The organism is Halomonas sp. 3A7M (assembly GCF_014897875.1).
Lineage (GTDB): Bacteria > Pseudomonadota > Gammaproteobacteria > Pseudomonadales > Halomonadaceae > Vreelandella.
This window is the reverse complement of the sequence record NZ_JABUZD010000162.1, coordinates 2,731-58,920: the sequence shown is the minus strand read 5'-3', so window position 1 is coordinate 58,920 and position 56,190 is coordinate 2,731. Positions and strand designations below refer to the sequence as shown.

Here is a 56,190-nt window from a genome sequence, read left to right as displayed (position 1 = left end):
GTGCACTTCCCGCCGATGCCTTTCGTTATACCGGTGTGGATCTTTCACCCGCCATGGTGGCTAGGGCCAAGCAAACCTTTTCAGAAGAGTGCCCAGACCATGCCATGCAGATCGAGGAGGCCGACATACGCACGCTTGAGTATGCACCTTCCGGCATGATCATTCTTAATTTTACGCTGCAGTTTCTGCCCCCTGCCGATCGCGATGCGCTGCTGAAGCGGCTTTACGATGCCCTTGAACCGGGCGGCGTACTGATTTTATCGGAGAAAACCATCGATGCCGATGAGCGGGATAACGCATGGCGAGTCGAGCGCTACCATGACTTCAAGCGTGCCAATGGCTACAGCGATATGGAAATCAGCCAAAAACGCACAGCGCTGGAAAACGTGCTGATTCCCGACACGCTTGATGCCTTACATGGCCGCTTAGCCCTAGCGGGCTTTCCTCGCTCAATGACTTGGTTCCAGTACTTGAACTTTACCTCGCTGATCGCCTTCAAGGAGGATTAAGGTGCCGCTGTTACCCGATGATCATCGCGCGCTTTATCAGGCATTTTTAGATCAAGCCAGCCAGGATGCCGCACTGACACCCTGGCTTGCCAAGCTGCCTGAACAGCTGGCCAATGGGCTAGATCGCCAGCGCCATGGCGACCTGTCCGCCTGGGAGAAGGCAGTTGCCAAACTACCTGCTCTACCCGAAGAGCGCCACGTCGATCTTACCAGCGATACAGTGAGCGTTGATGTCGCTTTGAGTGATAGCCAAAAGCGCCAGTGTTTTAACCTGCTGCGCAAACTGTCGCCCTGGCGCAAAGGCCCCTTTCGGTTGGGTGGCATTGATATCGACACCGAATGGCGCTCCGACTGGAAATGGCAAAGAGTCGCCCCGCATCTCGCGCCGCTAAAGTACCGTAAGGTATTGGATGTTGGCGGTGGCAGCGGCTACCACGCTTGGCGCATGGCCGGAGAAGGCGCAGCCTTTGTGCTAGTGATTGATCCTTCACCACGCTTTTATTGGCAGTTTCAGGCGGTGCGCCACTTCGTTGGCAATGCCGACGGCGGCCGCACGCAGTTTCTACCAGTAGGCATTGAAGATGTGCCGGAAAAGCTGGGGTTTTTCGATACGGTATTTTCCATGGGCGTGCTCTACCACCGCCCTTCGCCACTTGAGCATTTGCAGCAACTAAAAGAGGCGTTAGCCCCTGGCGGTGAACTGGTGCTAGAAACACTAGTGGTGGAAGGCGATGAGCAAACCGTGTTTGTACCTGGCGAACGCTACGCCGCGATGCCTAATGTTTACTTCCTGCCCTCTTCAAAAGCGCTATGTCACTGGCTAGAACGGTGCGGTTTTACCAATGTGCGAGTGGTCGACGAGGCACTAACAACGCTTGACGAGCAGCGCTCAACCGAGTGGATGACCTATCAATCGCTAGCCGATTTCCTCGACCCCAGCGATCCAACTCGCACCATTGAAGGCTACCCTGCACCACGTCGAGCGGTGATTATCGCCAACCGAAACGGATGTTGATGGGCTGTGTCGTACGCTTGTGTCAATCAAGCTTGTAATGATCGTACTGTTAATAACACGTTTTTTTGTAACAGTTCTTAATTACTTAGATCGTTATGGGATAGCCCATAATGTCATCGCTCATATAGGCACAAGCTCACTAATGGGATATTAATCAAGGAGTAAAGATGGGTTTTTTAGCGTGGATTCTATTCGGCCTTATCGCCGGTGTGATTGCAAAAATGATTATGCCTGGTAAAGATCCAGGTGGCCTTATCATTACTATTCTTCTTGGCGTTGCCGGCGCATTCGTTGGCGGCTGGATTGGTTCATTCGTTGGTCTTGGCACCATGGGCGACTTTAGCTTTGGTAGTTTTGGGACCGCTATCGTAGGCGCATTGGTATTGTTGTTCGGCTATCGGATGATCAAGAAGTAAGCATCTCACATTGCCCATACGACAAAAAAAGCCGCTCAATAGAGCGTAATGCCAGTCAGTTAAGCCTGACTGGCATTAGCCGATGGGCTGGTTTTTTTGTTTAATAAGTGCCTGGCGGTGACTCCACCCCAGCCCTTCGAGACGCCCTCGTCATTCCCGCAGGCCCTTAGCGGGAATCCATGTTGACCTGGGATTCTGGGCTGCTGCAGGTCAAGGTCAAGATCAAGATGGATTCCCGATAACCCCACTCGGGAATGACAGTGCGGTAGCTGGCATTAGCCGATGGGCTGGTTTTTTTGTTATTCAACAGGGCTTGGCCAGCGCTCACTAATCTCAACGCCGCAAAATCACCAGCCAACGGCCAAGGTTCATCACGCTGGCCAGCGAAGCAGCAACGTAGGTGAACGCGCAGGCGGTAAGCACATGGCGAGCGCCGGGCATGTCATAGGGCGGCACGTACTCTTTAAGCAGTGGCAGTGCACGGTTAAAGCTGGCATCGAACTCAACGGGTAGCGTCACTAGGTGCACCAGCGCGGCGGTACCAAAACTAATGACGGCCATGGCAATAACCGCTGCCAGCCCACCGGGCAGCCTTGTGAGCACAAACAGAAACGGTGCGGCCATCATTAAAATAGCGCCCAGCTTTTCTGCCTTTTGCGCTACTTGAACCAAACGACTTCGGGCTAGCAGAGGCGCGTAGCCTTCATGGTGTTGAATAGCGTGCCCAACCTCGTGGGCAGCAACGGTCACCGCCGTCAGTGAACGGCCATCATAGTGGTCCGGGGTGAGACGTACGCAGCGCGATTCCGGGTCGTAATGATCGCCAAACTCGGTACGCTCTACCCTCACGCCTTCTACACCTAAACGACGTAGCAGATGCTCGGCAAGCTCCGCGCCGGTACCCGGATAGTCATCCCGTCCACGGGTGTGGCGTTTCAATACCCATTTTGCCCATAGGTTAGGCAGAACAAAAATGGCCAGCGCCAATACGATTAACACAATGACCATGATCACACTCACCACTGATGAAGAACCTAAATTAACGACCCGCTAACCCGTGTTTAGTTTTACCATGAGCACAAAATAGGCGCACTCACCTGCAACTATTCAGGGTCATTGTGATGCGCGTCTACATCCCGTTGTACCGCTTGCAGACCTCTGGCAGAAATATCGCCTTTAGAGTAGGCATGTTCGGCGATCAAAATACTGTCAGCAGCGAGTACCAATTCACAATCAGTATGGGCAAGTTCATCCCGTAAACGCTGAATCGCCTCTTCCCGCTGAGGATCCTTATCAACTCGACGAATATAGATCGCTTTGATTCGCGTCGGATATGCCTTCACCACCTCGGTATAAACCTCTGGGTCGTGCTGGCCGCTGTCACCAATCAAAATACAGGGCATATCGTGATAGAGCGCTAACATGCGGTCGATCAAATCACGCTTGTGCGCTTCGGCCCGCCGCGGCCACGGGCGGCGCAGAGAAATCCCCCACTCGCGTAGGAATAGAATAGGCCCAACAGGAATACGGTTAAGCTGAAAGAAGGTTTCCAACATCTCATAGATTGCCCAGGGCCCTCGGGAAACATACAAAATAGGCCGTTCAGCTTTCTCAGTTTCTCCTCGATACAGCGCCTGATAAAGCGATGCCACCCCAGGAAAAGCCGTGCGTCGATGCGGCTTACGGACAAACAAGCGATACAGCATTTTGAGTTTTTCAGCGACGCCGGTGAACATGACGGTGTCATCAATATCACTGATCACCAACAGATCTGCTTCGGGAGGCGGCACGTAAACTTCGACGCTGGTGCGGATTGGCGGGTGGCCGTCAGCATGAACCATGATATCGGCACGATGCCAGGAAACATCAACCGGTAATGCAGTACTAATCGGCAAGTGAGCGTCAAAGTAACCGTCGCGGTCAGTCGTTAGACACAGCTGATTATCGCCAATGCGTATATCCACTTTGGCATTCGCGAGGCCGCGACGAAAGATACGCCGAGCAACATCCGCAGTATCCCGCAACATACCTCGCCGGGGTATCGCCCTACCTAACGCGGCCTGACGAAACACGCGCCCCATCACAAACACCTCTCGCTGGGAACCATAACCACGGTAGGGGTGCACCATCATCCCCCCATGACCGCTGTCGCGCTTCATCGGCTGTGCCACCACGTGAGCCAACCGTTTGGCAAAACTTACCCACGGTTGATACCACGCCATTACTGGCACCCACACGAAAAACACTCAGCCACGTCATCGGCAACCGCTATATTTTGCGTCATTCCCAACATTGTTCACTTCCTGTGATGGCTCTGTTAAATAGCTAAACGGTCACCAGTGTGGCGTAATGGCGGGTGTCCCTCAACCGCCAAAAGCCATATTGCTAAGCGTTGTACAACACTTCTCCCAAGCCGCTCACGTTATAGCCTTGCAAAGCCCCCGCCCGCTGGATAAAACGCTCCTGGCGAGTAAATGAAATAAGCGCCTGAACCGCTGGTTCGAAGTAACTTCGGCGGTGCATCACCAAGTCAAATGACTCTTCAATTAGCGGTATAAAGTGTAGGTGTTGACGACGGGCTGCAGCTTCGACCCCAAGTCCAACGTCCGCTTCACCTTGAGCAATGGAAAGGGCTAAATCATCTTCGCTCAACGAAACGTTAGCTGCCCAATTGAGTGTGCTCGGTTCAATCGCTGACCGCTGTAGCAGGCAACGCAGTAACTGAGCCGCACCTGCATCAGGCTGACGGTGGGCAAGCGTAGCCTTCTGGCGAGAAACATCACTGAGCGTTTGAATGCCCAGTGGATTTCCCGGCGCCACTAGCAACCCCTGCTGGCGCTTCGCCCAATGCAGCACGATTAAGTCCCGCACCCCCCCCAGCCCTAGTGCCGCTGGCTCGTTATAGCGCCCGGATTCAAAGTTGAGTAAGTGAATGCCCGCCAGCAGCGCTTTTCCTTCCATCAAACGGCGCAGGCCATCACCACTGCCGTGGCACAGTGAAGCCAAATCACTACCGCTTTCGCGAACCGCCCACTCCAACAGTGGATCTTGGCTACCCGCCACTATCAACGGCAGCGGTGAACGCAACGCTTGGTCACCTTCTAAATGGCTAAGCACCCACATATCGATATGCTGACGAGGAAAGAGCAATTTTCCGGTAGCGCGGCTGCAAGGTATCTGCCCCTGGCGCACCAAGTCATACACTTTTCGCTCTTTTAAGCGCAGGTAGTCGGCCACCTCTGCCGTGGTGAGGAATTCCCTTAACATGTTCATACGCCTCGCCATTTACTGCATATAGCTGCATATAGCTGCATATATTTCAGACCACAGTGCATTACATCAAGTTTGCGTACATGATGCTAGTAATGCACCTCAAAGTAATTGAAGTCACATGATATCGGTTGTTAAAAACGATGCTGAATAACAAAAATGAGGGTGCGAACGGCAATGTCCCCAAGTGAGAACCCTTTTTACACAGCGTTTGCCTTGATTCTGGGAATGGATCAGGGGCTAATCGATATCGTGACGCTGTCACTGCAGGTGTCGCTGCTGGCCGTACTGCTTGCTTGTGTACTGGCATTACCACTAGGCGCTGCACTCGCTCTTTGGCGCTTCCCTGGCCGCAATGCGTTGATTGTGCTGCTCAATGCGCTCATGGGCCTTCCCCCAGTGGTCGCTGGGTTATGTGTCTATCTGCTGCTTTCTCGCGCAGGGCCACTAGGTCAGTTTGGGCTGCTGTTTACGCCAACGGCCATGGTGATTGCACAAGTCATTTTAGTATTCCCGATTATTGCCGCGCTTACTCGCCAGCAAGTAGAGACACTGCATAACGAGTATGCCGAACAGCTGCGCTCTCTTGGCCTGAAGCAGCTACGGATGATGCCTACTCTACTGTGGGACGCACGTTTCGGACTATTAACCGTGATACTCGCAGGCTTTGGCCGCGCTAGCGCTGAAGTCGGTGCGGTGATGATTGTCGGTGGCAATATCGATGGCGTCACCCGCGTAATGACTACCAGCATTGTGTTGGAAACCAGTAAAGGCAACCTCCCCCTCGCGCTGGGATTAGGCATCGTGCTGCTTAGCCTTGTAACGCTGATTAATGCATTGGCTCACACGATCAGTGAAACGGCCAAGAGGCGACTGGGATGAACGCGTCTATTTTTCCACCAGCGAGTTTCCCCCAGTCTCTTATGACGACCGTGCCTACGCTACATTTTGAGCAGGTCAGTTTTGAGCATCGCGGCCATCGTTTACTCGCCCCCACCACGCTGACACTCTCAGGCTGCCAGCGCACACTTATTATGGGTCCCAACGGTGCAGGAAAGAGCCTGTTAATGCGTTTGGCACACGGCCTGCTCACCCCCAGTAGTGGGCACGTTAGCTGGCAGGGAGAGCCACCGGCCCAAGCCATGGTGTTTCAGCGCCCGGTGCTACTGCGACGCTCGGCAATCGATAATTTGACCTATGCCCTGGCAGTTAGCGGAGTGCCACGTCGGCAGCGCAAGCACATGGCCCAGCAGGCACTCGAAAAATTTGGCTTAGTCGCGCTTGCCAAGCGTCCTGCCCGGGTGCTCTCCGGCGGCGAACAGCAGCGCCTTGCGCTTGCTCGTGCCTGGCTACTTAACCCTGCCGTGCTGTTCTTAGATGAGCCTACATCTGCTCTAGACCCTGCTGCTATCAAGGCGGTTGAAGATGCGGTAAATGAATTTCACCAGAACGGCACGCGCATCATTATGACCACCCACGACCTGCATCAAGCACGCCGCCTAGCTGATGAGGTGGTGTTTATGTATAGCGGCCAAGTGCTAGAGCACACGCAGGCCCAAGACTTTTTTAACACGCCAGCTTCCACGCAAGCGGGAGCCTTTATTCGCGGCGAACTTGTTTGGTAACCCCAGGAGCAACCCTATGAAAAAAACCACAATATTGACTACCGCTAGCTTACTAACCTCAGGATTAGTAGGCCTCTCGTGGAGTGCCTCACTGCTCGCTAACGATGATTTCATCACCTTAGCGTCAACCACCTCCACTGAAAACTCAGGGCTATTTGACGCGATTATTCCTACCTTCACCGACACCACGGGCATTGATGTGCGTGTGGTCGCCGTAGGGACAGGACAAGCATTTGAGATTGCCCGCCGAGGAGATGCCGATAGCCTGCTGGTGCATGACACGGCGGGCGAAGAGCAGTTTGTCGCCGATGGCTACGCCAGCGAGCGCCTGGACGTCATGTATAACGACTTTGTGATTGTCGGTCCCAGCGATGACCCTGCAGATGTGAGCAGTAGTGCCAATGTCACCGAGGCTTTTTCACGTATCGCGGAAAGTGAATCACCCTTTGCATCCCGAGGAGATGATAGCGGCACCAACCGTGCCGAACTGCGTTTATGGGAAGGTGCAGAGGTGACCCCTCAAGGTGAGTGGTATCGCGAGTTAGGTAGCGGCATGGGGCCAACTCTAAACACCGCTGCAGGTATGAACGCCTACACATTCACTGACCGTGCAACCTGGGTAGCATTTGAAAACCCGCAAGACTTAACACTGTTATTTGAAGGCGACGATGCGCTGTTTAATCAGTACGGCACTCTGCTGCTTTCTGAACAGAAACACCCGCACTTGAAGCATGATTTAGCGGCCCAGTGGCACCAGTGGCTGGTGTCTGAAGAAGGACAGCAAGCGATTGCCGATTTTGACGTCAACGGCCAACAGCTGTTTTTCCCTAACGCGCAGGCTTCGTCTAACACACAGTAGCGCTGCTCCTTACGTAAAAGCCGCCTTGGTCTCAATGACCAAGGCGGCTTTTTGGTTCAGCTCACGTACCTGATAACAGTACCTGATAACAGTACCTACTAACAGTACTTGCTAACAGACCCTGTTAACGCAGCAAGTCACGCACATCCTTCGCTTCCCAGTGCGGAAAATGCTTACGCACTAGCGCGTTCAAATCACGCTCAAAGGCTGCCCAATCAGTAGCGCCACTGACCTGCTCGCGGGCATCGGCTGTTCCGCGAATCATGCCAGCGCCAACTGTTACGTTGGTCAGTCTGTCGATGATGATAAAGCTACCAGTACCAGGGCTGGTTCGATAATCATCCACTGGAATCGCGGCTGTTAACTCTACCTCACAGCGAGCAATCGCGTTTAACCCCAGCGAGTCAGTGGCGTGTCTTTCAAGTGTATTAACGTCAATCTGGTACTCGATGGCACTTACCTGCCCAGATAGATCTCGGGTGGCGAGCTTAAAGTCATACAGTTTTCCCGGCGCCAGTGCATCTTCATGCATCCATACAATATCCGCCATGAACGCATTAGAAAGCGGTAAGTCGGCGTCGGCACTAACAATCCAATCACCGCGGGAAATATCAATCTCATCTTCCAGGGTGACGGTTATTGCTTGGCCTGGATAAGCGGCGCTTAAGTCGCCGTCAAACGTCACAATTCGCTCAACCCGTGACGTTTTACCCGATGGCAGCGCCTTTACTTCCTGGCCTGGGTGCAGAATACCTGCCGCTAATGTGCCGCAATAACCGCGAAAATCCAGATTCGGGCGATTAACGTACTGTACCGGCAAACGTAAATCAGTGAGGTTTTGGTCACGGCTGATTTCGACACTTTCCAGCAGCTCAATCAGCGTTTTACCTTCATAATCCGTACCGAAATACCAAGGCGTCTGATCACTTGGGTTGACGACGTTGTCGCCGTTGAGTGCCGACATGGGTACAAAGCGAATATCCGGCGCGCTAAGGTTGGTGGCAAACGCGCGATACTCATCAACAATCTCGTTGAAGCGCTGCTCAGAGAACTCCACCAAATCCATTTTGTTTACCGCAATCACCAAGTGCTGAATACCCAGCAAATCGGCAATAAAGCTATGGCGACGAGTTTGGGTCTGCACACCATAACGGGCATCAATCAAAATAATCGCCAAGCTGGCTGTTGAAGCGCCCGTGGCCATGTTTCGGGTGTACTGCTCATGCCCTGGGGTATCCGCAATGATGAACTTACGCTTTTCGGTGGAGAAAAAGCGATAAGCAACATCAATGGTAATGCCCTGTTCTCGCTCTGACTGCAAACCATCTACCAACAGCGCCAAATCAACCGTATCACCGGTAGTGCCACTGGTTTTAGACGCTTGGGTAATTGCCGCCAGTTGATCTTCAAAGATCATTTTAGAGTCGTGCAGCAGTCGCCCGATCAGCGTAGATTTGCCGTCATCGACACTGCCGCAGGTAATAAAGCGCAGCAGGTCTTTGTTCTCGTGCTCGTGAAGGTACTGCTCGATATTGTCAGCAATTAAATTGGATTGATGAGCCATTAGACCTACTCCTTAAAAATAGCCTTCGCGCTTTTTCTTCTCCATCGAACCGACCTGGTCACGATCAATGGCACGGCCACTACGCTCACTGGTTTTGGTCAACAGCATCTCTTGAATAATCTCGGGCAGTGTCGCCGCCGTTGATTCCACCGCACCGGTCAGTGGATAACAGCCCAGCGTTCTGAAGCGCACAAACTTCTCTTCAGGCACTTCATCGGGTGCCAAGGGCAAGCGATCATCGTCAACCATAACCTGCATGCCATCACGCTCAACCACAGGACGCTTGGCGGCGAAGTAAAGTGGCACAATCGGAATCGACTCAAGATAGATGTACTGCCAGATATCCAGCTCGGTCCAATTCGAAAGTGGGAAGACGCGAATTGACTCGCCCTTGTTAACGTTGGCGTTATACACATTCCAAAGCTCAGGGCGCTGACTCTTCGGATCCCAGCGGTGGTATTTATCGCGGAAGGAGTAGACACGCTCTTTAGCGCGCGAGGCTTCCTCATCACGCCGTGCGCCGCCGAAAGCCGCATCAAAGCCATGCTTATCCAGCGCTTGCTTCAACGCTTGGGTTTTCATGATGTCGGTATATTTCGCACTACCGTGGTCGAAGGGGTTGATATTGGCAGCCCGCCCCTCCTCATTGGTATGCACAATCAGCTCCATTCCCGCTTCTTCTGCCATGCGGTTACGAAACTCGATCATTTCACGAAACTTCCAGGTGGTGTCCACATGCATCAACGGGAATGGCGGTGTCCCCGGGTAGAAGGCTTTGCGCGCCAAGTGCAGCATCACCGAGGAGTCTTTACCGATGGAGTACATCATGACCGGGTTACTAAACTCAGCGGCGACTTCCCGGATAATATGTATCGATTCAGCTTCTAGCTGCTTTAGATGGGTCAAACGTGCCGCGTCAGGTGTGGCAGACACCTCACGCTGGGACGCTGACGGCGCAGAAAACTGGTTCATTACCTACTCCCTCATAAAACGGTGCTTGCACGTGCAAACGCTATTTTCCGACTAACGGCAATGTTGCCGAAAGACGGTTATTTGAGGATAGGGTAACGCCGAGTCAATAATAACCCAAAAGAATTAATAACTATCTTTTTATATCTTTATTGCCTAACAGTGTCATCACAGGCACACACTATACGACAACACGCTCAATCCAGGTCTGCCAATCACTGCCATGAAGATCAATGATTCGATAGCCGGGTCGAGATGCTTCATCAATCGCAAACTGCTCAGCGCCGGGTAAGAACTGGTCTGCGATGGCAGGACAACCATACACGTCAATCTTGCCATCCGCGGTACGGTGCGACTGGGCATAGGCTTGGTGGGCATGACCAAACAGGATGATTTTAACCTGAGGGTGGCGGTTTAACAGTTGCCAAAACGCCTCGCGATCTTGAAGGCCAATAGCGTCCATCCACACAGCGCCCACATCAACGGGGGGATGATGCATCACAATCAAGGTTGGGCGATCATCTTCTTCCAGGCGCGCAGCCAGTGCGTTTAAGCGCTCAGCACCTAACTCGCCATACGGCTGGCCTTCCACATGAGTATCCAGCAGCAGTAATCGCCACTGCGCTAGATCGACCTCTTCCACCAGCGGGTGTTCTGCTTGCATGAATGCCAACTGATCGTGATTGCCAGGAATCCAGAACCATGGGCACGGCAATGATGCCAGCGCTTGGCATGCCAACGCGTAAGAGGCAGCCGTTTCATCTTGGCTTACATCACCGCTAAATACGACGATGTCAGGCCGCTCAGCGATCACGGCTTCCAGCACACGCTCAAACTGCTGCCACGGAATTCCCGCCCGTGAGCGAGCTGCCTTATCGGCATGCAGGTGCGAATCGGTAATCTGAACCAGCCGCATCAGGGTAACTCCGGCATATCACAGGCATGGCCATGGGCTAAGCCATGCGCCAGCCACTCACCTAGAAAGCGATTCAGCTGCAGCTTCTCATCTGGCTGATGCATTCTGGCATTCGGATAACGATAGCGACCACTAAAGTGGCGCTCACGCTGAAAATCAGTCACTTCTGCCATACGTACATCATGGTAGAGATGGACACGCATTCTGGGGCCTTCAATAACCGCATCTAGCGGCCCACTCTGGGTCACTTCCACCATCGTGGTATAGGGCGCCTGCTCCAGAATCTTAAGATGTAAATCGCCGAAATGCTGGTCATCGCCATGCAGCGCGATATCACGTCGCTGGCCACTTTCCATATCACCTACCAAACGAAGCATGCGCATATAGTTGGCGCTACACTCGCCCTGCAGGGACTTTAAATCGGTGACATAGGCGGTTCTAGCCATGTTCACTCCTTTTCAGATTCGCTTGGCATTGTCGCTGCTCGATGAGAAGCAGCACGCAGCGAAGCGCGCTGGCTCGCTAACCAATGTAGCCCAATCAAACACATGGCGTTATCGAGTCTTCCCTGTTCCAGGAGTTCCCATGCTGTCGGAAAAGCCACCACATGAACACGGATATCTTCGTGCTCATCATCCAGGCCATGAATTCCCCCCATACCCTGGGTATCGACTAAACCACAAAATAGCGTCACGCGTTCGTTACACGCCCCTGGGCTTGGATAATAAGTATGCAATTTCGTCAGCACGCCAACCTGGCAGCCAGACTCTTCCATGGCTTCGCGGCGGGCAACATCTTCAAGGGACTCGCCTTTATCTGCCAGCCCCGCCACCAACTCTAACTTCCAAGGGGAAAGCGGATCATCAATCGCGCCAGCACGAAACTGTTCGACAAGTACTAATGCGTCACGAGCAGGGTCGTAAAGCAGCACGCCAACAGCATCAAAGCGGTTATGCACCTCACGCCGCATCGTGCCGCTCCAGCCACCTTCAAACAGACGATGACGCAGTTCTAAGGCTTCCAAACGGAAAAACCCCTGATAAAGGGTCTCTCGCTGAATAAGCTCGACATCGTCTCGGCCTAACTGAGGCGGCGCTGACGCATCGGGCACTAATGAATTAGGGCTAGATGCCATGAAGCACTCCCAGTGTTAACAATCGTTCTATTATCAATGCTTACCACTGGGAATGCCAATGCGCCTATCAACCTTAGCGTTTCTATCAACCTTAGCGTTTCTATCAACCTTAGCGCTAGGCGCCTTGGCTAACAGTCTACAGCTCGCCGAGTAATACCTCGGCATCCCGGCGCAGTGCTTCATCAGATTTTTGACGGGTCTCGCGTGCGGTACCATTCACCGCGCGCTGGGCATGCTCGCGAGCAGCTTGGGTATTGCCTTCTTCTTTCAAGAACGTTGCATAGTAATAGTTCACATCAATACCGTCTGGGCGAATCTCTAGCGCGCGCTGAAACATGCGCTCAGCGGTATTGCTGTTGCCAAAGCCTAACGGCCTGCCTGGTGCGCGGTCGTATAGCGCTCCTAGCGTGACATAAGCCGAGCCATTGCCGCCTTGTGGGTCGATTTCAATGGCCCGCTCCAGCACATCGCGGGCATCGCCCGCGGTGCCTAATGCACCAAGCCCACCGCGTTCACGTGCGTAGGAAGCCAGCACGATGCCTTGCCAGATCAATACTTCCGCTTGATCAGGATGTTGGCTAGCCAATTGCTCAGCCTCACTGGCCAGCGCTTTAAGCGTGCTCTCACGCTCGTTAGCTGGCATCTCAGTGACGGTGTGTTCCCAGCGATTTTTTAGCGAGAATACGTCACCTTCATAAGCCGACACGCTTAATGGGGCTAGCGCTAAGGCGCTACCTAACGCCGCTGCAATGAGTAACCGAGAAAAAGGGGGTGTGCGCATAATAAGCTCCTGGTTTATTTTTGTGCTTTCTAACAAGTAATACGTTTGGTATTGGGGTCTGAAATCACCCACACCCATAATGTAACGAACGTTTGAATGAATCGCCAATAAATAAGCGCTTTGTTAACCACACTGCCATTAGCGTAAGCTGGTGCTCTTTGAGGAGGTGAAAAACGCAATGAAAGGCCGAAATATGACGCGCTGGCGCGATCCAGCGAAAGACCCGCGCCAACAACCTAAGAGCAACCTGATCACAGCAGAGGGTGCGGCTCGCCTACGCGCTGTCTTGGACCATCTATCGCGAGTTAAACGCCCCGCCATTTCGGCCAAAGTCGGCGAAGCGGCCGCCCAGGGTGACCGCAGTGAAAATGCCGATTACACCTATAACAAGAAAGAGTTAAACCGCGTTATTGCGCGTATCGGCTACCTAACAAAACGGTTGGACGAACTGCAAATTGTTGATCGTCTGCCCGCTGACACCAGCAAGGTTTTTTTTGGCGCGTACGTCGATTTGGAAGATGAAAGCGGAGAGCAAGTTCATCTTAGAATTGTTGGCCACGACGAAATCGATACCAAAAAGCGCTGGATCAGTATCGATGCCCCTATGGCCAAAGCACTGCTCGGGAAAGAAGTAGACGACGATATCACGGTACTCACACCCAATGGCGAGACGTTCTACACCATCACGGCGATCCGTTATCCGGGCATGAAATCACCGCCTACTTGAGGCGCTAAGGACTACTCTTCTAACGCGTAATCTACCGTAGTGACGACTCTGATTCGCTTGATATGGGGTGTATAGCTATCAAGATCTTCAATGGAAAAGTAGCCCTGGGTCGCTTGGCGTATTCCCCCAACACCACTACCAGAATCCTCGGCAAACTGCTGGGCTGCATTGCGTGCATCAGCCGTCGCTTCAGCAATCATTTCAGGCTTAATGTCGTCTAAGCCAGTAAACAAAAACTCAGTGCGGTATTCATAGCTAGGCGACAACAGCACGCCTTGACGTACCAAAGCAGTGGCTTGGGGCACCGCCTCTATCACCCCACTAACATTATCAGTACGTAGCAACAACGTAGCCTCAGCCCGATAGCGCTCGTCTGGGCGTTCGCCACCATACATATTGCTAAATTGATCAGTGATACGCGGTGGCGTTACGCTGACGTTGCCCATATCGAAACCACGGGCATCCAGAAATTGGCGAATCAACTGCTCATTGCTGGAAAGTTGCTGCTCTAAGTCAGAAAGCGAATTGGCATTAACAGTATAGTTAAGTGGCCATAGCACCATATCCGCCGCCACTTCGCGCTCGGACAAGCCACGCACGGTGACGCTGCGTGAAGATTGCTGCCAAACCTCCGCTGCCCCTTTGAAGTAACTGCCTCCCCACACTAGCCCCAGCGCCAGCAAACCGCCCAAGATCAACGCACTGCCAATAACGGCCGTCGTACGAACGCTTCCTGTCATTTCCATCTCCTTTTACACGTGTCACCGAAACGAGGCTTACAAATGGCATCATAGACGTAAATAGTCGTCTCAGCAGTGGCGCTTGCTATTTAGCGGCTCGATACACTTTAAAGCGCCGATTATCTGCCAAGGTCTCAAAACTACCGAAGGTGCCTTCCAGCACATCAGGATAAGGAAGAAAGGCATTCGCCACTAACACAAGCTGCCCCTTGGCCGATAAATGATTGGGCGCTTCTGAAATCAGCCGTGCGCTAGGGCTATAGGTAATCTCGCGCTCCTGATGAAACGGCGGATTGCTGATGATCAGATCAAACTGCTCTCCCCCAAGCGCTGAATAGACGTCGCTCTCAAGCACTCGACCACTAAGCTGGTTGGCTGCTAGCGTTCGGCGGCACGCTTCCACTGCAAACGCACTGACATCCACGGCGGTGACCTGATGGCCTCGCGCTGCAAGCCAAGCACTGATAATGCCGTCGCCGCAGCCCATATCCAGCACGTTGAGCGGCTTTTTGGGCAAGCTAGTCGCTATGCTTTCGAGCATTAAACGCGTGCCTTCATCAACCTTGCCGTGACCAAAGACGCCAGGATGACTCACCAGTTTTAAATCCAGCGCGTCAAAGGTTTGCCACGCATTATCTGGCTGCTCCATCGCTACCGTGCGCGTAGCAAACAACGAGCAACGACGAGCATTATCGAGCTTATCGCAGCGCATGCCCAACTCATTCAATATCTTAGGCACGCGCTTGATGCCTCCCTGGTGCTCACCAACAACATCAAGCGGGGTATTTTCAGGCAACACGTGACATAGCCATGTTAGCCACCAGATTCCCAGTTGATGAGCCTTCGGCCAAAACAGCACCACCTGCCCAGCCTGCTGAATAAAGGGTGCATCAAACGGGCTAGCGGCTGCTTTACCGCCGGATGCCCAGTGTTCACGCAGCGCCACATCCCCACTTATCATTGCCGTGGAGTGGGCTTGCAACCAAGCATCAGCAGGCGGCGCAACGGGCCATAAGTTAGCCGCTTGGCCATAGAAACGTTCAAGGAGTTGGCAAGCAGGCAGTTGAGCGCTCATACATCGGCCTCGGGTTTGGTGAAGGTGTAAAGTAAATAGCGACCTAGCCGCCAGTGAGGATCTTGGCGGCAATACTGCTTTTCGAGCGCCAGCAGCGTTGCCTGCTCGCTCTCTTCCGCAGAGGGATGGCGTAAATAGTCCTGAAAAATTCGTATCCCGGCAACGGAATCCATGCGCAGGCCGTTATTCGCTGCCCACTGGCACACTTCGTCGTGGGTGACCGGTGAGATAGGCGTTAACCGCTGTCGCTTACCTTTGCCCTCAAGCTGGTCGCTAAGCGCTTTTTGTAAGTTACCTTTGATGACGTTGGAAAAACGCAACGCATCGCGGTTAAACACCATCAAACTTAACTGCCCGCCGGGGGCAAGCAGACTCGCCAGCGTTTGCACAGCCTGCTCAGGCTCTCCTAACCACTCAAGCACAGCGTGGCAGGTAATAAGCGGCCACGGCCCAGGCGCTTGCTGCGGCAGCGACTGAAGTGGCGCGGCAAGATAGCGCAGCTGTTCTGGTGGCCAAGCATCTGCAGCACATCGCTCGTCATGCCATGCATTTGCATGGGCCAACATATCCTGGGAAGGCTCTGCCATGGTGACCGCGTGCCCACGCTGAGCAAACCAGCCCGAGAGCTGTCCTAAACCACCACCAACATCAAGTACTGGCTGTGCTGTCAGGCGCAGCATTTGCGGCAGCAAATAATCCAGCATCGCCAGCCGCAGCTCGCCACGGGGCGCTTGGTAAAGCGAACGAGAGAACTTATCGACCAAGCCATCGAAATAGCGATCTCCCGCTTGGGTTAGCTCATAGCCTTTTGCAATATGGCTGTTTGAAATATGACTTGTTGATGTATCAAGAGGATGCATGCATGGCGCCAAGCGTTGACTCAAAGTCGCGTAGTTTAACCTGCCTGAGAGCAGAAGGCTTGCTCCGATAGTGAAGACAACGGGGGCTAATTGTCGATGCCAAGCCATACCACGAGTATTGTCTTTCGGATCGAAAACAGCTAATTTGGGAACGTTCCCATTTATTTAAGAAACACGCCACTTATGCCGTCACCTCGGGCCACCCTCATCGAAGTTGCCAAATTAGCGGGTACATCCAAAACCAGCGTCTCACGTTATTTCGGTTCAGAACGCGAACGGCTAACCCCCAAGCTCCAGTCACAAATTGAGCAGGCAGCTAACACATTGGGCTATCAACCCAATCTCATGGCGCGTGGCCTAAAAGGCGGAGGCTCACGGCTGCTGGGTATGCTAGTGGCTGATATACGTAACCCTTTTTCGGTTGCCGCTGTGCATGGCGTGGAGCAGGCCGCTCGAGCCCACGGCTATTCGCTGATCGTATGCAATACCGATAACGACCCAGAGCAAGAACAAACGCAACTAGCGTCGCTGGCCGCCTACCAAGTGGAAGGACTAATCATCAATGCGGCGGGGCAACCTGAATCTCAGTTGCAAGCATTAATGCACAGCGGTATTCCGCTGGTGCTGCTTGATCGCGAAATTCGCCAACTCGATGCCGAGGTTATTGGGCTCGATAACACCCAAGCGATTGATATGGCACTGGATCACTTAGTGCAACAAGGCTATCGCTCAGTGCTTTATGTAAGTGAAGCACCTGAACATGCCAGCGCTCGCCAAGAACGGCTGAAACGATTTAAGCAGCAAGTAAAAACCCTAGGCCTGGACAACCAGACGCTAGTGCTAAGCAGCCTAGATGAACATTCAGCCCTGCCAACATTAAGCGAGTTTACCCGGCGGCCTGCCAGCGCTCCCAAGGCAGTATTGTGCGCCAACGGCAACGTAACGCTCGCGATGGTGCGCGGCTTTCAGCACCTTGGCCTCACGATGGGCTCAATCGGTTTACTAGGCATTGATGAGTTGGAGTGGTGTGAACTCGTGTCGCCAGGCATCACCACCCTTGCCCAGCCAACCGATGCGATTGGTCAAGCCGCAGTTGCCTGCCTGCTTAATCAGCTTCCCCAGCACGCAGGTAAGCTCGCCGTGCAAGCCCGACACTCACCAACGCTAATTGCCCGGGGTAGCACTACCCCCTCAGGATAGCCCTTACCTGCAGCGTTGCGAGACGCCGTACAACTGACACCTCGAAATGGTATCGTTCCCAATCAGCAGCAAAACGAGTGAGACGCCCTATGACACAGTCTGATTCTGCACCCAAAATACTGACCTTCGGCGAAGCCATGGCCATGTTTGTCGCCGATGCCCCCGGCCCTCTTGCAAACATTGAGCACTTTCAGCGCCGTTTGGCGGGTGCCGATAATAATGTCGCGATAGGCCTCTCCAGGCTGGGCTTTCAGGTAAGCTGGCTAAGCCGAGTGGGCAATGACAGTTTCGGCCAATTTATTCGCAAAGCACTGGAAGCTGAGCGTATCGATAGCCAGCATATTCACACTGACTCACAGCGCCCCACAGGACTGCTCTTTAAAGAGCGTGCACAGAACGGCGCTGACCCGCGAGTTGAATATTTCAGACAAGGCAGTGCCGCGAGCCACCTCTCTATTGAGGATGCTAAGAATGTCGACTTTCAGGCACTTACCCACCTACACGCAACAGGCATTACCCCAGCCTTATCTGAAAGCGCTTGCCAGCTTACCCGCCATTTGATGAAACAGGCGCGTGCTCATGGTGCGAGTATTTCCTTTGACCCCAATCTGCGTCCGTCACTTTGGCCCAACGAGAACGTCATGCGCACTACCTTAAATGAACTTGCCAGCCGTGCCGATTGGGTATTGCCAGGGCTGGCCGAAGGGCGCTTGCTGACTGGCTGCGAATCGCCTGAAGCAATTGCCGACTTCTATCTGGCGCGCGGTGTTAAGGCTGTCATTATTAAACTGGGTCCAGAAGGTAGCTACTATCGCGGCAACATCAACGGCTCACTGGAAAGTTGTTTGGTTCCTGGTCAACCAGTCGCTGAAGTAGTCGATACCGTTGGCGCAGGCGATGGCTTCGCAGTGGGCGCGATTAGCGCCTTATTAGATGGTCTTACGCCTCAGCAGGCATTGAACCGCGGCAACTTGGTGGGCGCCCAGGCCGTTCAAGTAGTGGGCGACATGGAAGGCTTACCTAGTCGCCAACAGCTACAGGCACTAGAACAACGCTAAGCCACTAGCATTCGCAAACACCATCCAAGCGACAGGAGGCAGCATGAAAAAGAGCGTCATCGTACTAGGGCGGCTCAGCTCATCTCAATGGGCGGAACTTGAACAGCACGCCCAGTTAGTTGGGCTATCCAAACCATTAGACCTCACTCAACAAGACGTGCTTTCCAACCTAGCGCAAGCGCATGGCATTATCGGCTCCGGCTTGGCGATCACCCCTCAGTTGCTGGACGCAGCGCCCAACTTGAAAGTCATCGCGACCGTCTCTGTTGGCTATGACAACATCCCCGTTGATGAACTGACCCAGCGCGGCATTATGCTGTGTAACACGCCTGATGTGCTTACCGAAACCACCGCCGATACTGGTTTTGCTCTGATCATGGCCACGGCGCGCCGGGTAGTTGAATTAGCCGAGTGGGTCAAAGCAGACAAATGGCAGGCCAGTATTGGCCCTGCACTATTTGGTAACGATGTGCATGGTAAAACCCTCGGCATGGTGGGATTTGGACGTATTGGTCAGGCTGTCGCCAGGCGCGGAGCTTTGGGTTTTGGGATGCGGGTGCTTTACTCCAATGCATCGCACAAACCTGCCCTTGAAAAGGAGCTGGGTGCGCAGCGCCGCGAACTCAACGAGCTGTTGGCCGAGGCCGATTTCGTCTGTGTTACCGTGCCACTCACCGCCGACACCGAACATTTGCTTGGTGCGAATGAGTTCGCGCTGATGAAGCCCTCCGCCATCTTCATCAATATCGCTCGCGGCAAAGTCGTCGACGAAAATGCGTTAATAGATGCCTTGAAAAACGGCGCTATCCAAGCAGCCGGGCTGGATGTATTTGAGCAGGAGCCGCTCCCCTCCTCGTCACCGCTAGCGAAGATGCCCAATGTGGTCGCACTGCCGCATATCGGCTCTGCCACCCATGAAACCCGCGACGCCATGGCCCAGCGGGCGGTGGATAATATTTGCTTGGCACTTCAGGGTGAACGCCCTATCAGCCTGGTCAACGAGGAAGCATATCGATGAGTACTGTTAACACCACGTCTACACCGCTCTGCTTACTGTTCGACTGCGATGGCACCCTAGTGGATAGCGAAGTACTGCTTGCCGAGGTGATGGGTGAAATACTTCCCGAATTTCACCTACCCTTCTCAGCACAGCAATATATGGATGAATTTCGCGGGGTACGTTTCCTGACAATCGTCCAAACGCTGGAACGTCGTTTTCAGACATTGGAAAACAGCAAGCTTTCTCAGCTTGAGGCAGACATGCGGACACGTATGGAAACCCGCATGCGTGCTGAGCTGGTGGCAATACCGGGTATGGCTGCCGCATTGGAGCAGTTAAGCAGCCACCCCAAAGCCGTGGTGTCTAATGGCCCCGAACCCAAAATTCGTTGTGCGCTGGAAAGCACCGAGCTAGGCCACCATTTTGGCGACAAGCTGTTTAGCGCCTATACCTTAAACGTCTGGAAACCCAACCCTGAACTTTATCGCCAAGCCGCCGCCGCAATGGGCCACTCCCCCCAACAATGCGTGGTGATTGATGATGCGGCGGTGGGAGTGGAAGCGGGGTTGGCAGCAGGCATGCACGTCATTCACCTCAACCACTTCCCTAACGAGGAAGTTACCCCCGAGGGTGCCATTGGTATTCAACACGCCCATGAACTGCCCGCCGCTATTGCGCGCTTAGCCGCGTAAGCGACGTCGCGGCGAGCGATCATAGAGTCTCTTTTAAAAGTAGGTAGCCAAACGCTCTTTAACGTTTAACTGGTCATCCACTAACAGCAGTTGGCGCCATTTATCGAAGGTTAAACAGGGATGAGAGGCGCCAAATGCGACGATATCACCGACCTCGACATCCTGAGCCTCTTCGGGAAGGTGCACAAAAGCGTGCTGATCCATAATTTTCGTCACTTCCCAACCAGCCACAGGCAATGGCTGCGAGGCGCTACCTGCTTCCCGGAAACGACGCAGGGCAATAGGTAACTGGTCATGACCAATATCACGCTTCCCAAGCGCCACAATGGCAAGCCCAGGTTCGGGAAGCGACTGCACCTGGGCAAACACTTCCAGAGCAGGCTCAAGCCCCTGCTGTAAATCCGGTCGGCGGTCTAATACCGCTGACTGTGCTTCACGATAAAGCCCATGGTCGTGGACGACATAACACCCAGGCCGTAGCACAGGCGTAAATCGCCCCTGCAGCGGTGCGCCCTCAAAGACTTCTGCAATCACGTCATACCAAGCAGAACCTGAGGCCGTTACGATCGGGTTTTCTTGCGCAAAGCGGCCAGCCGCTTCAAGCTCTACCGCTACATCCACCAGATATTGAGCATAAGCACGAATACCCGCTTCGGGGTTATCCCCGTGAACCACCCCTTCATAGCCTTCCAACCCCACTAGTGAAAGCGCAGGCTCATCAGCAATTGCCTCTGCCAGAGAAAGAATCTGCTGCTTATTGCGGCAGCCACAACGACCTCCGGTGACCCCCACCTCAATCAGTAGCGCCAAATTCAAATCACGCTCCGCAAAGAAACGTCCGAGCTGACGCACGTTTTCCTGACTATCGACCACACAGTAAAACGTCGCGCCCTGCTCAATCAGGCTGGCGATGATGGACATATTGGCCTGACCAACCAGTTGGTTCGCCATCAATATCCGAGTGACACCATTGGTGAAGGCCGCACGACACTGGGGTGCAGTGGCAAGTGTGATACCCCACGCCCCCGCCTGGAGCTGTCGCTGGAAAAGCGCGGGCGTCATGGTGGTTTTGCCATGGGGCGCCAGGTGAGCGCCATGAGCCTCGGCGAATCGTTGCATCCAGGCTACGTTATGAGCCAGTGGGCTTTCATGCACCACGGCAGCAGGCAGGCTGACACCTGATAGAAGGTTTGATCCCAATTCCACACCGCCTTTATCCATTACTAATGGCATTGTCTGCATTCGCCCACTTCCTGTTTAGTTTTCTGTTTAATGAAACACATCAATGTTAGATATTTTCACAACCATTGACTTCAGGTTAGAAACTAACATACTTTCTAAATCAGGCAACCCCTAGGAGTCCACGGTGAGCCAAGAAATCGACATCTTGTCACGTATTACCACTGACTTTGCTGCCCTGCGCGAAGCTGAAAAGAAAGTCGCCGAGCTGATATTTGCTGACATCGAGTTTGTCACCGAAGCAAGCATCGGTGACATCGCCCAGCGCGCAGGAGTAAGTGATGCCAGCGTCACCCGATTTGCCCGCGCTATCGGCTGCACGAATGTGCGCGACTTAAAAACGCGCTTAACACGCGCTTTAGCAGCAGGTCGTCGTTTTATACAAGAAGCGACCCCCGAAGACAGTTCAAGCGTGGTGTATGACATTGCCACGCAAACCTTGGCGCTTAACCGTGATCTACTCGCCCAGGCCGATGTAGCAGGCGCGGTTGAACTGCTGGATCAAGCGCGCCAGATATTGGTATTTGGCGCAGGAGGCGGTTCCAGCATTCTCTGCCAAGAGTTTCAGTTCCGTTTAGTTAGACTGGGCTATGCGATCTGCGCTTACCCTCAAGCACTCTTGCCCCGCATGGTAGCGTCAACCCTAGAGCCGAATGACGTCGTCGTTGTGCTATCAGTCACTGGCTACACCCCGGAGATGGTGGAGTCTGCACAAATTGCCAAGCAGTACGGCGCAAAAGTGATTGCCATCACCGCTCTGAATTCTCCTTTAGCCGAAACATCCGACATTGTGCTACCGATTACTTCTCGGGAAACCGACTTCATCTATCACCCTTCAGCTTCCCGCTACGCCATGCTGGCGGTCATCGACGTGTTAGCGCTTGAACTTGCCATGCGCCACCGTGAGCGTTCACGAACTAAATTACGCCGTCTCAAACTTAGCCTCGATGACCATCGCGGTGGCGACAACCGCCAGCCACTAGGAGATTAAGATGGTTTACGACCTGCTGATTCGTAACGCCAACGTATTGGATGGCTCCGGCGCAGCCCATTTTCGTGCCGATGTGGCTATTCAAGGCGAACGTATCTGCGCCATTGGCGACATGCCCTACGCCACCGCCACAACCATTATTGACGCCCAAGAGCGCTATCTGGCTCCTGGCTTTATTGACGTCCACACTCACGACGACACCAATGTTATTCGTACTCCCGAAATGCTGCCAAAGCTGACACAAGGAGTAACGACGGTGGTGGTGGGTAACTGTGGAATCAGCGCCAGCCCCGTGACGCTCGCTAGCGAAGTTCCCGACCCCATGAATTTATTGGGCAAGCTAGAAGACTTTCGCTACCCAAGCTTCAGCGCCTATGCCAACGCCGTGGACGCTGCCGCACCCAGTATTAACGTCGCCGCCTTGGTGGGGCATACCAGTCTACGCAGCCAGGTGATGGATAGCTTTGCCCGGCCTGCGAATCGAGAAGAAATTGCCAACATGGAAGCGTTGCTAAGCCAAGCGCTAGATGAAGGTGCATTAGGGCTTAGTTCGGGGCTTGCCTACCGCAACGCGATACACGCGCCGACCACCGAAATGGCTCCCCTGGTGGCCGCCGTCGGGAAATCAGGCGGCGTCTATACCACCCATCTTCGTGATGAGTTTGCGGGTCTGCTAGATGCCATGGACGAAGCATTTGCCACTGCTCGCAGTGGCCAGGTGCCCCTGGTGATCTCGCACCTAAAATGCGCCGGCGCGGGTAATTGGGGAGGCGCGGGTAAGGCGTTGGGTAAATTAGAGGCAGCCGCCCAACATCAGCATGCTCACTGCGACTGCTACCCCTACACCGCTGGCTCCTCCACCCTCGATCTCGGCCAAGTGACAGATGAGATTGAGATCACCATTACCTGGTCGACACCGCACCCAGAGCAGGCGCGCCGCCCACTTAAAGAGATCGCCGCCGAGTGGGGAGTATCTCTTTTAGACGCTGCCAAACAGCTACAGCCAGCGGGGGCGGTTTACCACAACATGAGTGAAGCGGATATGCAGCAAGTGTTAGCGCATCCGCTCTCCATGGTCGGTTCCGATGGTTTACCGAACGACCCGCACCCTCACCCGCGTCTTTGGGGTGCATTTCCGCGTGTACTAGCTCACTACAGCCGCGATTTAAAGCTAATGCCGCTAGCCGAAGCGGTGCGCAAAATGACCAGCCTTTCGGCAGCTAATTTTGGCTTAACAGATCGTGGCGTGATCCGCATAGGCGCCTACGCAGACCTCACCCTTTTTGATCTGAAAACTCTTGAAGATACAGCCAATTACGAGACCCCTATTGCGGCCGCTAGAGGCATCGAAATGGTCATAGTGAACGGCAAAATCGCCTATCACCAGGGCACAATTTCAGACCAACGCGCAGGCAGGATGCTGCGCAGAACAGAGCGCATTTTGCAATCAATTCCCACCTTTCACCCCAACTAGGAGCAAACCTCATGAGCATTACACGATACGGCACCGAAGGCGGCGTAGGCACCGGCGGTCAGAAGCTGCCCTTTGCCCGCGCTGTAGAGGCAGGTGGCTGGCTATACGTCTCCGGCCAAACTCCCATGACCGATGGCGAAGTCGTTGAAGGCGGCATTGTTGAGCAGACTCGCCTCGCCTTCAACAACTGCCTGGCCATTATGCATGAAGCTGGTTACGGCGTTGAAGATGTCGTACATGTCACCACCGTGCTCACCGATGCGCGCTATTTCAGCTCTTTCAACAAAGTGTTTAAGGAGGTCTTTGGCGACAACCCACCGGCACGCATCTGCAGCGTTCAAGACTTGGTGGTGGATTGCAAAGTTGAGGTTGACGTGAAGTGATTCCGCGCTGATCGCGCCTAAACACCTAAAAATAACTACCACAAAAAAAGCGCCGTACCCCGGCAAGGGCACAGCGCCAGATTACCGCGTGATTCAGATAAAAGCCCTGCGGTAATCGCTTCCATTGCCTACCTCCGGCCGCGGCAACGGCCGGATCAACAACGATAAGAGGTTAACATGAACAGCCAACTATTCCTTACCACCTTTGTGCTCTACATCGTCGCCATGATTGTGTTTGGCTGGTGGATTTCAAGACACAAACGCAGCAGCGGTGACGACTTCTTGCTCGGCGGGAGAAGCGTACCGCTCTTTCTTACCGTCGGCACCACGGTTGCCACCATGGTAGGTACTGGTTCAAGCATGGGTGCCGTTGGGTTCGGTTATGCCAACGGCTGGGCAGGCGCTTTATATGGCATTGGCGGCGCAATTGGAGTTTTACTACTCGCCGTGTGTTTTGCCCCCGTTCGTAAGCTGCGTTTTATGACTATGAGCGAGGAACTCGCCTATTACGTCGGCGCCAACCGGTTGGTGCGCAATGTGGTCGCGCTACTTATCTATATTGCCTGTATAGGCTGGCTGGGCGCCCATATTCTTGGCGGTGGCCTTTACCTCTCTTGGATGGCGGGTATTGATCTAACGACTGCGCGTATTCTGGTTGCTCTGGGCTTCGGCATTTACTGCGTGGTCGGCGGTTATTTCGCAGTTATCTGGACTGACACTATTCAAGCGGTCGTACTGTTCGCGGGCTTTATCTTGATGGCAATATTGGCACTGATCGAGGTTGGCGGCTTCTCAGGTCTTACAGCAGGTATGGATGCGGGCGCCGCTAGCTTTCTAGGCATTGGTCAGATTGGCGGACTACCGGCGCTATCGCTTGCCGCCGTTATTGCTATCGGCGTACTGGCAACACCCTCTTTTCGTCAGCGCATCTATTCAGGTAAATCAGTGGGCTCGGTACGCCGCTCGTTCTTAATCACCGGCGTTCTTTACTTGGGCTTTTCGATCATTCCCGCGATTATCGGTATGGCCACCCACGCGCTTAACCCTGGGCTCGAAAACAGCAACTACGCCTTCCCTTTTCTAGCCACTGAAATCATGCCACTTGGGCTGGGCTTACTGCTGTTGGTAGCAGGCCTCTCCGCCACCATGTCGAGTGCAAGCTCCGATGCGATTGCCGGCGTTTCCACGCTGATTCGCGATCTGTATGTGCTGGCAACGGGCCGCACGCCCTCCGCACGAAATGTTGTGCGCTTCTCACGTATTGCACTCGTAGCAACCATTGGTCTGGCACTGCTGTTCGCACTAGCCTCGGATAATGTCATCACCTACATCACCCGTATGATCTCGACAATTCTGTCAGGACTGTTTGTGAGTGCCATGCTCGGTCGCTTCTGGCCCCGCTACAACTGGCAGGGCGCGATCGCCACGCTAATTTGCGCGTCGGTGACTTCTTTAACGATTATCGCCAATAGCGACTGGACAGCCTTCTGGGGTAACCCAAGCATTCCTGCGGTGCTTGTAGCACTGGTAGCAGGCGTGATGGTAAGTCTAGTGACACCCGCTTCCCGCGTTACCCCGGAGCAGGCGCTAGCGATTCTTGACCAAGAGCGCCAGCGAATGGAGCAAGTGCCCGAGCCAACACTCACCAGTGATGAAGTGCCCGCTGCATCTCGCTAATTATTAGCCAGTAGTGCGCCAAAAAGCCCCGCTGATGAATTACCTCAGTGGGGCTTTTATAACCCATTGGCGGGGCTGGGCACGCGATCGATAATCCATTGGGCATCCTTACGAGTCGAGACAATCCGGGGAAGTCTCTGGCGGGTTCAACACTGTTTTGGATTTAGCGGGGGATTAGGTAAGCCCAAGTAGGGCTTCTGCTAACTTAACGTCATCGTAACGGTCTATATCAGCGTTATCCGCTGCAAGATCCGTATCGATAATTTGAATACCCATCTGCTTACTGATGATTTCCATCTGCTCAGTTGAAACACTCAGTAACTGCGAATCAAACAGCAGAAAGTCTATTAAGGGTCGTTCTGGCGACCTCGTTTGAGGTTTGAATGACATAGACTTGAATGGCACTGGTTTGAGTGACAAGTGGTGATTGAGCATTCTAATCTGGTCAACCAACGTCATCCCAAACGTTTCAAGATCGGTTCCCAAACTAGGCACATACACCCTCGGCGCTGGATTTTTAGCCAATGCTTTGGTCACGCCTTTGGGGAGTAAATTGGCAATAATGCTGCTGTAAAGACTACCCGGTGGAAAAACCAGCAGCTCAGCAGAGTCGATGAGTAAGCGAGTTTCTTTACAAACTTTGGAGACATCCAAAGTATCGATATCATCCGCTTCCCCCGATAGTTTTATCGATTTAATGGGTGAATCAATTTTTGCTGTTTCTTTGCCGGTAAAGCAATGCTGCCCGATAATTGTCTGGCCATTCTCTAACAACACCTCTAGCTGAAGGTCAGCGTCAGTTGTTGTGCGAACAGTGCCGCGTGTTTTGATGAGCTGACCAAATAGAAAAGCAATCGGGTCCAGTGAGCGATTGTGAATAAGGTAGCCACCGGTCAAGATCAAGTTCCCCACGCTGGCCCCAGCGAGGTCAAAATCCTGTGGCATGTGTTTATAAAACGCAGTGATATAACTCTGAATCAGCGACCGCATAGGCTCTGCAATCGCCTTGAGCAGTGGATGCTTAGCGCTCACCAGTGCCTGTAGGCTTTGCTCCAGCACGGCCTTCTCTTCGCTTTCTTTCAGCTCATTAGCCGTCAGACGATGCGAAAACAGTGCAGCAACGTCAGGATGGCCAGTCACCGAATCGTCAGCCAATGAAAGTAACCGAGCTCGCAAGTCTCCAACGGCAGGCATCGCAAAAGCTCGACGCAATTCGGCGGAGCTGCCACCAGAGTCAAAAGGGGTCACAAGATGAATCGAGTTATGCGTGTAGTCTGTCAGTACCTCAGAGAAGTGCCTGAGTGCCGAACCACCGCTGAAAAAAAGTATTTTTGGCCCTAGTTCCGGCGTTTTACGGTATCTGGCAAGACGCAAATCCTGCCCCTGAGAAAGCTCTCGGGGCATATTAACATGAGCACAAGTAAAGCGATTTTTCTTCATACAACCCTTTGAATTGTAACGAAAACGTAACATAAAAAATGGCACAGTTACTTATAGTAATCCCCCCTTGATTGACACTTTTTACGGTGAGGCAGTCTATCAACGCATCAATTCTAGAGCATTTTTATTTTCTACGATTCGAAGTCGAAAATCACTTCGAGTTAGTTGAAGTTTATGTGACTCAGCCAAGTGGCTCTACTGCGCGACGCCTAATTAATCGCAAGGGTTACCGGAACACGCTACTGGAGAAAGTTGAACTTGCCGTAGCGGTTGATGTACATCGACGTAAAGTCGACGGTGCAGGTTTTCAACAATCCAAGTCGCTTGAGCGCTTGGCAAGATTGCTTGACCAACTGGGGCAGGCCTGCCAAGAGTTTACCGCTATCAATGCTCTGAAACAGCTCCCAGACAAGTCACGTAAAGAGTATGCCAAGCTGATTCGATCGATAGGTAAATCATTGAAGTTGGTGATGATTAATGTCGATGATGCAAACACTCGACAAGGCCTGAAAGTCGGTCACCGAATTCCCAAAATAACCGCCCGCTTAACCGCTGCTTTCGAGCCTGGCGCTTCGGGCATGCGTAACAACGCCGTAGTGGATTTTCAACTTCACCGCATGATTCATCTACTTTCGGAGCTTGCCGACGCCCTACTCTCCGCCAACTTTGGCCCCGCCGTACGCTTACAAAACTACAAGCAGCTGCAAAACGCCGCTCACGTAATGACCGCCCAGAGTGACGATTTTACCGTTGAGCGGCTGGCGCTTACCCGCAGCGGCAGCACCATCGCTACCCTTAAAGCCGAGCACGCCACCTCTGGCAAAATGATGGCAGTCTACAAAGAGGGGGAAAGTCAGAAAGTAATTGAAGAGCTTTACGGGGTAGACCAATGGAAACGGATCTACCCCAAGGTGGCGCCCACGGTGCTCTCGCATCATGTCGAGCAGGGGGATGAGCTGGGTTCGATGGTGATTGAACACCTCCCCGGCCGTACGCTTGAATCGCTGCTGTTAAACGGCCAGTGGAAATCGGCCAAGCAACTTACCCGCACACTCCAGCGGACGTTGAGAAAAATCTGGAAGACGTCACGTACCAACGAATCTGCTCAGCCCGAGTATATGCAGCAGTTGCGTAAACGGATGCCGGAAACCCGCCACACTCACCCCAGCCTGCTTAGTACGGGCCAGCTAATTTGTGGACTGTCTCGACCAAGCTTTGACCAGTTGATCGATCACGTTGAAAAGCTTGAGCAGCACATCCGGGCACCGTTTTCAGTTCTGATCCACGGTGACTTCAACGTCGACAACATTATTTATGACGAATTCAAAGACCGTATCTATTTTATCGATCTGCACCGAGCCTCTTACTCTGACTATGTTCAGGACTTATCAGTACTCATGGCATCCATTTATCGGCTGCCCATTATGGATGTTTCCCCACGGGCCGAGTTAATGGCATTGATCCGACAGCTATATCAATTTGCGTGTCGATTTGCCAAAGACAATAACGATACAAGCTTTGATGCGCGTCTAGCCATTGCGTTAGGGCGCTCCTTTGCGACATCCACGCGCTTTATATATGACAAAAGCTTTGCCAACCGACTCGCGCTAAGAGCGAGCTACCTGCTAGAAGCAATCACACTTCTGAACCCTGAAGAACTTGAGAACTACAGGTTTCCCCTAGAGGACATTTTTAATGACTAAAAAGCGGATTGCAGTTATCGGGATACCTGGCAAGTGGTCAACCGAAGTTCTTGCAAATCACTTGGAAAAGCACACCGGCTTCCGCTGCATCGTCGATATGTCTGAAGTAGTGCTAGAGCTAGAGACAGGCAAGCTACGCTACCGAGACATTGTTCTCAACGAGCTTGACGGGGTGATCATCAAAAAAATAAGCGAAACGTACTCCCCTGCTGCAGATGATCGTTTGCGGATGCTTTACAGCCTTGAAGCGGCTGGTGTGCGCTGCTTCAGTAGCCCAGGCGAGGTAATGCGTTTGATTAATCGTCTTGAGGGCACTGGCGCATTGGCCGCGGGCGGCATTGCTCTACCATCAACACGTGTTACAGAAAGTATTGAGGCTGCATTAAAGGCCATCAAGGTGTTCGGAACAGCAATCCTAAAACCACTCTACTCGACCAAAGCCCGAGGCATGGTGGTGTTAAAAGCGTCCGATGGTGTCGCGACCAACACACAAAAGTTGAATAAGTTTAAGTCTAAACATGGACTTTTTTATCTACAGAAATTCGTTAACTTAGGTGGTCAGGACTTAGGCATGGTCTTTCTGGGCGGCCAGTATTTATGCACCTATGCCCGTGTTGCCAGTGGCGATGCATGGAACACAACGATACACAGCGGTGGAAAGTATCAAGCCTATGAGCCAAGCCAGGAACTGATTGAGCTTGGCCAAAAAGCCCAGTCATGCTTCACGCTAAGCTTTACCACCGTAGATATTGCATTGACCGATGAGGGCCCTGTGGTATTTGAGGTTTCGGCCTTTGGCGGATTTAGCGGCGCGTTAAAAGGCTGTGGCATCGATGCCAGCGAAAAGTTATGTGATTATGTCCTTAGCCAACTTGAAGCAGAGGCCGCCGAATGACCCATCTGTTTGATGAGAAGCAAATAATGCTGGCTAAGGCTGCTTGTCTCTACGAGCTGCCGTTGGTGTTCCACGGACTAACACTGCATGTCCTGGCTGATAATCCAGCTATTCTGGACTATCTTAAGCAGTACTACGCCAGCTTGACGGCAAGCTCCTCTCCTCACTCGCTCTCCCCTCACACGTTCCCTCCTCACACTGAACAGCGGATATTCCTGCTCGATAGGCAGTTTGATACCAGTGGGATTGAGTGGGTGCCCGTTAAGCGCAACAAAGTCAGTCCTCTTGGCCTAAAAGAAGCCTATGTGGATACACCGAAAGGACGCTGGATACATAAAGTACGTACGGGAATGGTGCTATTCCAGTCGTTAACCGACCCGGTTGCGACTGGCGATTTAACCCAACATCGATCTCAAGTAGTCAATTTTATAAACAATCAGTTTCTTAATTATCATCAGCGTGACGGCTACCTATTGGGCCACGCATCAGCCTTTGACATTAATGGCAGCACCACCGCCATTGCCGCAAGCTCAGGTGGCGGTAAATCGACGTTAATGCTGAAAGCGCTGGAGAGTGAAAAAGCGTGCTTTCTCTCTAACGATCGGATTTTATTTAAGCCACAAGAGGGTCAGGTCAACGTTATCGGTGTCGCCAAACACCCACGCGTTAACCCAGGCACGCTGCTTAACTCTGAACGCTTGGTTGCGCTGCTTACCAGCGAGGAATGCGCCAAGTTGGATCGCATGCCGAAAAGGCAGCTGTGGGATCTTGAGCAAAAATATGATGTGCTGATCCCCAACGCCTACGGCGAGAACAAAACAGCTATTTCCGGAAATCTACGCAATCTGGTACTCCTTGACTGGTCCTTAAGCTCACTGGAACCCACACGCTTGAGCAGTGTGGATAGCGAGAAAACGCCGGAGGCACTTGAGGGTTTACGCAAAAGCCCAGGAGCATTTTTTCAGCAGGCGGATGGCCGCTTCCCTCCCGAACAGACTCAATCTGCCGAGACCTATGCCGATAACCTGCGGGGCGTTCAGGTACTGCGCCTTACCGGCAGCATAGACTTTGAGCGTGCCATTGAACTGCTGCAAGCCAAAGGCATTCTCTGATGGTGGCACTGGCCCTAATTAGGCATGGTGAGTACGCGCAACGGGCGGACACACCCAGCGCTTTACAGCCTTATCCGCTGACCGATAAAGGGGCAGCAGATGTTAGACAGCAAGCTCGGCAATTCGGCGAGTGGCTATCTACGTCAGGCTACCAACTGAATAGCGAAATACACTCCTCGACACTGTTAAGGGCCTGGCAAACAGCTGAGATCTACCGCGAAGAGCTAGCAACACTCTTTGAAGAGCCCCCCTGCTCACGCAGCTTCTCAGCTCTTTGTGAACGCAGTGTTGGCGCGCTGGCCAACCTCAGTGTTAAGGAAATAGAAAGGATCGTTGCCCAGGATCCTCGCCTAGCGCCCTTACCAGAAGGCTGGAAATCAGCCAGCCACTTCAAGCTGCCTTTCGAGGGTGCAGAATCCCTGATCGAAGCAGGCGCACGAGTCGCGGCACACTTAACAGCACTTTTAAAGACACCGCCACGATGCGCAACGGATAACCGACTACAGCTGGTTGTTGGCCATGGCGCATCAATACGTCACGCTAGCTATCATTTAAATGTCATACACTTCAGCGATATTAAGCGGTTAAGTATGTTTCACGGGCATCCCGTCGTTTTCGAGCAACAGGCGGAAGGCTGGAACCGATTGTATGGAAACTGGAAGCACCGGCACTTGGCAGACCCAATCGATTAAAAGGTGGCGACTTATAAGATGGCGACGATGACCGCGTTGGACTTTATTCCAAAGGTAAGCAAGCAACCGTATCATGATGCTATCTTGGCGCGCCTGCCGACAGATTGGGTCCCCTGGCCTAATGATCAAAGCTCGGTCAACCATGATGATGCATTGAGCACCTTCCTAAAGCGCTCACGGAAAAGTTGCTTTGCCTGGCCCAAGCAGCCTGTCGTATTTATCTCCGACCCTCACGCCGATGCCGAGGCTTTTGAGGCCTCATTAATTGCCGCAGGAGTGATTGAGCGAGATGGACCGCACCCATGTGAATACGAGCTGACTAAGTTCGGTACAAAAGCGGAAATTGTGGTGGGTGGAGACTGTCTGGACAAAGGGCCAAGCAACCTGACGATGCTACGCAGTTTAGCTCACTTATACCGCCTCAACGCGGACATCACACTGCTTGCCGGCAACCATGATTTACGCTTGCTCATGGGGCTACTATCCCTGAAACGCGAGACGGATGCCGGAAGCCAGCATCTCTTTGTTCGCATGGGAAAGAAAGTGGTTCCACTGTTCAAAGAAGTCTTCGACCAGTACTTAGCAGATACTCAATGGGACAGAGAGATACCTTCTGAAGCAGCATGCCGTAAAGCCCTTTTTCCAAGCGAGGCGTGGTTCGAGAACTTCCCTTTCTATGCCGCAGGTTTTCTTACCCCTGAAGGCATTGGCCGTGAAATTAGCAAGATGGAGAGTAAAGCCCAGAGTTTCGAGGCACATTGCGCAAAAGCCGATCTATCACTCCAGCAAGTCTACGCGGCTGCCATGAAATGCCGCTCACTGTTCCTAAAAGAATCAGGCGAGTTTGGCTGGTTTTTTCGCCGGATGCAGCTCGTAAAGAAGCGTGGCTCATTTCTGTTCCTGCATGCTGGTCTTGACGACAAGATGGCCGAACTACTCGCTAATCATGGCGTAAAGCATGCCAATCAAGCCTTCAAAAAAAACCTGTTGGGCCAAAATTTATTCAGCTTCTATTATGGCTCACTCGCCAATACCTTCCGAACGAAATACCGCAAAGTCGACCTACCCCTTACCCCGTACGGTGCCAACGTTGCTCGCCGGGCGGGTATTCAAGTACTAGTTCACGGTCATATCAACCAGCACTTTGGGCAACGAGTAACGCTTAAAAACGGTCTCATCCATATCGAAGCCGATATCACTCTGGATGCTCACTCCAGAAAAAATGAAGGGCTAGATGGCCAGGGTGTCGGAGTGACACTCATTGATAAAAAACGCGGTGTTATAGGCCTTAGCTGCGATTACCCCCAGGCAAAAGTGTTCAAACCCAACCACAAAGGAAAACTGGCGGGAGCTAACTAAATGAAGTCAAAAACTAAGTTCAGCCACGACTCACTACTAGATCGTCAGTCAACCCAAGCGCTTTTGGTCACTCTGGCAAATGCCATCAAAGAAGGCGAGTTAGCCTTTCAGGAAAGTGGCGATGACCTAGTGCTTTCACCTCAACAGCTATTGCAAGTTTCCCTGCGGGCAAGCGATGAAGGCGATAAACAGGAAGTGGAAGTGAAGATTAAATGGCGCACCAAAGAGAAAAAAATTTCCGATACACCGCCAAAAATCAAAACCAGCGCTGGAAAACAGTAACCTCATCAGCAACAGGATGGCCTGGGCCTTCGCACAAAGTACGCTGGATAGGGTTAGACATTAGATTCATTTGAAAGGCACTTCATGGCCAGAACACCACCACCATGCCGCTCCATATCCGCCGCCAGCTGTAGCAGTTGCTTATCCTCACCCAGGCGCCCTACCACTTGTACCCCAACGGGCAATCCATTGGCCGCCACATGGAAAGGTACCGACATAGCAGGCTGACCGGTAAGATTCGCCAATTGCGTGAACGGGGTGCGGCTGAGCGCATCCACCGCTAGGTGTTTTAACACCCCTGCTTTTAATGCCAACGCTGATGCGCCAGGAACCGCTAACAGAGACATTAATCGCTCGCGAGCCGCAGAGGGATAAAGCTCGCCTATTTTGGGAGCAGTATCCGCGGCTACCGGCAACACCAGGGCGTCATAACGCTGGTGAAACTGGCTCATCTGCTCGGCAGCCTCGTGCCAATAGCGCTTGGCTAGCTCGTAATCTTTCGCCGAAAGCTTAGCGCCCAACCTACCAACGGCGCGGGTAGACGGCTCAATGGCTAACCGATGCACCGGCACACCGGTTTGCTGGCTTACCCACTGGAGGTCAGCGGCTAAATGGCCAAGGTAGAGCGTCAGGTAACTATCAGCCAAGGCGTCACCATCAACCGGTGGCTCACACCACTCCACCTCATGCCCCATGTCGGCCAGTGCCTTGGCGGCCTTCTCAACCGCTATTTTCACATCGGTACTTAATTGGGTATCCAGTCCATAGCTCAAAAAATCACCCAGCGATACGGCGATGCGTAGCGGCTTAGAGGAGGCCGATAAAGCATCCACATAGCCCGTTTCCCGCGGTACTGGGTAAGGGCCAGAAGGTGCCATGCCGTTAATCTGTTCTAGCAACGCGGCACTATCGCGCACGCTGCGGGTGATCGCATGCTCGACCACCGCTCCCTGCCAGACTTCGCCGTGGGCAGGCGCTAACGACACCCGCCCGCGAGAAGGTTTAAAACCGAACAAACCACAATAACTGGCGGGAATACGGATAGAACCACCACCATCGCCTGCCAACGCAATAGGCACCATCCCGCTAGCGACCGCCGCTGCGGCGCCACCGCTTGAGCCGCCTGGGGAATAGCCCTCTCGACATGGGTTTTGCGGGTGAGGAAATGCCTTAGGTTCTGTAATCCCCATTAGCCCTAATTCCGGCGTGGCCGTTTGCCCCATCACCACTAACCCTGCCGCCCGCGCACGCTGAATAATCAGCGAATCTTGCTTAGGGCACCACGCTGATAACGATGCACTTCCGAACGCCAGCGGTTCGCCTGCTAGCGCCATCAATAAGCCTTTACTTAGCGTGGGGACACCCGCAAACACCGAGCTTTCCAACACGTGCTTACACTCGTGCTGCGCTTTTTCAAAGCGTGTTCGAACCACTGCATGAAGAGAGGGGTTAAGCGTTTCAATCGCAGCCACTGCCGCATCGAACACCTCCGCTTGGCTTATCTCTCGGCGGCGAATCAGGTCAGCAAGGCCAGTGGCGTCAAACTTTTGGTAATCCTCAAAATGCATCGCATTAACTCCACTTATTAACAACGACGCTTTATGCATATTTAACGTCGCTTAATGTCAATTTTCATCACGCTATTTAGCCATACTGAAGCATGTTACTTAGAACCACTCTCAAGGAGCGGCCAATGAACCGCAACGTTATTTTAACTTGCGCTGTTACCGGCGCAGGCGATACCACCGGCAAAAATCCACATGTGCCTATCACACCTAAACAAATCGCTAACGACTGTATTGCCGCCGCGAAAGCCGGTGCCAGCGTTGCGCATATCCACGTTCGTGACCCTGAAACCGGCGGCATCAGCCACTCTCTCGATCATTTCCGCGAAGTAATGGAACGCGTACGCGAAGCGAACGTGGATATTGTCATGAACATTACTGCTGGCGGTGGCGGTGATTGGATTCCTGACGCCCAGGACCCCACACGCGGCGGCCCCGGCACGGATATCCAGACGCCCGCCCAACGCCATGAGCCAGTCGGTGAGCTTTTGCCCGAACTCTGTACCCTAGACTGCGGCAGCCTCAACTTTGGCGATATGGTCTACGTAAACCCTGCCGACTGGCTACGCGAGCACGCCCGCCTGGTGCAGGCCGCTGGCGTCAAACCAGAGCTTGAATGTTTCGACCTGGGCCACGTTTGGTTCGCACGTCAGCTACAGCAGGAAGGACTGATCGATGGCGATCCTCTTTACCAACTCTGCTTGGGCATCCCCTGGGGCGCTGAAGCCGATACTGAAACGATGTTGACCATGCGCAATAAATTGCCAGAAAACGCTCAGTGGGCAGCTTTCGGTATCGGTCGACATCAGATGCCCATGGTGGCTCAGGCGGTTCTACTAGGCGGTCATGCCCGCGTCGGTCTTGAAGATAATCTTTATCTTAAAAAGGGCGTAATGGCGACTAATGGGCAATTAGTTGAGAAAGCCGCCACTGTCATCGACAACCTGGGTGGCCGAGTGATGACACCCGCAGAAACTCGCGTGCACCTCAACTTACGCGATCCGCACAGCAGCCACTCCAACGCACTAACCACGGAAGGTCAGGCATGAGTCAACAGCTATCGGTTATAGGCACAGGGGTGATTGGCAATGGCTGGATCGCGCGCGCCCTGGCGCGTGGCTGGGACGTCGTGGCCTTTGATCCAGCCCCTGATGCACCACTGCGTACTCGCGCCTTCGTTGAGAATGCATGGGGATCTTTGCAGCGCCAGGGCCTAGCCGAGGGCGCCAGTCCCCAGCGGCTGCGCTTCGTGGAAAGCCTTGAGGCCGCTGTTGAAGGTGCCGACCTGATCCAGGAAAACGTACCCGAGCGACTCGCGCTTAAGCGTGAGGTACTTGCCGCCCTGGATGCCGCAGCAGCCCCAGAGATCTTGATCGGATCGTCAACATCCGGCTTCAAACCCACTGACTTGCAGCATGCCTGCACGCGGGCACCGGGGCGCGTGATCGTCGCACACCCCTTTAATCCCGTTTATTTACTGCCGCTCGTGGAACTGGTGGGCGGGGAAGCCACCGCGCCTGACGAGTTAGCGCGTGCCCATGCGCGCTATCAAGCCCTCGCCATGCGCCCGCTGGTCGTGCGCCGAGAAATAGAGGGGCATATTGCTGACCGCCTGATGGAAGCGCTCTGGCGTGAGGCGCTACACCTAGTCAATGATGGCGTGGCAACAACCGAAGAGATAGATGCCGCCGTCGTCTACGGCTGCGGTTTGCGTTGGCCACTAATGGGCACCTTTCTCACCTTTCATTTGGCTGGTGGCGAGTCAGGGATGCGCCACATGCTTGAACAGTTCGGTCCGGCGTTAAAACTACCGTGGACAAAGCTTGAAGCTCCCGAGCTTACCAACGAGCTGATTGATCGCGTGGTAGAAGGCTGCGAGCATCAAGCCGCTGGTCGCTCAGTGGCCGAGCTGGATCGCCGCCGTGATGACTTTCTGGTGGAACTGCTCAGCTTAGTACAAAAATATTGGCCTGAAGCCGAAGGTTTGGAAGGACGTATCTAATGATTATTTTACAAAGCCGCGTTGCCTCAGAGTGGGTCGATTACAACGGCCATATGAACGACGCCGAATATGCCCGGGTCTTCTCACTGGCAGTAGAAGAACTCATGGAGCATATCGGCTTAGATAGCGCAGGCCGAGCATGCTACGGCTACACGATCTACACCCTTGAGACGCATCTTTGTTATCGCCGCGAGGCCCACGAAGGGCAACCACTCAGCGTAGCGTTGACCCTGTTGGATCACGATACCAAACGCCTACATATTTTCTTCAAGCTACAGGATGAGACAGGCAACCTACTTGCCACCAGCGAGCAGATGCTGATGGGCATTGATATCGATACCGCTCGCCCTGCGCCTTTCCCTGCCCCCGTTGAAGAGGCCATCTCTGCATTGCCTCTAGCAGCGCCATCAACATGGCCAGAGTTGGCCGGCCGCACTATTGCCATACGGCGATAACGACACAGCAAAACCACAGAGTAAAACCACATAGCAAAGCAACACTAAAAATAATGAGAACCGTCCATCAGTGCGGACGGTTGACCGGGATTGCCGGCCCGACGTCCGGCCCAAGAGGACAAGCATATCGCTACGCCAACTTCCCCTCACCGACCCACGCCGCCTTCGCATAACAACTCACCCAAGGCCGAACTCAGTACAGACTACATGGTGACAGAGCTCGCCCAAGGCGGTTTCTTCCAAGGCATGCACAAGGGAATGACGCTAACTGCCAGCGGCCTAGTGTTGCTGTTCGTACTTTTCACCGGGCTTGGCTCAGATACAGCAGGCAGCGTGTTCGGAGCAACACGCGCCTGGATTGAGAGCACGTTTAGCGGTTATTACCTAATTACCGTAATGCTGCTACTAGCGGTCTGCGCCTTCATTGTCTTCAGCCGCTATGGAAGCGTAAGGCTTGGCACTGACGACAGCCGCCCAGAGTTCAGCAACTTTGCGTGGTTCTCGATGCTCTTCTCTGCAGGTATCGGCATTGGCATCCTTTTTTTTGGCGTCGCTGAGCCCGTGTTCTACCTTGACGATACTGGCGCCTTTGGCTATCCCAACAATCCTCATGCCGACATGGCCGGTGCCGCCGCCATCGGTCACGAGCGCGCTATCGATGCGTTACGCGTCACCGTTTTTCACTGGGGCCTTCACGGCTGGGCCATCTACGTGATTGTCGGTATGTCGCTGGCGTATTTTGCTTATCGAAAAGGGTTGCCGCTCGCACTGCGCTCGGCGCTTTATCCTTTTATCGGTGAACGCATCTTCGGCCCTATTGGTCATCTTTTCGATATCCTCGGGGTACTGGGCTGCGTCTTTGGCGTCGCTACGTCGCTGGGGCTTGGGGTTAGCCAAATGGTCGTTGGCTTAGAACGGCTAATAGGTGTCGACCCAGGGCTAAATACCCAGTTAGTGCTTATCGCGGGTATTTCAGTTATCTCAATACTCTCAGCCGTATCCGGCGTACGCGGCGGTATTCGTCTTATTTCCGAGATGAATATCTGGGTGTCCCTAGTGGTCGTGAGTATTTTCCTAATTGCAGGCCCCACGCTGTGGCTCATCATGGCGTTCGGCGAAACCATGCTCGACTACGCTATCAATTTTATTCCCATGGGACTTTGGTACGCTGATGAGGAAGGAACCGCCGCTTGGCAACAAGGTTGGACAATCTTCTACTGGGGCTGGTGGCTAGCCTGGGCTCCCTTTGTCGGTCTTTTCATCGCGCGAATTTCTAAAGGACGTACCTTACGCGAGTTTGTATTGGGCGTTCTGTTAGTACCTACCCTGATCATTTTTGTTTGGCTGATCATCTTTGGCGGCAACGCCATGTATCAGGAGTTATATGCAACGAATGGCCCTGGTAGCGCCGGTATTATTGAGCTGGTTAACGCTTGGAACCTACCCTCAGCACTGTTTGCCACGGCTGATGGCATTGTCGGCAGCGGCACGTTTGGCTGGATACTCTCCGCCATGATGGTATTCCTGCTAATGAGCTGGTTTGTCACCTCTTCAGACTCCGGCACGTTAGTGCTAACCACCATTTTATCGTTAGGTGACAATGAACCGCCTAAACGCTTCCGAGTGTTCTGGGGCGTGGTGATTGGTTTAGTGGCGGCGGTACTGCTGGTTGCCGGTGGTCTTACGGCGCTGCAAACAGCCCTTATTGCAGCCGCCCTGCCACTCAGTGTTGTAGTGCTAGTGATGACGGCTGGTGTGCTGATTTCGCTGTTCCGCGAGACGCTCGATGCCCGACGCAGAAAAACAGCCTAACACTCTGCCCTGTCACGCCAGGTGCGCTTAGCTGCGGCGCCTGGCGTACTTTCCCTTTTTAGCAACAGTTCTCCTTTCAAGCACCGCGTGAGGCGCGCGGCGAACTGCCAAAATGGGCACGGAAAGCACGTGAAAAGCTGGAGCTCGAACCAAACCCACACGCAACGCCCACCGCTAAAATCTCCATATCAGTCTCCATCAGCAAACGCTTTGCCCGCGCTAAACGAAGTGACAGATACCACTGGCGCGGTGTTTGATGAAGATGATCCTCAAACAGCCGCTGAAGCTGTCGAGAGGAAACGCCGATTCGCTCAGCAATCTCTGCGAGAGACAAAGGCTCTTCCAAATGGCGCTCCATCAATGCGACCGCTTCAATTAAGCGCCGGTTATGCGTCCCCAATCTTCGCGCTAATGTCATACGCTGTTGATCATGACGACTTCTCAAACGCTCATGGATAAGCTGCTCTGAGACATCGACGGCTAATTTGCTCCCATGACGCCTGGCGATGACTGCTAAGGCCATGTCCATGGCTGCGGCACCACCCGCACAGGAAAAACGCCGCTCCCCGATCTCAAATAGCTCGTCGGTCGTTTCAATCGTTGGAAAACGCTCACGAAAGACCGGCAAGCTCTCCCAATGCAAGGTGACCCGCTCACCCTTCAATAACTGAGCGGCGGCTAATATAAACCCTCCGGTGTCTAACCCACCTAGAGCACATCCGGCTTGATCAAGCCGATGCAGCCACGAAATGAGTGCTCGGCTTAAATGGTCTTCAGGCTCAAAGCCGCTACACACAGCCAACGATGGCAGGTCAAGACCACCTCCCATAGCCTGATCGACTAATAGCGTCATGCCATTGCTTGCGGTGACAGGCTCACCATCACGACTAAATAGCGTCCACTCAAACAGCGTGTGGCCGCTGATCCGATTGGCTATTCGTAACGGCTCTACCGCAGAAAAAAATGCCATCATTGAAAAGCGCGGTAATAATAAAAAACCAACGCGCTCTGGCAGTGATCCAGAATAGTTTAGGCGCAAAATAACTCCTAAAATAAGCGCTTTCTTATCGATGCTGACGATTACTAAACGAATCAGGCAACGCCAATGAATCCTCGTACATAATACACGCCCAACCAGCAACAGGATGCCCTGGGCCTTTGCACAAGGTACACTGGATAGGGTTAGACATTAGATTCATTTGAAAGGCACTTCATGACCAGCGCTCCCCCACTTTATCTGCAAATACAGCAGCACCTGTTAGAGAAAATCCAGGGAGGTGCCTGGCCAGCACACCACCAGATCCCTCCCGAAGAGCAACTTGCCCGAGATTTTGGGGTAAGCCGGATGACGGCTAATAAAGCGATTCGTGATCTCGTCCAAAAAGGCTACCTAACACGCCAGCCTGGGTTAGGTACCTTCGTGACAGATCGCAAGGCAGAGTCATCCCTGGTCGAGGTCTACAACATTGCTGATGAAGTGCGCTTCAGGGGACACCATTACAGTAATCACGTACTGGTATGTGAAGCCATTGAAGCGGATGACGAAGTCGCCTTACGGCTAGGCGTTCGCTTGGGTAGCCGCGTGTTTCAAACGCTGCTGGTGCATTTGGAAGACGACACGCCTATTCAGCTTGAAAACCGCTATGTTAACCCTCGCTGGGTACCCAACTACTTAACCAGTGATTTTTCACTGCACACACCCAATGAAGTATTGGTAGCGGCCTGCCCGATTACTGACGTCGAGCACACTGTTGAAGCCGTGCTTGTCGACCAGCAAACTGCCGATTGGCTTGCTATTGATACCGCCACCCCCTGCCTGAGCATGGTACGGCGCACGTGGTCAGGCGAGCAGCTCATCAGCTATGCCCGCCTACTGCATCCAGGCGACCGCTACAAACTGCGCTCCTCGGTGCATCGCCAAGCGTCTTAATTCCTTTCGTTACACCGAAGTATCTTACCCACAGCAAATGTATATACATGACAGCCTTTTAAAATCACAAACACCATAGAAAAAATATAGACATTAGTCTAATATAAAAATTATCAATCTCACCACAATAAAATTAAACCATTGAATTTAAAATAAAAAAACACATCGGATCGTTTTATACTTTATTACTATCTGACATTTCCCTACTAACCATCTTGACGAGGAAGCGCTTATTGATCTTAATTGTATATACATTAAGATTTTAAGGAGCTCCTCATGCCGAATGCAACGGATCGTCGCCTCTGGCGCGATATCAGCGTCTTCGATGGCTTGCGGACATTGCCCGACCGCATGGCCGTTATTACCGAAAGGGCACACATCATCGCCTTGTCGCCCATGAGTGAGTTCGACGAGCAACTCGCCAATAACTGCACAGAGATGGGCAGTGGCGGTGTGATGACCCCGGGTCTTGTGGATTGCCACACCCACCTTGTATTTGGCGGTTCTCGGGCTGAAGAGTTTGAAGCGCGGCTTGAAGGGGCTAGCTATGAAGAGATTGCTAAACGCGGTGGCGGCATTCTCAGTACCGTTCGTGCCACGCGCGAGGCTAGCGAAGATGAGCTGCTAAGACTCGCTAAACCGCGTCTTGAAGCACTGATTGCTGACGGCGTTACCACCGTGGAGATTAAGTCTGGCTACGGGCTTACCGTCAAAGATGAACTCAAGATGCTGCGTGTCGCGCGCCGTCTCGGCAAGATGCTGCCAGTCAACGTTGTCACGACGCTGCTGGGCGCCCATGCCCTCCCCCCAGAATACAAAGATGACAGCGACGGCTATATCGATCTTGTCTGCCAGGAAATGATCCCCGCAGCAGTGGCCGAAGGCCTGGCAGATGCGGTTGATGTGTTCTGCGAAAAAATCGCCTTCTCGGTGGAACAGTGCGAGCGAGTGTTTGCAGCCGCCGAGGCCCATGGCCTACCCATCAAGGCACACGCCGAACAGCTCTCTAACCTGGGCGGAACGGCCATGGCCGCGCGCCACGGAGCCCTATCTGCTGACCACATTGAGTACCTGGATGACACTGGCATCGCTGCCATGCGTGAGGCCGGTAGTGTGGCAGTAATCCTGCCCGGTGCCTTCCATACCCTTCGTGAAACGCAACAGCCGCCGATTGCGGCGCTGCGCAGCGCAGGCGTTCCAATGGCAGTGGCTACCGACGCCAACCCCGGCAGCTCCCCACTGTTTATGCCCACGCTAATGCTCAACTTGGCCTGCACGTTGTTCCGCCTGACTCCCCAAGAGGCCCTGGCGGGCATGACAGCCCATGGGGCAACTGCGCTAGGCCTATCGGGCAAAGGTCGCATCCACGAAGGTGCAGAAACCGACCTCTGTGTATGGGATATCGATGCACCCGCCGAGCTCGCTTACGCCGTACAACCAGGACGCCTTCGTCAGCGCATGTTCCAGGGAGTGCTTACCCATGGCCATTAATAGTGAAGCCACTGCCACTGAACTCGACATGTCACTCTGGACGGGCCGAACAGACCCTGAACCCAACAGTGAGCGCTGGCATCAAAAGATCCAACCGCTTAGCTCAACGGCAGCGCCGGGCTGTGCTTTATTAGGTTTTGAAAGCGATGCAGGTGTGGCCAGAAACCAGGGGCGTACCGGTGCCGCGCAAGGCCCTTCGGCACTGCGTAAAGCGCTGGCACCGCTGGCGTGGCACCGCACAGGCCCAGCCTATGATGCGGGAAATGTACGCTGCGAAGGCGATGCCCTAGAAACCGCCCAACATGCCCTCGCCGATCGATTAGCAGCGTTGCTTAAGGCTGAACACTTTCCCGTTGTGCTAGGTGGCGGCCATGAGGTGGCCTACGGTAGTTGGCTGGGGCTTGCCCAGCATCTCGCTAATAACGGTGAAAAAGCACCACGCATCGGCATTATCAATTTTGATGCCCACTTCGATCTGCGCGATCCCTCTCATGTGCGCTCTTCGGGCACCCCCTTTACGCAAATTGCGGATGAATGCGCCAAGCGCGGCTGGCCGTTTCGCTACGCCTGTTTAGGCGTAAGCCGCGCTGCCAACACGCGCGCGCTGTTTAACCGTGCTGCACAACTCGGCGTCATGGTTCGTGAAGACCGGGACTTTCAACCGGCGCAGCTTGAGTGCATTCGGCGCGATCTGGAACGCTTCATGGTGCGTTGCGACCACCTCTATCTAACCATCGATCTGGATGTACTGCCCGCAGGGGAAGCTCCTGGCGTTAGCGCTCCCGCCGCTCGCGGCGTCTCACTCGCACTGATTGAACCGCTGATTGAGACCATCCGCGACAGCGGCAAGCTGCGCTTAGCTGATCTCGCCGAGCTAAATCCCGATCACGATATCGATAGCCGTACGGCCCGCGCGGCAGCACGAACTGTCTTTCAGTTGGCGCTCGACACCTAGCGCCCGGATTCATTAATCCATCTATTACTAGCCCTTTAATAACAAACCGATGACCCAAGAGGAGTTTCTCCATGTCCACTAACGACAAACGTCACGACGCATCCCGTAAGATTGCTGCCCCTACCGGTAGCCAGCTCAGCTGCAAAAGCTGGCTGACCGAAGCCCCGCTGCGCATGCTAATGAACAACCTCCACCCTGACGTGGCTGAACGCCCCGAGGATTTGGTGGTATACGGCGGCATTGGCCGCGCCGCGCGTGATTGGGAGTGCTACGACAAAATCGTTGAGACTCTGCAGCGCCTGGAAGATACGCAAACCTTACTGGTGCAATCCGGCAAACCGGTAGGCGTATTTGAAACCCATAAAGACGCCCCTCGGGTACTTATTGCCAACTCCAACCTGGTCCCCGCCTGGGCCAACTGGGAACACTTCAACGAGTTGGATCGCAAAGGCCTAATGATGTACGGCCAGATGACCGCAGGCTCATGGATTTACATCGGCTCTCAAGGCATTGTCCAAGGCACCTACGAAACCTTTGTGGAAGCGGGCCGCCAACACTTCGACGGCAATCTAACAGGCCGCTGGGTTCTCACTGCAGGCCTGGGTGGCATGGGTGGCGCTCAACCACTCGCCGCTACCCTGGCCGGCGCCTGCTCGCTGAATATCGAGTGTCAGCAAACCAGCATCGACTTCCGCCTGCGCACGCGCTATCTAGATGAGCAAGCAGACGATCTCGACGATGCGTTAGCGCGTATCGAACGCTACACTGCCGAAGGCAAAGCCGTCTCGATTGGCCTGTGTGCGAATGCTGCGGATGTACTACCCGAACTGGTCAAGCGTGGCGTGAAGCCCGACATGGTCACTGACCAAACCAGTGCCCACGACCCGCTACACGGCTACCTGCCTGCAGGCTGGACCTGGGAAGAGTACGTGGCACGTGGTAAATCCGAACCACAAGCCACCGTAAAAGCGGCCAAGCAATCGATGGCCGTGCATGTACAAGCCATGCTCGACTTCCAGAAGATGGGCGTACCCACTTTCGACTACGGCAACAATATTCGCCAAATGGCTCAAGAAGAAGGTGTTGAAAATGCCTTCGACTTCCCTGGTTTTGTACCTGCCTATATCCGCCCCTTATTCTGCCAGGGAATTGGCCCCTTCCGCTGGGCCGCGCTTTCAGGCGACCCGGAAGACATTTACAAGACCGACCAGAAAGTCAAAGAGCTGATCCCTGACGACCCGCACCTGCACAACTGGCTGGATATGGCCCGCGAGCGCATCAGCTTCCAAGGTCTTCCGGCGCGTATCTGCTGGGTCGGCCTGAAAGACCGTGCGCGTCTTGGCCAAGCCTTCAACGAGATGGTCAAAAACGGCGAGCTTAAAGCACCCGTCGTGATTGGCCGTGACCACCTGGACTCCGGTTCCGTGGCAAGCCCCAACCGCGAGACCGAGGCGATGATGGATGGCTCCGACGCCGTCTCAGACTGGCCGCTGCTGAATGCCCTGCTTAACACCGCCGGTGGTGCGACCTGGGTCTCGCTACACCACGGTGGCGGTGTCGGCATGGGCTATTCCCAACACTCTGGGGTGGTTATCGTCGCCGACGGCACCGATGATGCCCACGCACGCCTTGGCCGCGTGCTGCGCAACGACCCGGGCACTGGCGTTATGCGCCATGCCGATGCAGGCTACGACATTGCCAAACAATCTGCCCGTGAAAACGGCCTCGATTTGCCGATGCTGAAGAGCTAATTCAACAACTTCAAGGAGCACTCATAATGACCCATCTCGATATTCAGCCCGGCAAAATGACACTGGCGCAGGCGCGCCAGGTCTTTCAATCCCCCGTCACGGTTAGCCTGCCAAGCAGTGCCGACGAGGCGATCCAAAAAAGCGTCGATTGCGTCAATCGGGTAGTTGAGGAAAACCGCACGGTCTACGGTATTAACACCGGGTTTGGGCTACTTGCTCAAACACGTATCGCCGATGAAGACCTGGAAGCACTGCAGCGTTCGCTAGTGCTTTCCCATGCCACCGGCGTGGGCGCTGCGATGGATGACAGCCTTGTGCGGCTGATCATGGTGCTTAAGGTTAACAGCCTGGCACGCGGCTTTTCCGGTATTCGTCGTGAAGTGCTTGATGCCCTTATCGCATTGATCAACGCCGAAGTGTATCCGCATATTCCGCTCAAAGGTTCTGTGGGTGCGTCAGGTGATCTCGCGCCGCTGGCCCATATGAGTGTGGTACTGATTGGTGAAGGCAAAGCACGCTACAAAGGCGAGTGGCTCAGTGCCGAAGAAGCGCTAAAAGTCGCCGGTCTTAGCCCGATTGCACTGGCTCCGAAAGAGGGTCTCGCGCTGCTCAACGGCACCCAGGTGTCAACGGCTTACGCGCTACGCGGCCTGTTCGATGCCGAAGACCTCTATGCTGCCGCCACAGTTTGCGGCTCACTGACGGTTGAAGCCACGCTGGGCTCACGCTCACCGTTCGATGCGCGCATTCATGAAGTACGTGGCCAACGTGGCCAGATCGATGCGGCGGCGGCCTACCGACATTTACTCGGCGAGAGCAGCGACATCGGCAACTCCCACGCCAACTGCGATAAAGTGCAAGATCCTTACTCCTTGCGCTGCCAGCCACAGGTGATGGGTGCAGCACTGACACAGATTCGCCATGTTGCCGATGTATTGGCGGTGGAAATCAACGCGGTGTCTGATAACCCTTTAGTTTTTACTGACAGAGGGTTTGAAGATACCGACGACATCATCTCCGGCGGCAACTTCCATGCCGAACCGGTGGCCATGGCGGCTGATAACTTAGCCTTGGCGATTGCCGAAATTGGCTCACTGGCGGAACGCCGCATCTCGCTGATGATGGACAAACACATGTCCCAGTTACCGCCCTTCCTGGTCGAGAAAGGCGGCGTCAACTCCGGGTTTATGATCGCCCAGGTAACAGCAGCCGCGCTTGCCAGTGAAAATAAAGCCTTAGCGCACCCGCATAGCGTGGATAGCCTGCCGACTTCAGCCAACCAGGAAGACCATGTTTCCATGGCCCCGGCAGCGGGTAAGCGGTTATGGGAAATGGCCGATAATGTACGCGACATTCTAGCCATCGAGTGGCTCTGTGCCTGCCAAGGGCTTGATATGCGCCACGACTTACAGACAACGCAACAACTTGAGCAAGCCAAGCAGTTGCTGCGTGAACATGTCACCCACTACGAACAGGACCGCTTCTTCGCGCCAGACATTGAAGCCGCCAGCAGCTTGTTGGCAGCCAGAACGCTGAGCCACCTGCTTCGCCCTGGCACCCTGCCAAGCCAGCACTAAGCGGTCACTCCTGCCCCGCAGCAACAGGCTGCGGGGCTTCACCGCATTCAATTCCAGCTAAATCACATTCCAGCTAAATCTAACTCCAGCTAATTCTAACTCCAACGACAAGAGTAGCTATTCATGAATGCTATCGTTTTGGCCATTTTAGTAATGGTCAGCCTCAGCTTGGCTCGCGTTTCCGTTGTCTTTGCCTTAATCGTCGCAACGTTGGTGGGTGGGCTTTATGCGGGCATGCCGATTAATGCCATCCTTGATGCCTTTAACGACGGTCTTGGCAACGGCGCTACTGTAGCCCTGGCCTATGCCGTGCTGGGTGCTTTCGCCGTCGCACTCTCACGCTCGGGCATCACCGAAGTAATGGCAAACCGCGCCATTGCGCGTTTTCATGTTGATGATTCTGGCAGCAGTCGCCGCATGGTGACCTATACCCTACTGGCCGCCCTATTGGCCGCCGCGGTCAGCTCTCAGAACCTTATTCCGGTACACATTGCCTTCATTCCTGTACTGGTTCCGCCGTTACTAAAACTAATGAATCACCTTCAGCTCGACCGCCGACTCGTTGCTTGTGTGATTACCTTCGGTATTACCGCCCCCTATATGCTGTTACCGGTAGGGTTTGGCGCTATCTTTCTGAACGATATTTTGCTCACCAACCTCAATGAAAGTGGTGCCGAATTTGGCCTAGAAGTCACCCGTCAGATGGTGCCCATGGCAATGGTGATTCCTATTGGTGGCATGGCATTGGGCCTTGCCGTAGCAGTATTGTTTAGCTATCGCAAAGGGCGTAACTACCAAGACCGAGACCTGGCCAAGGGCGATGAAACCCCAGCGCAAGCGGCCCAGCATTTGCAAGGTTGGCAAAAAGCCGTACTGGCAATCGCACTGGTTGGCACCGTGGCCGTTCAGCTCTACACCGGTTCAATGGTGCTGGGGGGAATCTTTGGCTTTGCTCTGCTGTCACTCAGCGGCGTCTTCCGCTGGCATGAACAGGACGGCATCTTCACTGAAGGCATGCGTATGATGGCCTTGGTTGGGTTCATTATGATCACCGCGGCGGGCTTCGCCAGTGTGATGCAGGCCAGTGGCGAGGTTGAAGCGCTGGTCAGCAGCTCTACAGAAGTCATTGGTGATAATAAAGGCTTGGCAGCGCTGATTATGCTGCTTGTGGGCCTTTTCATTACCATGGGTATTGGCTCCTCCTTCTCAACAATCCCAATTATCGCATCGCTATACGTACCACTCGCACTTAACTTTGGTTTTTCGCCACTCGCTACCGTGGCGCTGGTAGGCACCGCAGCCGCCTTGGGCGATGCAGGCTCTCCGGCCTCCGACTCAACGCTTGGCCCAACCGCCGGTCTCAATGCCGACGGCCAGCACGACCATATTTGGGACAGCGTTGTTCCGACCTTCCTGCACTACAATATCCCGCTGATTGCCTTTGGCTGGATAGCTGCAATGATCCTATAACGCTCAGCCCCGCTTTTCTGCGCAATAATCCTTCCCCAAAACGACGCCACCCCGCTCAGTTGAGCGGGGTGGTTTCGTCAGCAAACACAGTAAATTACTACCTGTATTGGCAATAATTACTCGCTATCTGTCTCTGTATCGCTATCGCTTGGACGCAACACCTTCGGGTTAGAGTTTCCCCATACCGTGTAAAGATCGGCAAGTAGCGCGCCATTAAGGTCTTCAAGTTCTCCAATGGTAATTCGCTCGTCCCCCTGAAGTCCGTAAAGTACCACTTCATCGCCCGGTGCCACTCCCTCGACATCCGTCACGTCTACCATGGTCGTGTTCATTGACACTTTTCCCATAACCGGCACACGCTCACCGTTGACCAGTACAAAGGCAGCGTCTGTGAAAACACGGCGGTAGCCGTCAGAGTAGCCAACAGGCAAGTTCGCCAATAAGCTATCGCGCTCCAGCACCCTGACATTATCGTAACCAACGCCGCTGCCTTGCGCGTAATCGTTAACCGACGCTACACGCGTGCGAAACGACATCACCGGTTTGAACTGTTCATAATGGGGTAGATCGCCATACAGCAAGCCACCCGGGCGCACCATATCAAGGCGTGCTTCAGGCACTTCCATGGTGGTAAATGAGTTGGCGGCGTGAAGCGTTAGCGCCTCGCGATCCAGGTTAGCCGTCTCGATTAACCAGTCACTTTGCTCGTGAAACGCCTCCAGCCCCTGGCGAACAAAATCTTCATCCTCAAAAGCAAAGTGGGTCATGATGCCCACCAGCTCTAACGACGCTAAGTCTTGAAGTTCTAACGCTTCCTGGCGTCCTGCTTCATTATCAAGCGCCATGCCATTGCGCCCCATACCGCCAGCATTCAGGCCCAAATGGTAGCGCAGTGTAACCCCCGCCTCAGCTGCATCGCTGGAGGCTTGACGAGCAGCCGTTATATCGCCGAATAGCTCTTCCATGCCGTAATCAAAAGCACCGCGCACTTCTTCTGGTGTCGCGCTGCGCACGCGCATTAAACGTCCATCGAAACCAGATGCCCGAACAACCCGCGCTTCTTCGTTACTCGCCACACCAATACAAGGAATACCTAACGCGATCACGGAAGGCATTAAATTAGCAATGCCGTGACCGTAGGCATCGGCTTTCATAATGGCGCAAAGCTCCGCTTCTTCGCCCAATAATTCCAGAACACCGCGAACGTTCCCTTCAAAAGCCGATTGCGAGATTTCTACCCAGGCATTGGCACTCAAGTGTTCCGGGCTATCAACGAGCAATGCTTGGTCGCTCAGCAACGGCGCCGCATAGCTGGTAGTAGTAACAGTGGCAGCAATAGCGGCAGCTAACAGGGTTAGTGGATATTTCATTATCAAATCCTTGATTCGTTTTCATTGTTAAGACCCCACTGCTCACACTACCCCTACTAAACAATTCTTAACGATAGCGCGTGCCGCGTTTATTAAAAAAAGCAGCGCTAGGACGCAATAACCTGATGAGAAGGAAAGATCTTTCGCTGATTACTCTGACTGAAAGCGTGGAGCAACTCTTCTGCTCGGCATGTATTCAAGCGCCAAAACTCATTAAAACCCGCCAATATTCCAATCCCTGTTTCAAGTGCTGCCTCAAGCCACATCCAAAGATAATTTAGGCCAATAACAGACTCGACGATCTGTTGGCTACACCGTTTATCAACGCTTACCTAATACACCTGATCAGCAATCTATCGCTCAAAAACACAATAACTAAATTAAAATTAATAAAAAATTAATTTATAGACGCAGTTTCAGTTTGGTTTGACATCAGTCAACGTAATGCAAAAATGTTGATGTTAGACGATTTTATAGAAATTTTTTATAGCCTGAGCACCATGCGTGTGATTAAACTGGGGGCGCAACATGGTTTCGAAACTGAAGCATGGATGCCCTCTATAACTCTAATCGCTACCAACAAAGAGGTTTTATGAAGCTCTCAACATCCGTGAAATGCGCCCTAGCGACGTCCATCGCCGCTTCCATCATGGCTAGCCAAGCGCTCTATGCCGATACCGTTCGTTTACGCATGCACACGTTTTATGGCACCGAAGTGGATCAGATTGCAGCTGATTTGCGGGAACGGGTAAGTGAAGCGAGTGATGGCACTATCAACATTCAATTTTTCCGTGGCGGCGAGCTAGTCAGCAGCGACCAGTTTGTCGAAGCTGTTGCCCGTGGGAGCATTGATATCGGCCATGGTGTGGGTAGTTACTGGCCTGGCACTGTTGGTATCGGCACTATCGAAGGGGGCCTACCTGGAGCATGGGTAAGCGCTGAAGAAGCACACGATATATTTGCCAACCAAGGCCTTGATGAACTCATCGCAGAAGCTTACGAAGAGCAAGGCGTTAAGCTGATTGGCCGCGGCTTTGGTAGCGATTATGGTCTAGTCACCCGAGAGCCTGTTTCCAGCCTAGAAGATCTTTCCAGCATGCGCATCCGCGCAACCAGCTCCATTGCAACGGTGCTGGAAAAATTCGATATCCCAACAGCCTTTATTCCTGGTGAAGAGCTCTACGTTGCGCTTTCGACAGGCGTTATCGACGGTGCTATTTACGGTGGCCCTGTTGAGTACGAACAGCTACGAATTAATGAAGTAGCGGGCTACTACACCGATATCAACTTACTCAACCCAGGCTGGACAGAAAACGCATTCATCAACCCCCGCACCTGGGAACGGATGAGCGAAGAGCAGCAGCAAATCTTGGTAGATGAGCTAGCTCAGTACCTGGAAGACGTTCACAACTGGCTTGAAGAAGGCAACCAACGCATCATCGATGAAGGTGAGCTGTTTGAATTCGCCACCCTGCCAGCAGAAGATTCAAAGCGCCTAGCCGAAGCATCTTTGCCGATTTGGGAAGAGGAAGCGGCACGCTCTGAGCGAAATGCCCAAGCCGTTGAAATCTTGATTAATAACGCCAAAGCGCAAGGAAGATTGAGTGAGTAAGATCAACCGATATCTACGCTTTCAGGATGGGCTTTCCGACTGGGTCGGACGAGTCACCGCTTGGCTGACGCTAGGTATTATCGGTGTACTGCTCTATGAAGTAGTCGCTCGCTATGTACTCAATGCCCCCACTGTGTGGGGGCACGAACTAGCGACGATGTTCTTCGGTGCGCTGAGTATCCTGGCTGGCAGCTATACCTTACGCCACCAAAGCCACGTGCGCAGTGATGTCATCTATCGCCTGCTGCCCTTCCGCATGCAGGCGTTGTGTGACGTGATTGTGTTCTCACTGGGTATCTTGGTGCTGAGCGTATTTTTCACCATGGCCGTGGAATTTGCCCACCGCTCCTGGCTAATTGGTGAGTATTCCAACCGAAGCATTTGGCGTCCAGCGCTTTGGCCGATAAAAGCGACCATTCCAATTGCCGTTGGATTGCTAATTCTGCAGAGCGTAGCAGAGCTAGTGAGGGCCATCGTGCGTTTACTTGGCATTCCCTATGATGATCCGCGAGACGACATTAGCGACGCTGATTAAATACAGCCCGTCTCTGTTTAAACAGAGTGCTGCTTAACCCTCGCTCTATTTCAACGTGGTTTTACCGTGAAAAATAAGAGACACACCCCGGCACGTCCTTGTGGATATGCCATGCAAAGGGTATCCCTATGTTAAATTTAGACCCCATGATAATTACGGCGATCATGTTTCTCTCCATGATCGTCCTAATGGCAATAGGCGCTCCGCTAGCGTGGGCGTTGATGATATCGGGCATGGGAAGTGCCTACATGATGTTTGGCCCTGGTGGCTTGGACTTCTTGCTCTCATCGGCATACAGCACCATGGACAACTTTCTCCTGGTGGCCCTCCCGCTGTTCATCTTTATGGGATTGGTACTGGAACGTTCCGGTATTACCGATGATCTTTTCGAGATGATGCATAAGCTGATGGGCAGCCTTCCTGGCGGGCTCGGGATAGGCACCATTCTGATCTGCGCCCTTATCGCTGCCATGGCGGGAGTCTCAGGGGCAGCTACCGTCAGCCTAGGGATCATTGCATTACCGGCAATGCTCAAGCGGGGCTATCACAAGCGGCTAGTCACCGGCACTATCATGGCAGGTGGGGCATTAGGTTTTCTCATCCCGCCTAGCATCTTGATGATTGTTTATGCGTTTCTGGCCCGTGAATCGGTAGGAAAGCTATTTGCTGCTGGCTTAGTGCCTGGCCTAATGCTTGCCGCTATTTACATGGCCTATATATTGATACGCTGCCGCATAAACCCTTCTCTAGGTCCCGCTGCGCCAGTAGAAGAACGCTTTAGTGCCAAAGAAAAGCTGATGTCTTTGCGCCACGTTATTGCCCCAGGCCTTTTGGTCACTGCCGTATTGGGCTGCATTATCGGAGGGGTAACCTCGCCTTCCGAAGCCTCTGCAGTCGGGGCTGGCGGTGCCATGCTGATTGCAGCGCTGAGAGGTCGGCTTAACTGGAGCCTGCTGCGCTACGCGATGCTCAGCACGGCCAAAATAACCGGTATGCTGCTCTGGATTGCCATTGCCGCGGTATTCTTTAGCCGTATCTATATGGGCTTAGGCGCCGGTATGATCGTCAGTGATTTTATTAATGACTTCTCGCTGTCGCCCTATACCGTCATCATCATCATGCTGATTAGCTTTTTTGCACTGGGCATGTTTCTCGATGACTTTGCGATCCTGTTCATCACGATTCCGCTTTATGTGCCAATCGTACGTGACTTAGGGTTCGATACTACCTGGTTTGCGGTGCTGTTTATTATAAGTATGCAGTCCGCTTATCTGACACCGCCCTTTGGGTATAACCTGTTCTATATGCGATCAGTCGCGCCAAAGTCCATTACTATCGTCGATATCTATCGTTCAGCACTGCCGTATGTTGCTCTACAGATAGTGGGATTAGCAATTATCGTACTATTCCCAAGTATTGCGCTGTGGTTGCCCAACTTACTGTTCTAAACAAGCGTATCAAACGGCTAACGAACAGCAACCCAACTAAAAAGGCCCTAATGATTAGGGCCTTTTCTTTTAGCGTTTCTGCGCTGCCTTCTGTTGCCCTATGCGACACTTTGTTGGCGCATTACCTGCGCAATAATCGGCACAGGAGACATCAAGTGTTCGTGCATCAATGCCACTGCTTCATCCTTGCGGCGCTCAAGGGTGGCGTCTACTAAAGCGGCATGCTCTTGGCGCTTTGCTTCAAGGGCTTGAGCAGAAAACACGGTTTCTTTAAGCCACAAAAAACGGTAGCGCTGAACTTTATCAAACAGCCCAGCGCGCACTTTCATCAAATGCGGAGAGTTACAACCAACGACCATCGCGGTGTGAAAATCACTATGTCGTCTATCCCAAATATCTAATAGCCCTTCTGTCGAACTCATTTCCGTCAGCTTTGCTAATTGATAAGACTTTGCCAAGATATTAGCTTCCCAGGCATCATCGCCACGCTCTATCGCAAGCCCCAACATCATCGCTTCAACTTGCGCCCGGGCATCGTAAATATCGTTAAGCTCAGCGAGCGACATGGGTGCCACACGATAGCCACGTTGGCTAATTGCCACCACTAAATGCTCAGCAACAAGCTGGGAAAGTGCTTCTCGCAGAGGACCAATACCCAGGTCATAGCGTGCTTTAAGCACACTCATACGCAATTTTTCGTCAGGCTGAAAAGTGCCTTTAATAATATCTATCTTAAGTAGCTTGTAAGCACGAATACCCAAGTTTTCCTTGGCATCCGCCTTTTCGTCTGGGAAGAAAGATGAATTCATGAGTATGCATTTTGCAAAGTGGGTCAAAATAATAGCACACCTTGTAACAGCTGTTTGAACGTGTTCTGCCCTGGCACTCAATAACAACGGCAACAAGCAATAAAAAAAGCCGATGCAGACTAGCTGCATCGGCTCCTATCAATACTCTCTATTTGACAATCCTCCTCTCCCTGAAGGAAGAGGATTCCCGGGTTGTCGCCTTCCCGGTTCCTGCTTCACTGCCCGTTGCCTTCGGTGATGGCACCGCCGGTCTTACACAGGCTCCACAGGCTTAACCTCCCGTGTGCCCCACGGTAGTTTTCTCGTGATGACGGAGCTTGTCTGCTCCCGCAAGGATCGCTTTGCCGGCCTGCAAGATATTGCGGGCAGCATTCATGTCGCGGTCGATGCCTTGGGTGCCACATGACGGACAATCCCAGGTGCGGACATTCAGCGGCATCGACTCGGCGATGTGGCCACAGTGGAAACAGCGCTTCGAGCTGGGATACCACTTGTCGATCTGCACGAAATCGCGCCCATACCACTCGGCCTTGTAGGCAAGCTGGAGCGTGATTGGTGCCAGCCCACATCGCTGATCGCCTTCGACAGTGACCGGTTCTGGAGCAGGTTCTTGACCTGCAAGCTCTCGGCAGCAATGACTTGGTTCTCGTGAATGAGCTGCGTGGTGAGCTTGTGAGTGGCATCGCGGCGCTGGTCAGCCCGCTTGGCATGCAGCCGTGCCACCTTCAGCCGGGCCTTGGCCCGGTTGTTCGAGCCGCGCTGCTTGCGCGACAGCGCCCGCTGGGCGCGGGCCAGCTTGCGCTCTGTCTGCCGGATGAAGCGCGGATTAGGGATCTTGTTGCCATCGCTGGTGATGACGCGATGCGTCAGCCCCAGGTCGAGCCCGACCATCTTCGGCGTGACCGGCAATGCCGCCTGCTCCTCTTCCACCAGGAAGCTGACATGGTAGCGACCGGCGGTGTCGAGGCTGACGGTGATGCTGCTGGGCTCACCGCTGAAGCGTCGGCTCCAGCGAATGTTCAGCGGGTCCTTCTGTTTGGCCAGCCACAACTGACCATCGCGCCAGCGAAAGCCGTTGGCCATGTAGGTCGCCGACTGCTTGCGGCGCTTCTTCTTGAAGCTGGGATAGCGAGCCTGGCCTTTGAAGAAGTTGGCGAACGCCCTGTCCAGATGGCGCAGCGACTGTTGGAGGCAGACGTTGGACACCTCGGCCAGAAAAGCGGTGTCCGGCTGCTTCTTGAGGGCCGTGAGTGCCTTGGCGGTGGCGTTGTAGCCCGTGCGCTCCTGGCGCTCGAACCAGGCATCCGTGCGTTCGCGCAGAAAGTGATTGTAGACGTACCGCACGCAACCGAACGTCCGAGCCAGCTGGTCAGCCTGCTCGGGCGTTGGGGTGAAACGATAGCGGTAGGCGCGAAAGACGGTAGTCATGCGACAAATCTAGTGTGTTGTATTTAGCCTGTCAAATAGAGGCGCTAGCGCGCCTCGCGCTTTCCTTCCTCGCACTAGAAGTACGAGGTTTGACGCGCATCTTAATCATCAGAAACCAGAATGGATACAATAGTATCTACTATATGGACAAAAACCCCATAATGGCCACTATTGTATCCACCAACGACCGTCATATGGAAAATGACTCGATGACCACAGTGACAACAGTACTTTGAGCTTGAAAATCACTTGCCGATGCCAGGGTCAGCCAGTGGTTCCCCAGCAGCAAGCAAGGAACATACGAACCGCCGAGCTGGGGGGG

At 53.5% G+C, this 56,190-nt stretch carries 51 protein-coding genes and 2 pseudogenes; 34 read left to right on the top strand and 19 right to left on the bottom strand.

All coding sequences use genetic code 11. The annotated features are described in order from the left end of the window. From INT19_RS19525 to INT19_RS14145, 3 genes and pseudogenes are all read left to right on the top strand, one after another. Positions 1-509: pseudogene (locus INT19_RS19525) on the top strand (methyltransferase); the annotation flags it as partial. Position 510: 1 nt separating this feature from the next. Further along, positions 511-1,524 (top strand): tRNA 5-methoxyuridine(34)/uridine 5-oxyacetic acid(34) synthase CmoB, encoded by a 1,014-nt coding sequence (gene cmoB / locus INT19_RS14150; RefSeq protein WP_193061250.1) that lies wholly within the window; start codon positions 511-513, stop codon positions 1,522-1,524. Between the two features lie 167 nt (positions 1,525-1,691). Continuing rightward, positions 1,692-1,940 (top strand): GlsB/YeaQ/YmgE family stress response membrane protein, encoded by a 249-nt coding sequence (locus INT19_RS14145; protein ID WP_193061249.1) that lies wholly within the window; start codon positions 1,692-1,694, stop codon positions 1,938-1,940. Between the two features lie 333 nt (positions 1,941-2,273). Here the strand turns inward: INT19_RS14145 and INT19_RS14140 are convergent, their stop codons facing one another. The 3 genes from INT19_RS14140 to INT19_RS14130 form a co-directional block, all read right to left on the bottom strand. Next, positions 2,274-2,948 carry a zinc metallopeptidase gene (locus INT19_RS14140; RefSeq protein ID WP_193061248.1) on the bottom strand — a complete coding sequence of 225 codons (675 nt, stop codon included), beginning with the start codon at positions 2,946-2,948 and terminating at the stop codon, positions 2,274-2,276. Between the two features lie 95 nt (positions 2,949-3,043). Then, complete coding sequence (locus INT19_RS14135; RefSeq protein ID WP_193061247.1) at positions 3,044-4,162, bottom strand: App1 family protein; 1,119 nt, start codon at positions 4,160-4,162, stop codon at positions 3,044-3,046. A 163-nt stretch (positions 4,163-4,325) separates the two neighbouring features. Further along, positions 4,326-5,213 carry a substrate-binding domain-containing protein gene (locus INT19_RS14130; protein WP_226924662.1) on the bottom strand — a complete coding sequence of 296 codons (888 nt, stop codon included), beginning with the start codon at positions 5,211-5,213 and terminating at the stop codon, positions 4,326-4,328. Positions 5,214-5,387: 174 nt separating this feature from the next. Here INT19_RS14130 and INT19_RS14125 point away from each other — a divergent pair, with 174 nt between their 5' ends. The 3 genes from INT19_RS14125 to INT19_RS14115 are packed head-to-tail and all read left to right on the top strand — an operon-like array spanning position 5,388 to position 7,694. Further along, positions 5,388-6,092 carry an ABC transporter permease gene (locus INT19_RS14125; protein WP_193061246.1) on the top strand — a complete coding sequence of 235 codons (705 nt, stop codon included), beginning with the start codon at positions 5,388-5,390 and terminating at the stop codon, positions 6,090-6,092. Then, positions 6,089-6,835 (top strand): ATP-binding cassette domain-containing protein, encoded by a 747-nt coding sequence (locus tag INT19_RS14120; protein ID WP_193061245.1) that lies wholly within the window; start codon positions 6,089-6,091, stop codon positions 6,833-6,835. Before INT19_RS14125 ends, INT19_RS14120 begins: the two co-directional genes overlap by 4 nt. A gap of 16 nt (positions 6,836-6,851) precedes the next feature. Next, positions 6,852-7,694, top strand: coding sequence for a substrate-binding domain-containing protein (locus INT19_RS14115; RefSeq protein WP_193061244.1), 843 nt, complete (start codon positions 6,852-6,854; stop codon positions 7,692-7,694). Positions 7,695-7,818: 124 nt separating this feature from the next. On the opposite strand, the gene cysN is transcribed toward INT19_RS14115, so the two are convergent. The 6 genes from cysN to INT19_RS14085 form a co-directional block, all read right to left on the bottom strand. Beyond that, a complete protein-coding gene (gene cysN / locus INT19_RS14110) occupies positions 7,819-9,258 on the bottom strand; it encodes a sulfate adenylyltransferase subunit CysN (RefSeq protein WP_089037580.1) in 1,440 nt (479 codons plus the stop codon). A gap of 12 nt (positions 9,259-9,270) precedes the next feature. Then, positions 9,271-10,230 carry a sulfate adenylyltransferase subunit CysD gene (gene cysD / locus INT19_RS14105; protein ID WP_193061243.1) on the bottom strand — a complete coding sequence of 320 codons (960 nt, stop codon included), beginning with the start codon at positions 10,228-10,230 and terminating at the stop codon, positions 9,271-9,273. 178 nt (positions 10,231-10,408) lie between these two features. Beyond that, on the bottom strand, positions 10,409-11,143 hold the full coding sequence (locus INT19_RS14100; RefSeq protein WP_193061242.1) for a phosphodiesterase: 735 nt from the start codon (positions 11,141-11,143) through the stop codon (positions 10,409-10,411). Next, complete coding sequence (locus INT19_RS14095) at positions 11,143-11,589, bottom strand: DUF1249 domain-containing protein (protein WP_193061241.1); 447 nt, start codon at positions 11,587-11,589, stop codon at positions 11,143-11,145. The genes INT19_RS14100 and INT19_RS14095 overlap by 1 nt, the downstream gene beginning before the upstream one ends. A gap of 2 nt (positions 11,590-11,591) precedes the next feature. Next, the gene (locus INT19_RS14090) at positions 11,592-12,278 is read right to left on the bottom strand and encodes an NUDIX domain-containing protein (protein ID WP_089037577.1); all 687 of its coding nucleotides are present in this window, start codon (positions 12,276-12,278) and stop codon (positions 11,592-11,594) included. A 136-nt stretch (positions 12,279-12,414) separates the two neighbouring features. Next, on the bottom strand, positions 12,415-13,059 hold the full coding sequence (locus INT19_RS14085) for a hypothetical protein (protein WP_193061240.1): 645 nt from the start codon (positions 13,057-13,059) through the stop codon (positions 12,415-12,417). Between the two features lie 178 nt (positions 13,060-13,237). Here INT19_RS14085 and greB point away from each other — a divergent pair, with 178 nt between their 5' ends. Next, on the top strand, positions 13,238-13,786 hold the full coding sequence (gene greB / locus INT19_RS14080; RefSeq protein ID WP_193061239.1) for a transcription elongation factor GreB: 549 nt from the start codon (positions 13,238-13,240) through the stop codon (positions 13,784-13,786). A gap of 11 nt (positions 13,787-13,797) precedes the next feature. Here greB and INT19_RS14075 read toward each other — a convergent pair whose 3' ends face one another. The 3 genes from INT19_RS14075 to INT19_RS14065 all read right to left on the bottom strand — a co-directional run bounded on the left by INT19_RS14075 (position 13,798) and on the right by INT19_RS14065 (position 16,461). Next, positions 13,798-14,526 carry an SIMPL domain-containing protein gene (locus INT19_RS14075; protein ID WP_089037575.1) on the bottom strand — a complete coding sequence of 243 codons (729 nt, stop codon included), beginning with the start codon at positions 14,524-14,526 and terminating at the stop codon, positions 13,798-13,800. A gap of 85 nt (positions 14,527-14,611) precedes the next feature. Beyond that, the gene (locus tag INT19_RS14070) at positions 14,612-15,601 is read right to left on the bottom strand and encodes a methyltransferase (RefSeq protein WP_193061238.1); all 990 of its coding nucleotides are present in this window, start codon (positions 15,599-15,601) and stop codon (positions 14,612-14,614) included. Next, the gene (locus INT19_RS14065; RefSeq protein WP_193061237.1) at positions 15,598-16,461 is read right to left on the bottom strand and encodes a methyltransferase domain-containing protein; all 864 of its coding nucleotides are present in this window, start codon (positions 16,459-16,461) and stop codon (positions 15,598-15,600) included. The genes INT19_RS14070 and INT19_RS14065 overlap by 4 nt, the downstream gene beginning before the upstream one ends. 183 nt (positions 16,462-16,644) lie before the next feature. On the opposite strand from INT19_RS14065, the gene INT19_RS14060 reads away from it, so the two are divergent. The 4 genes from INT19_RS14060 (at position 16,645) to INT19_RS14045 (ending at position 20,411) form a co-directional block, all read left to right on the top strand. Further along, positions 16,645-17,661 carry a LacI family DNA-binding transcriptional regulator gene (locus tag INT19_RS14060; protein WP_193061236.1) on the top strand — a complete coding sequence of 339 codons (1,017 nt, stop codon included), beginning with the start codon at positions 16,645-16,647 and terminating at the stop codon, positions 17,659-17,661. An 89-nt stretch (positions 17,662-17,750) separates the two neighbouring features. Next, on the top strand, positions 17,751-18,719 hold the full coding sequence (locus tag INT19_RS14055) for a sugar kinase (protein ID WP_193061235.1): 969 nt from the start codon (positions 17,751-17,753) through the stop codon (positions 18,717-18,719). A gap of 43 nt (positions 18,720-18,762) precedes the next feature. Beyond that, positions 18,763-19,737: a 2-hydroxyacid dehydrogenase gene (locus tag INT19_RS14050; RefSeq protein ID WP_193061234.1), complete on the top strand. Its 975-nt coding sequence runs from the start codon at positions 18,763-18,765 to the stop codon at positions 19,735-19,737. Then, positions 19,734-20,411, top strand: coding sequence for an HAD family hydrolase (locus INT19_RS14045; RefSeq protein WP_193061233.1), 678 nt, complete (start codon positions 19,734-19,736; stop codon positions 20,409-20,411). The genes INT19_RS14050 and INT19_RS14045 overlap by 4 nt, the downstream gene beginning before the upstream one ends. A gap of 33 nt (positions 20,412-20,444) precedes the next feature. Here the strand turns inward: INT19_RS14045 and INT19_RS14040 are convergent, their stop codons facing one another. Further along, the gene (locus INT19_RS14040) at positions 20,445-21,653 is read right to left on the bottom strand and encodes an amino acid deaminase (protein WP_193061232.1); all 1,209 of its coding nucleotides are present in this window, start codon (positions 21,651-21,653) and stop codon (positions 20,445-20,447) included. A gap of 124 nt (positions 21,654-21,777) precedes the next feature. Between INT19_RS14040 and INT19_RS14035 the strand changes: the two genes are divergently transcribed. The 4 genes from INT19_RS14035 to INT19_RS14020 all read left to right on the top strand — a co-directional run bounded on the left by INT19_RS14035 (position 21,778) and on the right by INT19_RS14020 (position 26,175). Then, on the top strand, positions 21,778-22,641 hold the full coding sequence (locus tag INT19_RS14035) for a MurR/RpiR family transcriptional regulator (RefSeq protein WP_193061231.1): 864 nt from the start codon (positions 21,778-21,780) through the stop codon (positions 22,639-22,641). A 1-nt stretch (position 22,642) separates the two neighbouring features. Further along, entirely contained in the window at positions 22,643-24,115 is a 1,473-nt protein-coding gene (locus tag INT19_RS14030; RefSeq protein ID WP_193061230.1) for an N-acyl-D-amino-acid deacylase family protein, read from the top strand. 11 nt (positions 24,116-24,126) lie between these two features. Continuing rightward, entirely contained in the window at positions 24,127-24,498 is a 372-nt protein-coding gene (locus INT19_RS14025) for a RidA family protein (RefSeq protein ID WP_193061229.1), read from the top strand. 177 nt (positions 24,499-24,675) lie between these two features. Beyond that, positions 24,676-26,175 carry a sodium:solute symporter family protein gene (locus INT19_RS14020; RefSeq protein ID WP_193061228.1) on the top strand — a complete coding sequence of 500 codons (1,500 nt, stop codon included), beginning with the start codon at positions 24,676-24,678 and terminating at the stop codon, positions 26,173-26,175. A gap of 174 nt (positions 26,176-26,349) precedes the next feature. Here the strand turns inward: INT19_RS14020 and INT19_RS14015 are convergent, their stop codons facing one another. Next, positions 26,350-27,648 carry a GAK system CofD-like protein gene (locus INT19_RS14015; RefSeq protein ID WP_226924660.1) on the bottom strand — a complete coding sequence of 433 codons (1,299 nt, stop codon included), beginning with the start codon at positions 27,646-27,648 and terminating at the stop codon, positions 26,350-26,352. A gap of 143 nt (positions 27,649-27,791) precedes the next feature. Between INT19_RS14015 and INT19_RS19810 the strand changes: the two genes are divergently transcribed. The 6 genes from INT19_RS19810 to INT19_RS13985 are packed head-to-tail and all read left to right on the top strand — an operon-like array spanning position 27,792 to position 33,658. Further along, positions 27,792-29,318, top strand: coding sequence for an aminoglycoside phosphotransferase family protein (locus INT19_RS19810; RefSeq protein WP_193061227.1), 1,527 nt, complete (start codon positions 27,792-27,794; stop codon positions 29,316-29,318). Then, complete coding sequence (locus tag INT19_RS14005; protein WP_193061226.1) at positions 29,311-30,213, top strand: GAK system ATP-grasp enzyme; 903 nt, start codon at positions 29,311-29,313, stop codon at positions 30,211-30,213. The genes INT19_RS19810 and INT19_RS14005 overlap by 8 nt, the downstream gene beginning before the upstream one ends. Next, positions 30,210-31,325: an HprK-related kinase B gene (locus INT19_RS14000; protein WP_193061225.1), complete on the top strand. Its 1,116-nt coding sequence runs from the start codon at positions 30,210-30,212 to the stop codon at positions 31,323-31,325. Before INT19_RS14005 ends, INT19_RS14000 begins: the two co-directional genes overlap by 4 nt. After that, the gene (locus INT19_RS13995) at positions 31,325-32,017 is read left to right on the top strand and encodes a histidine phosphatase family protein (protein WP_193061224.1); all 693 of its coding nucleotides are present in this window, start codon (positions 31,325-31,327) and stop codon (positions 32,015-32,017) included. The genes INT19_RS14000 and INT19_RS13995 overlap by 1 nt, the downstream gene beginning before the upstream one ends. Positions 32,018-32,035: 18 nt before the next feature. Further along, the gene (locus INT19_RS13990; protein WP_193061223.1) at positions 32,036-33,376 is read left to right on the top strand and encodes a metallophosphoesterase; all 1,341 of its coding nucleotides are present in this window, start codon (positions 32,036-32,038) and stop codon (positions 33,374-33,376) included. Beyond that, positions 33,377-33,658, top strand: coding sequence for an amphi-Trp domain-containing protein (locus INT19_RS13985; RefSeq protein ID WP_193061222.1), 282 nt, complete (start codon positions 33,377-33,379; stop codon positions 33,656-33,658). It abuts the gene before it with no gap. 53 nt (positions 33,659-33,711) lie between these two features. Here INT19_RS13985 and INT19_RS13980 read toward each other — a convergent pair whose 3' ends face one another. Continuing rightward, the gene (locus INT19_RS13980) at positions 33,712-35,226 is read right to left on the bottom strand and encodes an amidase (RefSeq protein WP_193061221.1); all 1,515 of its coding nucleotides are present in this window, start codon (positions 35,224-35,226) and stop codon (positions 33,712-33,714) included. A gap of 125 nt (positions 35,227-35,351) precedes the next feature. Between INT19_RS13980 and INT19_RS13975 the strand changes: the two genes are divergently transcribed. The 4 genes from INT19_RS13975 (at position 35,352) to INT19_RS13960 (ending at position 39,492) form a co-directional block, all read left to right on the top strand. Beyond that, complete coding sequence (locus tag INT19_RS13975; protein WP_193061220.1) at positions 35,352-36,272, top strand: 3-keto-5-aminohexanoate cleavage protein; 921 nt, start codon at positions 35,352-35,354, stop codon at positions 36,270-36,272. After that, a complete protein-coding gene (locus INT19_RS13970; protein WP_193061219.1) occupies positions 36,269-37,225 on the top strand; it encodes an L-carnitine dehydrogenase in 957 nt (318 codons plus the stop codon). The genes INT19_RS13975 and INT19_RS13970 overlap by 4 nt, the downstream gene beginning before the upstream one ends. Continuing rightward, a complete protein-coding gene (locus INT19_RS13965) occupies positions 37,225-37,680 on the top strand; it encodes a thioesterase family protein (protein WP_193061218.1) in 456 nt (151 codons plus the stop codon). Before INT19_RS13970 ends, INT19_RS13965 begins: the two co-directional genes overlap by 1 nt. A 90-nt stretch (positions 37,681-37,770) precedes the next feature. Beyond that, entirely contained in the window at positions 37,771-39,492 is a 1,722-nt protein-coding gene (locus INT19_RS13960) for a BCCT family transporter (RefSeq protein WP_446719028.1), read from the top strand. Positions 39,493-39,568: 76 nt separating this feature from the next. Here INT19_RS13960 and INT19_RS13955 read toward each other — a convergent pair whose 3' ends face one another. Further along, on the bottom strand, positions 39,569-40,531 hold the full coding sequence (locus tag INT19_RS13955; RefSeq protein WP_193061217.1) for a GlxA family transcriptional regulator: 963 nt from the start codon (positions 40,529-40,531) through the stop codon (positions 39,569-39,571). 174 nt (positions 40,532-40,705) lie between these two features. Between INT19_RS13955 and hutC the strand changes: the two genes are divergently transcribed. The 6 genes from hutC (at position 40,706) to INT19_RS13925 (ending at position 48,666) form a co-directional block, all read left to right on the top strand. Then, positions 40,706-41,422: a histidine utilization repressor gene (hutC, locus tag INT19_RS13950; RefSeq protein ID WP_089037552.1), complete on the top strand. Its 717-nt coding sequence runs from the start codon at positions 40,706-40,708 to the stop codon at positions 41,420-41,422. Between the two features lie 276 nt (positions 41,423-41,698). Continuing rightward, positions 41,699-42,913, top strand: coding sequence for an imidazolonepropionase (hutI, locus tag INT19_RS13945; RefSeq protein WP_193061216.1), 1,215 nt, complete (start codon positions 41,699-41,701; stop codon positions 42,911-42,913). After that, complete coding sequence (gene hutG / locus INT19_RS13940; RefSeq protein ID WP_193061215.1) at positions 42,903-43,868, top strand: formimidoylglutamase; 966 nt, start codon at positions 42,903-42,905, stop codon at positions 43,866-43,868. Before hutI ends, hutG begins: the two co-directional genes overlap by 11 nt. 71 nt (positions 43,869-43,939) lie before the next feature. After that, positions 43,940-45,619, top strand: a complete 1,680-nt coding sequence (gene hutU / locus INT19_RS13935; RefSeq protein ID WP_089037548.1) for a urocanate hydratase — start codon at positions 43,940-43,942, stop codon at positions 45,617-45,619. A gap of 26 nt (positions 45,620-45,645) precedes the next feature. After that, positions 45,646-47,196, top strand: coding sequence for a histidine ammonia-lyase (gene hutH, locus INT19_RS13930; protein WP_193061214.1), 1,551 nt, complete (start codon positions 45,646-45,648; stop codon positions 47,194-47,196). 123 nt (positions 47,197-47,319) lie between these two features. After that, complete coding sequence (locus INT19_RS13925; RefSeq protein WP_193061213.1) at positions 47,320-48,666, top strand: Na+/H+ antiporter family protein; 1,347 nt, start codon at positions 47,320-47,322, stop codon at positions 48,664-48,666. A gap of 116 nt (positions 48,667-48,782) precedes the next feature. Here the strand turns inward: INT19_RS13925 and alr are convergent, their stop codons facing one another. Beyond that, entirely contained in the window at positions 48,783-50,036 is a 1,254-nt protein-coding gene (gene alr / locus INT19_RS13920) for an alanine racemase (RefSeq protein ID WP_193061212.1), read from the bottom strand. 592 nt (positions 50,037-50,628) lie between these two features. On the opposite strand from alr, the gene dctP reads away from it, so the two are divergent. The 3 genes from dctP (at position 50,629) to INT19_RS13905 (ending at position 53,631) form a co-directional block, all read left to right on the top strand. Further along, entirely contained in the window at positions 50,629-51,648 is a 1,020-nt protein-coding gene (gene dctP, locus INT19_RS13915) for a TRAP transporter substrate-binding protein DctP (protein ID WP_095603242.1), read from the top strand. Next, positions 51,641-52,183: a TRAP transporter small permease subunit gene (locus tag INT19_RS13910; RefSeq protein ID WP_038485821.1), complete on the top strand. Its 543-nt coding sequence runs from the start codon at positions 51,641-51,643 to the stop codon at positions 52,181-52,183. Before dctP ends, INT19_RS13910 begins: the two co-directional genes overlap by 8 nt. Positions 52,184-52,311: 128 nt before the next feature. After that, positions 52,312-53,631 carry a TRAP transporter large permease gene (locus INT19_RS13905; protein ID WP_089037544.1) on the top strand — a complete coding sequence of 440 codons (1,320 nt, stop codon included), beginning with the start codon at positions 52,312-52,314 and terminating at the stop codon, positions 53,629-53,631. A 98-nt stretch (positions 53,632-53,729) separates the two neighbouring features. Here INT19_RS13905 and csiR read toward each other — a convergent pair whose 3' ends face one another. Together csiR and INT19_RS13895 are read right to left on the bottom strand one after the other, a co-directional pair. Beyond that, entirely contained in the window at positions 53,730-54,440 is a 711-nt protein-coding gene (csiR, locus tag INT19_RS13900; RefSeq protein ID WP_193061211.1) for a DNA-binding transcriptional regulator CsiR, read from the bottom strand. Between the two features lie 271 nt (positions 54,441-54,711). Further along, positions 54,712-55,868 (bottom strand): annotated as a pseudogene (locus INT19_RS13895) (RNA-guided endonuclease InsQ/TnpB family protein). Between the last annotated feature and the right edge of the window lie 322 nt (positions 55,869-56,190).

What these genes read in the sequence shown, in the direction of transcription:
- INT19_RS14135 (WP_193061247.1), bottom strand. Translation starts at nt 4,162, where the DNA reads ATGGCGTGGTATCAACCGTGGGTAAGTTTTGCCAAACGGTTGGCTCAC.
- alr (WP_193061212.1), bottom strand. Translation starts at nt 50,036, where the DNA reads ATGAAATATCCACTAACCCTGTTAGCTGCCGCTATTGCTGCCACTGTT.
- INT19_RS14125 (WP_193061246.1), top strand. Translation starts at nt 5,388, where the DNA reads ATGTCCCCAAGTGAGAACCCTTTTTACACAGCGTTTGCCTTGATTCTG.
- INT19_RS14045 (WP_193061233.1), top strand. Translation starts at nt 19,734, where the DNA reads ATGAGTACTGTTAACACCACGTCTACACCGCTCTGCTTACTGTTCGAC.
- INT19_RS14085 (WP_193061240.1), bottom strand. Translation starts at nt 13,059, where the DNA reads ATGCGCACACCCCCTTTTTCTCGGTTACTCATTGCAGCGGCGTTAGGT.
- INT19_RS14025 (WP_193061229.1), top strand. Translation starts at nt 24,127, where the DNA reads ATGAGCATTACACGATACGGCACCGAAGGCGGCGTAGGCACCGGCGGT.
- INT19_RS13905 (WP_089037544.1), top strand. Translation starts at nt 52,312, where the DNA reads ATGTTAAATTTAGACCCCATGATAATTACGGCGATCATGTTTCTCTCC.
- hutI (WP_193061216.1), top strand. Translation starts at nt 41,699, where the DNA reads ATGCCGAATGCAACGGATCGTCGCCTCTGGCGCGATATCAGCGTCTTC.
- cysN (WP_089037580.1), bottom strand. Translation starts at nt 9,258, where the DNA reads ATGGCTCATCAATCCAATTTAATTGCTGACAATATCGAGCAGTACCTT.
- INT19_RS13995 (WP_193061224.1), top strand. Translation starts at nt 31,325, where the DNA reads ATGGTGGCACTGGCCCTAATTAGGCATGGTGAGTACGCGCAACGGGCG.
- INT19_RS14065 (WP_193061237.1), bottom strand. Translation starts at nt 16,461, where the DNA reads ATGCATCCTCTTGATACATCAACAAGTCATATTTCAAACAGCCATATT.
- INT19_RS14060 (WP_193061236.1), top strand. Translation starts at nt 16,645, where the DNA reads ATGCCGTCACCTCGGGCCACCCTCATCGAAGTTGCCAAATTAGCGGGT.
- greB (WP_193061239.1), top strand. Translation starts at nt 13,238, where the DNA reads ATGAAAGGCCGAAATATGACGCGCTGGCGCGATCCAGCGAAAGACCCG.
- hutG (WP_193061215.1), top strand. Translation starts at nt 42,903, where the DNA reads ATGGCCATTAATAGTGAAGCCACTGCCACTGAACTCGACATGTCACTC.
- hutC (WP_089037552.1), top strand. Translation starts at nt 40,706, where the DNA reads ATGACCAGCGCTCCCCCACTTTATCTGCAAATACAGCAGCACCTGTTA.
- INT19_RS14090 (WP_089037577.1), bottom strand. Translation starts at nt 12,278, where the DNA reads ATGGCATCTAGCCCTAATTCATTAGTGCCCGATGCGTCAGCGCCGCCT.
- INT19_RS14140 (WP_193061248.1), bottom strand. Translation starts at nt 2,948, where the DNA reads ATGGTCATTGTGTTAATCGTATTGGCGCTGGCCATTTTTGTTCTGCCT.
- INT19_RS14075 (WP_089037575.1), bottom strand. Translation starts at nt 14,526, where the DNA reads ATGACAGGAAGCGTTCGTACGACGGCCGTTATTGGCAGTGCGTTGATC.
- INT19_RS14015 (WP_226924660.1), bottom strand. Translation starts at nt 27,648, where the DNA reads ATGTTACGTTTTCGTTACAATTCAAAGGGTTGTATGAAGAAAAATCGC.
- INT19_RS13975 (WP_193061220.1), top strand. Translation starts at nt 35,352, where the DNA reads ATGAACCGCAACGTTATTTTAACTTGCGCTGTTACCGGCGCAGGCGAT.
- INT19_RS13970 (WP_193061219.1), top strand. Translation starts at nt 36,269, where the DNA reads ATGAGTCAACAGCTATCGGTTATAGGCACAGGGGTGATTGGCAATGGC.
- INT19_RS14095 (WP_193061241.1), bottom strand. Translation starts at nt 11,589, where the DNA reads ATGGCTAGAACCGCCTATGTCACCGATTTAAAGTCCCTGCAGGGCGAG.
- INT19_RS14050 (WP_193061234.1), top strand. Translation starts at nt 18,763, where the DNA reads ATGAAAAAGAGCGTCATCGTACTAGGGCGGCTCAGCTCATCTCAATGG.
- INT19_RS13965 (WP_193061218.1), top strand. Translation starts at nt 37,225, where the DNA reads ATGATTATTTTACAAAGCCGCGTTGCCTCAGAGTGGGTCGATTACAAC.
- INT19_RS13985 (WP_193061222.1), top strand. Translation starts at nt 33,377, where the DNA reads ATGAAGTCAAAAACTAAGTTCAGCCACGACTCACTACTAGATCGTCAG.
- INT19_RS14070 (WP_193061238.1), bottom strand. Translation starts at nt 15,601, where the DNA reads ATGAGCGCTCAACTGCCTGCTTGCCAACTCCTTGAACGTTTCTATGGC.
- cysD (WP_193061243.1), bottom strand. Translation starts at nt 10,230, where the DNA reads ATGAACCAGTTTTCTGCGCCGTCAGCGTCCCAGCGTGAGGTGTCTGCC.
- INT19_RS14120 (WP_193061245.1), top strand. Translation starts at nt 6,089, where the DNA reads ATGAACGCGTCTATTTTTCCACCAGCGAGTTTCCCCCAGTCTCTTATG.
- INT19_RS14055 (WP_193061235.1), top strand. Translation starts at nt 17,751, where the DNA reads ATGACACAGTCTGATTCTGCACCCAAAATACTGACCTTCGGCGAAGCC.
- hutH (WP_193061214.1), top strand. Translation starts at nt 45,646, where the DNA reads ATGACCCATCTCGATATTCAGCCCGGCAAAATGACACTGGCGCAGGCG.
- INT19_RS13980 (WP_193061221.1), bottom strand. Translation starts at nt 35,226, where the DNA reads ATGCATTTTGAGGATTACCAAAAGTTTGACGCCACTGGCCTTGCTGAC.
- INT19_RS14030 (WP_193061230.1), top strand. Translation starts at nt 22,643, where the DNA reads ATGGTTTACGACCTGCTGATTCGTAACGCCAACGTATTGGATGGCTCC.
- csiR (WP_193061211.1), bottom strand. Translation starts at nt 54,440, where the DNA reads ATGAATTCATCTTTCTTCCCAGACGAAAAGGCGGATGCCAAGGAAAAC.
- hutU (WP_089037548.1), top strand. Translation starts at nt 43,940, where the DNA reads ATGTCCACTAACGACAAACGTCACGACGCATCCCGTAAGATTGCTGCC.
- INT19_RS13925 (WP_193061213.1), top strand. Translation starts at nt 47,320, where the DNA reads ATGAATGCTATCGTTTTGGCCATTTTAGTAATGGTCAGCCTCAGCTTG.
- INT19_RS14100 (WP_193061242.1), bottom strand. Translation starts at nt 11,143, where the DNA reads ATGCGGCTGGTTCAGATTACCGATTCGCACCTGCATGCCGATAAGGCA.
- dctP (WP_095603242.1), top strand. Translation starts at nt 50,629, where the DNA reads ATGAAGCTCTCAACATCCGTGAAATGCGCCCTAGCGACGTCCATCGCC.
- INT19_RS14005 (WP_193061226.1), top strand. Translation starts at nt 29,311, where the DNA reads ATGACTAAAAAGCGGATTGCAGTTATCGGGATACCTGGCAAGTGGTCA.
- INT19_RS14020 (WP_193061228.1), top strand. Translation starts at nt 24,676, where the DNA reads ATGAACAGCCAACTATTCCTTACCACCTTTGTGCTCTACATCGTCGCC.
- INT19_RS14145 (WP_193061249.1), top strand. Translation starts at nt 1,692, where the DNA reads ATGGGTTTTTTAGCGTGGATTCTATTCGGCCTTATCGCCGGTGTGATT.
- INT19_RS13990 (WP_193061223.1), top strand. Translation starts at nt 32,036, where the DNA reads ATGGCGACGATGACCGCGTTGGACTTTATTCCAAAGGTAAGCAAGCAA.
- INT19_RS14130 (WP_226924662.1), bottom strand. Translation starts at nt 5,213, where the DNA reads ATGAACATGTTAAGGGAATTCCTCACCACGGCAGAGGTGGCCGACTAC.
- INT19_RS14040 (WP_193061232.1), bottom strand. Translation starts at nt 21,653, where the DNA reads ATGCAGACAATGCCATTAGTAATGGATAAAGGCGGTGTGGAATTGGGA.
- INT19_RS14115 (WP_193061244.1), top strand. Translation starts at nt 6,852, where the DNA reads ATGAAAAAAACCACAATATTGACTACCGCTAGCTTACTAACCTCAGGA.
- INT19_RS14000 (WP_193061225.1), top strand. Translation starts at nt 30,210, where the DNA reads ATGACCCATCTGTTTGATGAGAAGCAAATAATGCTGGCTAAGGCTGCT.